Annotated in this window: 37 protein-coding genes (1 of these 37 only partly in view); 18 read left to right on the top strand and 19 right to left on the bottom strand. The window is 62.9% G+C overall.

What is annotated here, in order from left to right; translation table 11 throughout:
- Window positions 1-277: 277 nt before the first annotated feature.
- Entirely contained in the window at window positions 278-916 is a 639-nt protein-coding gene (locus ACI2JX_RS12890; RefSeq protein ID WP_186552877.1) for a peroxiredoxin, read from the bottom strand.
- A gap of 157 nt (window positions 917-1,073) precedes the next feature.
- Window positions 1,074-2,426, bottom strand: coding sequence for an OprD family porin (locus ACI2JX_RS12885; protein WP_404690213.1), 1,353 nt, complete (start codon window positions 2,424-2,426; stop codon window positions 1,074-1,076).
- A gap of 596 nt (window positions 2,427-3,022) precedes the next feature.
- Here ACI2JX_RS12885 and tauA point away from each other — a divergent pair.
- From tauA to tauD, 4 genes are read left to right on the top strand one after another with little or no spacing between them, the layout of a single operon-like run.
- A complete protein-coding gene (gene tauA / locus ACI2JX_RS12880; protein WP_264237263.1) occupies window positions 3,023-3,994 on the top strand; it encodes a taurine ABC transporter substrate-binding protein in 972 nt (323 codons plus the stop codon).
- A gap of 13 nt (window positions 3,995-4,007) precedes the next feature.
- Window positions 4,008-4,802, top strand: a complete 795-nt coding sequence (tauB, locus tag ACI2JX_RS12875; RefSeq protein ID WP_186552881.1) for a taurine ABC transporter ATP-binding subunit — start codon at window positions 4,008-4,010, stop codon at window positions 4,800-4,802.
- A complete protein-coding gene (gene tauC / locus ACI2JX_RS12870) occupies window positions 4,799-5,638 on the top strand; it encodes a taurine ABC transporter permease TauC (protein WP_404690212.1) in 840 nt (279 codons plus the stop codon). Before tauB ends, tauC begins: the two co-directional genes overlap by 4 nt.
- A 52-nt stretch (window positions 5,639-5,690) precedes the next feature.
- The gene (gene tauD / locus ACI2JX_RS12865; RefSeq protein WP_404690211.1) at window positions 5,691-6,524 is read left to right on the top strand and encodes a taurine dioxygenase; all 834 of its coding nucleotides are present in this window, start codon (window positions 5,691-5,693) and stop codon (window positions 6,522-6,524) included.
- 129 nt (window positions 6,525-6,653) lie between these two features.
- Here the strand turns inward: tauD and betT are convergent, their stop codons facing one another.
- Both betT and epsC read right to left on the bottom strand, forming a co-directional pair.
- Complete coding sequence (gene betT, locus ACI2JX_RS12860; protein ID WP_264237260.1) at window positions 6,654-8,651, bottom strand: choline transporter BetT; 1,998 nt, start codon at window positions 8,649-8,651, stop codon at window positions 6,654-6,656.
- Window positions 8,652-8,902: 251 nt separating this feature from the next.
- Window positions 8,903-9,835: a serine O-acetyltransferase EpsC gene (gene epsC, locus ACI2JX_RS12855; RefSeq protein ID WP_404690210.1), complete on the bottom strand. Its 933-nt coding sequence runs from the start codon at window positions 9,833-9,835 to the stop codon at window positions 8,903-8,905.
- Window positions 9,836-10,215: 380 nt separating this feature from the next.
- On the opposite strand from epsC, the gene tcyJ reads away from it, so the two are divergent.
- From tcyJ to ACI2JX_RS12810, 9 genes are all read left to right on the top strand, one after another.
- Window positions 10,216-11,010 (top strand): cystine ABC transporter substrate-binding protein, encoded by a 795-nt coding sequence (gene tcyJ / locus ACI2JX_RS12850; protein ID WP_404690209.1) that lies wholly within the window; start codon window positions 10,216-10,218, stop codon window positions 11,008-11,010.
- Window positions 11,007-11,675, top strand: a complete 669-nt coding sequence (gene tcyL, locus ACI2JX_RS12845) for a cystine ABC transporter permease (protein ID WP_392468245.1) — start codon at window positions 11,007-11,009, stop codon at window positions 11,673-11,675. The genes tcyJ and tcyL overlap by 4 nt, the downstream gene beginning before the upstream one ends.
- 2 nt (window positions 11,676-11,677) lie before the next feature.
- Window positions 11,678-12,439: an L-cystine ABC transporter ATP-binding protein TcyN gene (gene tcyN, locus ACI2JX_RS12840; protein WP_392468247.1), complete on the top strand. Its 762-nt coding sequence runs from the start codon at window positions 11,678-11,680 to the stop codon at window positions 12,437-12,439.
- Between the two features lie 315 nt (window positions 12,440-12,754).
- Window positions 12,755-13,996, top strand: a complete 1,242-nt coding sequence (locus ACI2JX_RS12835) for an SfnB family sulfur acquisition oxidoreductase (protein WP_404690208.1) — start codon at window positions 12,755-12,757, stop codon at window positions 13,994-13,996.
- Between the two features lie 147 nt (window positions 13,997-14,143).
- Window positions 14,144-15,385 carry an SfnB family sulfur acquisition oxidoreductase gene (locus ACI2JX_RS12830; protein WP_404690207.1) on the top strand — a complete coding sequence of 414 codons (1,242 nt, stop codon included), beginning with the start codon at window positions 14,144-14,146 and terminating at the stop codon, window positions 15,383-15,385.
- Window positions 15,385-16,773, top strand: coding sequence for an LLM class flavin-dependent oxidoreductase (locus tag ACI2JX_RS12825; protein WP_404690206.1), 1,389 nt, complete (start codon window positions 15,385-15,387; stop codon window positions 16,771-16,773). Before ACI2JX_RS12830 ends, ACI2JX_RS12825 begins: the two co-directional genes overlap by 1 nt.
- Window positions 16,766-17,566, top strand: coding sequence for a MetQ/NlpA family ABC transporter substrate-binding protein (locus ACI2JX_RS12820; protein WP_264233808.1), 801 nt, complete (start codon window positions 16,766-16,768; stop codon window positions 17,564-17,566). Before ACI2JX_RS12825 ends, ACI2JX_RS12820 begins: the two co-directional genes overlap by 8 nt.
- Before the next feature lies 1 nt (window position 17,567).
- A complete protein-coding gene (locus ACI2JX_RS12815; RefSeq protein WP_404690205.1) occupies window positions 17,568-18,677 on the top strand; it encodes a methionine ABC transporter ATP-binding protein in 1,110 nt (369 codons plus the stop codon).
- Window positions 18,667-19,311 carry a methionine ABC transporter permease gene (locus ACI2JX_RS12810; RefSeq protein ID WP_312151658.1) on the top strand — a complete coding sequence of 215 codons (645 nt, stop codon included), beginning with the start codon at window positions 18,667-18,669 and terminating at the stop codon, window positions 19,309-19,311. The genes ACI2JX_RS12815 and ACI2JX_RS12810 overlap by 11 nt, the downstream gene beginning before the upstream one ends.
- 87 nt (window positions 19,312-19,398) lie before the next feature.
- Here the strand turns inward: ACI2JX_RS12810 and dibA are convergent, their stop codons facing one another.
- Window positions 19,399-21,294 (bottom strand): phosphodiesterase DibA, encoded by a 1,896-nt coding sequence (gene dibA / locus ACI2JX_RS12805; RefSeq protein ID WP_404690204.1) that lies wholly within the window; start codon window positions 21,292-21,294, stop codon window positions 19,399-19,401.
- Window positions 21,295-21,548: 254 nt separating this feature from the next.
- Here dibA and desA point away from each other — a divergent pair, with 254 nt between their 5' ends.
- Together desA and ACI2JX_RS12795 are read left to right on the top strand one after the other, a co-directional pair.
- Window positions 21,549-22,730, top strand: a complete 1,182-nt coding sequence (desA, locus tag ACI2JX_RS12800; protein ID WP_186552901.1) for a delta-9 fatty acid desaturase DesA — start codon at window positions 21,549-21,551, stop codon at window positions 22,728-22,730.
- 139 nt (window positions 22,731-22,869) lie between these two features.
- Entirely contained in the window at window positions 22,870-23,856 is a 987-nt protein-coding gene (locus ACI2JX_RS12795; protein ID WP_264233816.1) for a sensor domain-containing diguanylate cyclase, read from the top strand.
- Between the two features lie 110 nt (window positions 23,857-23,966).
- Here ACI2JX_RS12795 and ACI2JX_RS12790 read toward each other — a convergent pair whose 3' ends face one another.
- The 5 genes from ACI2JX_RS12790 to ACI2JX_RS12770 all read right to left on the bottom strand — a co-directional run bounded on the left by ACI2JX_RS12790 (window position 23,967) and on the right by ACI2JX_RS12770 (window position 32,713).
- Window positions 23,967-25,262, bottom strand: a complete 1,296-nt coding sequence (locus ACI2JX_RS12790) for an HDOD domain-containing protein (RefSeq protein ID WP_404690203.1) — start codon at window positions 25,260-25,262, stop codon at window positions 23,967-23,969.
- Between the two features lie 143 nt (window positions 25,263-25,405).
- On the bottom strand, window positions 25,406-26,686 hold the full coding sequence (gene gabT, locus ACI2JX_RS12785; protein WP_186552904.1) for a 4-aminobutyrate--2-oxoglutarate transaminase: 1,281 nt from the start codon (window positions 26,684-26,686) through the stop codon (window positions 25,406-25,408).
- Window positions 26,687-26,877: 191 nt separating this feature from the next.
- Window positions 26,878-28,320, bottom strand: coding sequence for an NADP-dependent succinate-semialdehyde dehydrogenase (gabD, locus tag ACI2JX_RS12780; RefSeq protein ID WP_186552905.1), 1,443 nt, complete (start codon window positions 28,318-28,320; stop codon window positions 26,878-26,880).
- Window positions 28,321-28,682: 362 nt separating this feature from the next.
- On the bottom strand, window positions 28,683-30,359 hold the full coding sequence (locus tag ACI2JX_RS12775; RefSeq protein ID WP_392463856.1) for an aryl-sulfate sulfotransferase: 1,677 nt from the start codon (window positions 30,357-30,359) through the stop codon (window positions 28,683-28,685).
- A gap of 17 nt (window positions 30,360-30,376) precedes the next feature.
- Window positions 30,377-32,713, bottom strand: a complete 2,337-nt coding sequence (locus tag ACI2JX_RS12770; protein ID WP_404690202.1) for a TonB-dependent receptor — start codon at window positions 32,711-32,713, stop codon at window positions 30,377-30,379.
- A 191-nt stretch (window positions 32,714-32,904) separates the two neighbouring features.
- Between ACI2JX_RS12770 and ACI2JX_RS12765 the strand changes: the two genes are divergently transcribed.
- On the top strand, window positions 32,905-33,819 hold the full coding sequence (locus tag ACI2JX_RS12765; RefSeq protein WP_264233825.1) for a LysR family transcriptional regulator: 915 nt from the start codon (window positions 32,905-32,907) through the stop codon (window positions 33,817-33,819).
- 123 nt (window positions 33,820-33,942) lie between these two features.
- Here ACI2JX_RS12765 and ACI2JX_RS12760 read toward each other — a convergent pair whose 3' ends face one another.
- Together ACI2JX_RS12760 and ACI2JX_RS12755 are read right to left on the bottom strand one after the other, a co-directional pair.
- On the bottom strand, window positions 33,943-34,848 hold the full coding sequence (locus ACI2JX_RS12760; protein WP_186552909.1) for a TauD/TfdA family dioxygenase: 906 nt from the start codon (window positions 34,846-34,848) through the stop codon (window positions 33,943-33,945).
- Window positions 34,849-34,889: 41 nt separating this feature from the next.
- Window positions 34,890-35,942 (bottom strand): ABC transporter substrate-binding protein, encoded by a 1,053-nt coding sequence (locus tag ACI2JX_RS12755; protein WP_264233828.1) that lies wholly within the window; start codon window positions 35,940-35,942, stop codon window positions 34,890-34,892.
- Window positions 35,943-36,239: 297 nt separating this feature from the next.
- Here ACI2JX_RS12755 and ACI2JX_RS12750 point away from each other — a divergent pair, with 297 nt between their 5' ends.
- Together ACI2JX_RS12750 and ACI2JX_RS12745 are read left to right on the top strand one after the other, a co-directional pair.
- On the top strand, window positions 36,240-37,814 hold the full coding sequence (locus ACI2JX_RS12750; RefSeq protein ID WP_404690201.1) for an ABC transporter permease: 1,575 nt from the start codon (window positions 36,240-36,242) through the stop codon (window positions 37,812-37,814).
- Window positions 37,811-38,674 carry an ABC transporter ATP-binding protein gene (locus ACI2JX_RS12745; protein WP_264233832.1) on the top strand — a complete coding sequence of 288 codons (864 nt, stop codon included), beginning with the start codon at window positions 37,811-37,813 and terminating at the stop codon, window positions 38,672-38,674. The genes ACI2JX_RS12750 and ACI2JX_RS12745 overlap by 4 nt, the downstream gene beginning before the upstream one ends.
- Before the next feature lie 101 nt (window positions 38,675-38,775).
- Here ACI2JX_RS12745 and ACI2JX_RS12740 read toward each other — a convergent pair whose 3' ends face one another.
- The 7 genes from ACI2JX_RS12740 to ACI2JX_RS12710 all read right to left on the bottom strand — a co-directional run.
- Entirely contained in the window at window positions 38,776-39,051 is a 276-nt protein-coding gene (locus ACI2JX_RS12740) for a DUF971 domain-containing protein (protein WP_264233834.1), read from the bottom strand.
- Window positions 39,051-40,016: a HEAT repeat domain-containing protein gene (locus ACI2JX_RS12735; protein WP_404690200.1), complete on the bottom strand. Its 966-nt coding sequence runs from the start codon at window positions 40,014-40,016 to the stop codon at window positions 39,051-39,053. Before ACI2JX_RS12735 ends, ACI2JX_RS12740 begins: the two co-directional genes overlap by 1 nt.
- Entirely contained in the window at window positions 40,013-40,870 is an 858-nt protein-coding gene (locus tag ACI2JX_RS12730) for an ABC transporter ATP-binding protein (protein WP_404690199.1), read from the bottom strand. Before ACI2JX_RS12730 ends, ACI2JX_RS12735 begins: the two co-directional genes overlap by 4 nt.
- Entirely contained in the window at window positions 40,870-41,652 is a 783-nt protein-coding gene (locus ACI2JX_RS12725; RefSeq protein ID WP_264233840.1) for an ABC transporter permease, read from the bottom strand. Before ACI2JX_RS12725 ends, ACI2JX_RS12730 begins: the two co-directional genes overlap by 1 nt.
- A 29-nt stretch (window positions 41,653-41,681) precedes the next feature.
- The gene (locus ACI2JX_RS12720; protein ID WP_264233842.1) at window positions 41,682-43,088 is read right to left on the bottom strand and encodes an ABC transporter substrate-binding protein; all 1,407 of its coding nucleotides are present in this window, start codon (window positions 43,086-43,088) and stop codon (window positions 41,682-41,684) included.
- 117 nt (window positions 43,089-43,205) lie between these two features.
- The gene (locus ACI2JX_RS12715; protein WP_008096634.1) at window positions 43,206-43,451 is read right to left on the bottom strand and encodes a ferredoxin family protein; all 246 of its coding nucleotides are present in this window, start codon (window positions 43,449-43,451) and stop codon (window positions 43,206-43,208) included.
- Window positions 43,452-43,562: 111 nt separating this feature from the next.
- A protein-coding gene (locus tag ACI2JX_RS12710; RefSeq protein ID WP_264233845.1) for a fumarate reductase/succinate dehydrogenase flavoprotein subunit crosses the window boundary here: on the bottom strand, window positions 43,563-43,958 show its end. Its footprint extends 1,329 nt past the window's final position; the window shows 396 of its 1,725 coding nt (coding positions 1,330-1,725); the start codon falls outside the window, past its right edge; the stop codon is at window positions 43,563-43,565.

The raw sequence follows: 43,958 nt of genomic DNA, 5'->3' as shown, positions 1-43,958 counted from the left end.
TTTGGGTGTGTGCTTTTTGGGTGGTCGGTTTTTGGTGGGGCGCGTTTTGGTGGGGTGGGTTTGGGTTGGGTGGGGGCGGCCCCCGCTTTCGTTAGGGCGGGCAACCCCCGCTCCCACGCAGCCGTTCCTCCATACAACCCTTCTCCCACGCAGCCCTTCCTCCACGTAGCCCGTCTTCCAGGCCAACGCTGGCTGGGTTTCTCGCAGGCATAAAAAAGGGCCGTCGAAACGGCCCGAAGATCCCTGCTTGGCTAAGAGCAATGCAACGAGGAATAGCTTAACGATTCGGTTGTGGCGTCAGACGCAGATAGGGCTTCACGGCACGGTAGCCTTTGGGGAAGCGCTGCTTGATCTCGTCTTCGTCCTTGAGCGACGGCACGATCACCACTTCGTCGCCGTCCTGCCAGTTACCTGGGGTGGCGACCTTGTAGTTGTCGGTCAGCTGCAACGAGTCGATCACCCGCAGGATCTCATTGAAGTTGCGCCCGGTGCTGGCTGGATAGGTAATGGTCAGGCGCACTTTCTTGTTCGGATCGATCACGAACAGCGAGCGCACCGTCAGGGTGTCGTTGGCGTTGGGGTGGATCAGGTCGTACAGGTCGGAAACCTTGCGATCGGCGTCGGCGATGATCGGGAAGTTGACCACGGTGTTCTGCGTTTCGTTGATGTCATCGATCCACTTATGGTGCGAGTCGACCGGGTCGACCGACAGGGCGATGGCCTTGACCCCACGCTGGGCGAAGTCATCCTTGAGCTTGGCGGTCAGGCCCAGCTCGGTGGTGCACACCGGGGTGAAATCGGCAGGGTGCGAGAACAGCACGCCCCAGCTATTGCCCAACCACTCGTGGAAGCGAATCTTGCCAGCGCTGGAATCCTGTTCGAAATCGGGGGCGATGTCGCCGAGTTTGAGGCTCATGGTGCGGCTCCTGTGTCTGCGTTATGGGTTCAATGTGCCTGTCTTCGCTTCAAAACAAAAAGAATAAATATCGATTTATTTATAACTAGAATGCATACGAAATCTTAGGCACAAAAAAGCCTCGCACTAGGCGAGGCTCTTTTTGTGCAACTGCGACTTACATGAAAGCGTAAGTGTAGTTGACGATGAAACGGGTCTGATCCTGGTCCTGCGCGGAGCTGGTACCAGTACCACGATAGACGCCTTGGCGCAGGCTGAAGCCGAGCCCCTTAAGAGTACCTTCCTGCAGCACGTAGTCGATACGCGCGTCACGCTCCCATTCGGAGAAGGTGCCATTGCCGTTAGCATTACGGCCATCCTCACCACGCAGGTAGGCTACCGATGCCTTCAGACCCGGCACGCCCAGACGAGCGAAGTCGTAGGAGTACTGACCGAATGTGGTGTTTTCACCAGCCTTGGCGAACTGGTTGATCATGCTGTCGGTGAACAGGTAGAAGCTAGCACCGCCCGCACCTTCCGAAGCCGAGTTCAAACCGTCTTTACGCACGTTGCCCTGGTTCAGCCAGACGAAGCCACCGTCATCACTAACTTGCTGGTGACCCAGCATGAGGGAGTGGCCGCCGAGGGTATAAGTGAACATGGCACTCCAGGTCTTGTTATCGACCTCGCCAGGGTTCTTGGCATAACCACCGTTGTTACCGAAGTTATAGCCGCCGCCGTCGCCATTCTTTCCGTCGCTGCTGCTGTCGAAGTAGCGCAGATCAGTCTTGAACGACTGGTCATCGGCAATTTTGAAGACATGAGTCGCACCCAGGAAGTGCTGCTTGTAGAAGTCTTCCAGGTTCGAGTAGTAGTACTGCAGGGTAAGGTCTGGAGTGAGCTTGTAGTCCAGGCCACCGTAGCGGAACTTATTGCTGTCGTTGTAGGCGCCGGAGCCCGAAACAGAAAGGCCCGTACGGTTGCTCGAAGCACGACCCATAGCGTGGGTCAGCTGACCTGCGTTGATGGTCAGGTTCTCGATTTCCTTCGAGGTGATGGTTCCGCCCTCGAAGGTCTGCGGCAGCAGACGACCGTCGTTGGAGACCAAAATCGGCAGGTTCGGCGCCAGGGCGCTACCGAAGTGAGCCTCAGTCTTAGAGAAGCGAGCCTTTACGTTGGCACCGAAACGGCCCCACTGGCTTACAGAAGACTCATCACTGTCGCTCGGCATGAAGCCGCTGGCGTGGTAGCCACGACCACCATCCAGGTGGATACCCCACAGTGCCTGGGCATCGACACCAAAACCAACGGTGCCTTCGGTGAAACCGGAGATGTAGTCGAGCTTGAAGCCCTGGCCAGATTCACGCTGATCTGGACGAGGCTTGTCGCCGTGAGCTTCACGGTTGTTGTTATCGAAGTACATGGTGCGCGAGCTCAGGGACAGCTTGCTGTCCTCAACGAAACCAGCAGCGCCTGCTTGTTGGGCGAGAACCCCCAGTGCCACGGCCAGAGCCAGGCTGGACTTGTACATGTTTTGCTCCTCTACGTTCTAATTTTTGTGTATCTCAGGCGGCGGGATCTGCTGCCCCGCTCTGCCGTGGATGGGCGATTTAGTCCCAAAGTGTGACCGTGAAGTCAATCATTTCTAATCGTTTCACGACTTTGGTCTAAGACGCCCCCTGCGCTACAGGATAATGACAATCCTATAAATCCAAAATGACTGTTTTATGAATCGGTAAGACTTTTGCGGAATATCCTAGGAACCTTTACTACCAAAAGTTGTATCGGCGACCCCGTATAGAGCTTTAGGTTATTTGCAAACGTTTGCTCATAACCTTATTCCACTTCGATCTGAGGGTCGCGAAAGGCTAGCAGGCGATCCTGATTTTTCCAGGCAAGCAGGTTGTCAGTGCGGGCCTCATCGCGGGGCAAGCCCGCTGCCACGCAGAGCCCACAATCGTGAAGACGACCCAGATTGCGTGGGAGCGGGCTTGCCCCGCGATGAGGCCCGCAGGCTTAAAGCATTTGGCTCCTAAGCTAATGCTAAAAAGTTATTTATTTACGATTTCTTAGATCATCTAGTCTTCTCGCCATAATCATCCCGATTGCCTGACGAGGAGTTCAACCATGATCCCGCACACTCCGCTGCGCCTGTTCGCCGCCCTGACCCTCGCCAGCACCAGCTGGTTCGCCCAGGCAGCCGACCTGACCGTCGCTTACCAGACCACCGTCGACCCCGCCAAGGTGGCCCAGGTCGATGGCGACTATGAAAAAGCCAGCAAGGCCAGCATCGACTGGCGCAAGTTCGACAACGGCGCCGACGTGATCACTGCCGTCGCCTCGGGCGATGTGCAAATCGGCTACCTCGGTTCCAGCCCACTGGCTGCTGCCGCCACCCGCAAGCTGCCGGTGGAAACCTTTCTGATCGCCACCCAGATCGGCGCCGGTGAAGCGCTGGTCGCCCGCGACAGCATCAAGACCCCGCAAGACCTGATCGGCAAGAAAGTCGCGGTGCCGTTCGTCTCCACCGGCCATTACAGCCTGCTCGCCGCACTGAAGGCGTGGAACATCGACCCCTCCAAAGTGCAGATCCTCAACCTCGCGCCACCGGCAATCATCGCGGCCTGGAAGCGCGGCGACATCGACGCCACCTACGTGTGGGACCCAGCCCTGGGCGTGGCCAAGGAAAACGGCAAGGTACTGATCACCTCCGGTGAACTGGCGCACAAAGGCGCACCGACTTTCGACGCCTGGATCGTGCGCAAGGACTTCGCCGACAAGCACCCAGAAGTGGTCAAGGCCTTCGCCAAAGTGACCCTCGACGCCTACGCCGACTACCGCAAAGACCCCAAAGCCTGGCTGGCCAACCCTGACAACGTGGCCAAGCTGGCCAAGCTCTCGGGCGCCAAGTCCACGGACATCCCGCTCCTGCTGGAAGGCAACGTCTATCCGCTGGCCGCCGACCAGGCCGATGCCCTCGGTGCTCCGACCACCCAGGCGCTGACCGACACCGCCACCTTCCTCAAGCAACAAGGCAAGGTCGATGCGGTACTGCCGGACTACTCGCCTTACGTCAGCGCCAAATACCTCCCCAACTGATCCGGAGCCTGTCATGGCCTTGCTTGAACTGGAGCGCATCAGCGCACAGTACCCCGGCGCCGCCACCCCGGTGCTGGCCGACATCAACCTGAGCCTGGGTCCACGCCAGCTGCTGGTGGCCCTGGGGCCATCGGGCAGCGGCAAGACCTCGCTGCTCAACCTGATCGCCGGCTTCGTCGCCCCCAGCGGCGGGCGCATCACCCTTGACGGCGTACCGGTGCAAGGCCCCGGCGCCGAACGTGGGGTGGTGTTCCAGGACGACGCCCTGCTGCCTTGGCAGGATGTGCTCGGCAACGTTGCCTTTGGCCTGGAACTGGCCGGCGTAGCGCGCGCCGAGCGCGAGGCGAAAGCCCGCGAAATGCTCGCGCTGGTCGACCTGGCAGACTTTGCCGAACGGCGTATCTGGCAGCTTTCCGGTGGCCAGAAACAACGCGTGGGCCTGGCCCGGGCACTGGCGGCCAACCCCCGCGTGCTGCTGATGGACGAGCCGTTTGGCGCCCTCGACGCCTTTACCCGCGAACAGATGCAAGAGCTGTTGTTGCAGGTCTGGCAGCGCACTGCCAAGCCGGTGTTCCTGATCACCCACGATATTGAAGAAGCGGTTTTCCTCGCCAGCGAACTGGTGTTGCTGGCGCCCAATCCCGGTCGCGTGGTCGAGCGCCTGCAACTGGACTTCGGCCAGCGCTACGCCGCCGGTGAATCGGCGCGGGCGATCAAGTCCGATCCACGTTTCATCGAAACCCGCGAGCACGTGCTGGCGCGGGTGTTCTCGCAACGCGAATCCACCCGCCGGGAGGCGTCCCTATGAGCAGCCTTGAATTGCCCGTCGCCGGCAAACCCACCCGCCAGAGCAAGCCCGTGATCAAGCTGCGCCGACCACTGCCGACCCGCTGGATCAGTGCCCTGACCCTGACCACCCTGCTCGCACTGTGGTGGCTGGTGACCGCCGCGGGCTGGGTCGAGCCGTTGTTCCTGCCGTCACCTGCCGACATCCTGGCCAAGGCCTGGGTGCTGCTGACCCAAGGCTACATGGACGCCAGCCTGTGGCAGCACCTGGGCGCGAGCCTGGGGCGGATCGGCCTGGCACTGGCGGCGGCGACCCTGACCGCGATCCCGGTCGGCATCGCCATCGGCTACAACCGCATCGCCCGCGGCATTCTCGATCCGCTGATCGAGTTCTACCGGCCGATCCCACCGCTGGCCTACCTGCCGCTGATCGTGATCTGGTGCGGCATTGGCGAGTTGTCCAAGGTGCTGCTGATCTACCTGGCGATCTTCGCCCCGATCGCCATCGCCACCGCCACCGGCGTGCGCACCGTCGACCCGGCCAAACTGCGCGCCGCGCAGTCGTTGGGCGCGAGTAAAGCGCAGCTGATCCGCCATGTGATCCTGCCCAGCGCCCTGCCCGACATCCTCACCGGTATCCGTATCGGCCTGGGCGTCGGCTGGTCGACCCTGGTCGCCGCCGAGCTGATCGCCGCCACCAGTGGCTTGGGCTTCATGGTGCAGTCGGCGTCGCAGTTCCTCGTCACCGACGTGGTGGTGCTGGGCATATTGTTGATTGCCCTGATCGCCTTCGCCCTGGAGATGGGCCTGCGCGCCCTGCAACGCAAGCTGGTGCCCTGGCACGGGCAAAGCCACTGATGCTGACTGACCACGCCGGCATCCCGGCGCACGCTTACCAGAAGAGACCGACATGAGCCTGACCATCACCCCTCTCAGCCCGGCGCTCGGCGCCCAGATCAGCGGCGTGGACATCAGCCGCAAGATTACCCAAGAGCAGCGCGACGCTATCGAACAAGCGCTGCTCAAGCATCAGGTGCTGTTCTTCCGCGACCAGCCACTGAACCCGGCCCAGCAGGCCAACTTTGCGGCGCGCTTTGGTGATCTGCATATTCATCCGATCTACCCCAACGTGCCGGATACCCCGCAGGTGCTGATTCTCGACACGGCAGTCACCGACGTGCGTGACAACGCCGTGTGGCACACCGACGTGACCTTCCTGCCGACCCCGGCGCTGGGTGCGGTGCTCAGTGCCAAGCAGTTGCCGGCCTATGGTGGCGACACGCTGTGGGCCAGTGGCGTTGCTGCATTTGAAGCGCTGTCGGCGCCGCTGCGCACAATGCTTGAAGGGCTGACGGCGACCCATGACTTCACCAAGTCGTTCCCGCTGGAGCGCTTCGGCACCACGGCGCAAGACCTCGAACGTTGGGAAGCGACCCGGCGCAATAATCCGCCGCTGTCGCACCCGGTGGTGCGCACCCATCCGGTGAGTGGGCGCAAGGCGTTGTTCGTCAATGAGGGGTTCACTACGCGGATCAACGAGCTGAGCGAGCAAGAGAGCGAGGCGCTGCTCAAGCTACTGTTCGCCCATGCGACGCGGCCGGAGTTCAGTATTCGCTGGCGCTGGCAGGAGAACGACGTGGCGTTCTGGGATAACCGCGTGACCCAGCATTACGCGGTGGATGACTATCGGCCGCAGCGGCGGGTGATGCATCGGGCGACCATCCTTGGGGATGCGCCTTATTGAGCTGTATCGCCTGTCTGGGGCCGCCTTGCGGCCCTTCGCGGGCAAGCCCGCTCCCACAAGTACAGCGCCGGGAGCGGGCGTGTCGGGGCGCCGAACCAGCGCGGCGGGCTGCAAAGCAGACCCAATCTGTTACCTGACCAAATGCAAGAACTGCATATGCCGCTCGTACTGGTCGAGGATGTCGTTGATGATCTGCTCCTTGCTGTAGCCCACCAGGTCATAGTTCTGGCTACCTTCGGCCAGATGCACTTCGGCCCGGTAGTAACGACGGTTCTTCAAATCCTGGGTACCCAACCCACCCAGCGCGAAGGACGGGGTGAAATACCCACGCATCTGCACCTGGTAGATAAATGGCTGTTCCTCACCATGGCCAATCTTCAAGCTGACGTTGTCATGGCTCGGGTCATCCTGGGTAATCAGTACCAGGCCCTTCTGCTCGAACACCTCGCGCACCTCGGCAATCGCCGGACGCACGACATCGTCCATGAACCGGTACACCTCATCGCGTGAAGGGAAATGCACCGCCTGGCTCAAGCGTTGCCGCCAGCCACCCCGGCCGCGGCGCGACTGGGCGAACGGCGCCAGCGAGTGCATCTGCGCGATCTGCCGTTGCGACTCCAGATAGAACGCCTTGTGCAGCCCCCACATCATGCACAGCAAGATCAGCGAGAACGGCAGCGAGGTCAGTACCACGGCAGATTTAAGCGAATCGATACTGCCGGCGAACAGCAAGCTGCTGGTGATCAGCGCAGTCATCGCGCCCCAGAAGATGCGCAGCCAGTTCGGGCCATCTTCGTCGGCGTTGCCGTCCTTGGCCGACAGGGTCGAAAGCACCACCGTGCCGGAATCTGCCGAGGTGACGAAGAACACGAAGCTGATGAACACCGTCACGGCGATCACCGTCTTGCTCCAAGGGTAGGTTTCCAGCAGCAGGTACAGGCTCATCGACGGGTTATCCAACGCCGACTGGCCGAGCGCGGTCATGCCGTGGTTGATCACCTGGTCCAGGGCGCTGTTGCCGAAGATCGACATCCACGCCAGGGTGAAGCCCAGCGGAATCAGCAGCACGCCGAAGACGAACTCGCGGATGGTCCGGCCACGCGAGATCCGCGCGATGAACAAGCCCACGAACGGCGCCCAGGCAATCCACCAAGCCCAGTAGAAGACTGTCCAGCCACCCAGCCAGTCGCGGTTCTCGCCGTAGGCATAAACGTCGAAGCTCTTGCGCGGCAAGGCGCCGAGGTAGTCGCCCAGGTTCTGGATCAAGGTATTGAACAGGTGCTGGGTGGGCCCTGCGAACAGCACGAACAACAGCAGCGCACAGGCCAAAAACAGGTTGATGTCGGACATCACCCGCACGCCCTTCTCCACCCCGGCGACCGCCACGGCCACCGCCGCGCCCATCATCAAGGTGATGAGGATGACCTGCACCCACTGGCTATGATCGATGCCGAACAGGTAGTCCAGGCCAGCATTAAGGTGCAGCACGCCAAAGCCCATGTCGGCGCCCAGGCCGAACACCGTGGCGATGATGCCAAAGCCGTCCACTGCGTAGCCGATCGGGCCGTTGATACGTTTGCCAATCAGCGGGTACAGCGCCGAGCGCAGCGCCAGCGGCAGGTTATGGCGATAGGCAAAGTACGCCAGTGCCATGCCGACGAAGGCGAACACGCCCCAGCCATGCAGGCCCCAATGCAGGAACAGCACCTGCATTGCCTGACGCCCAGCCTCGGCCGTACCGCCTTCGCCTTGCGGCGGTTGGAGCATGTGGGTCAGGGGTTCGGAGACGCAGAAGAAGAACAAGGTGATGCTGATGCCTGCGGCGAACAGCATGCCGGCCCACGACAGGTAACTGAACTCGGGTTCGTCGTGGTCGGCACCGAGCTTGATCTTGCCGTAGCCAGACAAGGCGGTGACCACCACGAAGACCAGGTACAGGGTCATCGCCAGCATGTAGTACCAGCCAACCGTATTGGCCGCCCAGTTCTGTGCCGCGAGCAGCCAATCGCCTGCCGCTTGAGGGTTGGCAATGACCACCAGGCCGAAGATCAGGATGAAACTTGCCGCGAAATAGAACACCGGAGGGTTCATGCGGATATTGCTGGAGGAGGTGGAAGGTGCACTCATTGCGCAGGCACCTCCACGCGGGGCGTGAGGTAGAAATTGAACGGGTTCAGCAAAGGCTATTCCTCCTGTTGAACACCGGCAGCGACCAGCGTTTTACTTTGAACAAGCGTTCAAGTTAAACATGGATCGGTATTCATTGCGACCCGCAACACCCGCCCGCAGGAGCGGGCTTGCCCCGCGATAGCGGCGCTGCATTCACCCTCGCTGTCGCAGATCAAGCCCTCTCCCACGCTCTATCTCGGCACTTTCGATTACTGCTTGCCCTCACAATCAAGCTGCAGATTCGCCTGGGTGATATTGCTCTGAGCCGGCACGCTGCGGGTCAGCCAGACGTTGCCGCCAATGGTCGAGCCCTTGCCGATGGTGATACGCCCGAGAATAGTCGCCCCGGCATAGATCACCACATCGTCCTCGACAATCGGGTGACGCGGATGGCCCTTGTGCAGCGTTCCCGACTCATCCGCCGGGAAGCGCTTGGCGCCCAAGGTCACTGCCTGATAAATGCGCACCCGCTCGCCGATGATCGCCGTCTCACCGATCACCACACCCGTGCCGTGGTCGATGAAGAAGCTCGGGCCAATCTGCGCCCCAGGGTGAATATCGATACCCGTGGCCGAATGCGCCAGCTCCGAACTGATCCGCGCCAGCAGCGGCAAGCCGGCCTGGTACAAATGATGAGCCAGGCGATGGTGGATGATCGCCAGGATACCGGGGTAGCACAGCAGTACTTCGTCGACGCTGCGCGCTGCCGGGTCGCCGTGGTAGGCAGCCAGCACATCGGTATCGAGCAGCACCCGCAAGGCGGGCAGCGCGGTGGCGAAGTCCTGGATCAAGCGCAGGGCATGGGCATCGACGTCGCTCAGGTCGGTCTTGCCCTGGCGCGTGGCGTACCGCAATTCCAGCCGGGCCTGGGTCAATAGCGAGGTCAGGGCTGCGTCGAGGGTGTGGCCGACGTAGAAGTCCTCGCTCTCTTCGCGCAAGTCCACCGGACCCAAGCGCATGGGGAACAGTGCGCCACACAGCTGCTCGAGGATCTGCCGAACCGCTTCACGCGACGGCAACTCACGGCCGCCTTGCTCGCCGCTGCTGCGGCCGTTGCGGGTGCGCCACTGCTCACGCGCGCCGCGCAAGCCGCTGACGATGCTGTGCAGTTGCCAATGCCCTGGGGATGGTTGTTCGCTCACGGTGGTCTCCTGGCTGGCGGGATTTTTCTGAAAAAGTACAAGGTATGTGGACAGGCGGAGCGGGTTTGGCCTTCGATCGTGTTGGGGAATTCGAAATCGCCATCGCGGGCAAGCCCGCTCCCACGTTACGCTCCCACGTTACGCTGGCGGCGCCTGTGATCACTCTACGGCAAATAACCCTCTTGGAAAAAACAACGCTTTATTCCATCCTGCGCTAAGTCGGGCATAAGCAGCACTGACGGACTACCCTCAGAGCTGCCTGATCACTGACAAAAACTAGAAATGGGAATAACAAAATAAGTTTTTATTATTTCCAGGCCTATACAGCCCACCCCTATAGTCGCCACCCACCACTTCCACAACAAGCGCGGGGCTCTGACATGTCGAAATTCGCCAAACCGCTACTCAACGCCAGCCTGGCCATCCTGCTGGGCACCGGTCTGCTCAGCCAGGCCTTCGCCGGTGAGCAGCTCAAGACCATCAAGGACAAAGGCGTGCTCAGCGTCGGCCTCGAAGGCACCTACCCGCCCTTCAGCTTCCAGGACGAAAATGGCAAGCTGGCCGGCTTCGAAGTCGAGCTGTCCGAGCTGCTGGCCAAGGAGCTGGGGGTCAAGGCCAAGATCCAGCCGACCAAGTGGGATGGCATCCTCGCTGCCCTCGAGTCCAAACGTTTGGACGTGGTGATCAACCAGGTGACCATCTCCGAAGAGCGCAAGAAGAAGTACGACTTCTCCGAGCCCTACACCGTGTCCGGCATCCAGGCGCTGATCCTGAAGAAGAAGGCCGCAGACCTGAAAATCGAGAGCGCCCAAGACCTGGCTGGCAAAAAGGTCGGTGTAGGCCTGGGCACCAACTACGAGCAATGGGTCAAGCAAGACGTGCCCAAAGCCGAAGTGCGCACCTACGAAGACGATCCAACCAAGTTCGCCGACCTGCGCAATGGTCGTATCGATGCGATCCTGATCGACCGCCTCGCCGCACTGGAATACGCCCAGAAAGCCGAGGACACCGAGCTGGCTGGCAAACCCTTCTCGCGCCTGGAATCGGGCGTGGCCCTGCGCAAAGGCGAGCCGGAACTGCTCGACGCGATCAACAAGGCGCTGGACAAACTCAAGGCCGACGGCACCCTGGCCAAGCTGTCCGAGAAGTACTTTGGCGCTGACGTGACTAAATGATTGAAGAAAGCTTGCAACTGGTAGCCGATTCAGCGCCCTTCCTGCTCAAGGGCGCAGGCTACACCGTGCTGCTCAGCGTTGGTGGCATGTTCTTCGGCATGGTCCTGGGCTTTGCCCTGGCCCTGATGCGTTTGTCGAAGATCTTGCCGCTGAACTGGCTGGCGCGCATCTACGTATCGTTCTTCCGTGGCACACCGCTGTTGGTGCAGCTGTTCGTGATCTACTTCGGCTTGCCACAGATCGGCATCGAGCTCGATCCGATCCCGGCTTCGCTGATTGGCCTGTCACTGAACATGGCGGCGTATATCTGTGAAATCCTCCGTGCGGCGATCTCCTCGATCGACCGTGGCCAGTGGGAAGCTTGCGCCAGCATCGGCATGACCCGCACCCAGGCGATGCGCCGGGCGATCCTGCCGCAAGCCATGCGCACCGCCCTGCCGCCGCTGGGCAACAGCTTCATTTCGCTGGTCAAGGACACCGCCCTGGCGGCGACCATCCAGGTCCCCGAGCTGTTCCGCCAGGCGCAGTTGATCACCGCGCGCACGTTCGAAGTGTTCACCATGTACCTGGCCGTGGCAGTGGTCTACTGGATACTCTGCACGATCCTTGCGCACTTCCAGAACCGCATGGAAGCGCGGGTCAACCAGCATGACCAGGAGCACTGAAGATGATCGTAGTAGAAGGCCTGACCAAGCGGTTCAAAGGCCAGACCGTACTCAACGGGATCGACCTGACCGTGCAGCCCGGCGAAGTCATTGCCATCATCGGCCCTAGTGGCTCGGGCAAGACCACCTTCCTGCGCTGCCTCAACCTGCTGGAAACACCCGATGCCGGACGCATCCAGATCGGCGACATCAGCATCGATGCCAATCGCCCGCTGGGCGGCCAGCAGAGTGCGATCCGCCGGCTGCGCCAACAGGCCGGGTTCGTGTTCCAGAGTTTTAACCTGTTCCCGCACCGCACCGCCCTGGAGAATGTCATCGAAGGGCCATTGGTGGTCAAGAAGACGCCGCGCGACAAGGCTGTCGAGCTAGGGCGGCGCTTGCTGGCCAAGGTCGGCCTGGCGGGCAAGGAAGACGCTTACCCACGGCGCCTGTCGGGTGGCCAGCAGCAACGGGTGGCGATTGCCCGGGCCTTGGCCATGGAGCCGGACGTGATCCTGTTCGACGAGCCGACATCAGCGCTCGACCCGGAGTTGGTCGGCGAGGTGCTGGAAACCATCCGCGGCCTGGCCGAAGAGAAGCGCACGATGATCATCGTCACCCACGAGATGAGCTTTGCCCGGGATGTGGCGAATCGGGTGATCTTCTTCGACAAGGGGGTAATCGTCGAACAAGGGGAAGCCAAGGCGTTGTTTGCCAATCCGAAGGAAGAACGCACGCGACAGTTCTTGCGTAAGTTCTTGGGGACGGCGGCCTCGCAAGACTAACCACCTGTTGATCTGAGCGTGGGAGCGGGCTTGCCCCGCGATAGCGTCGGTGAATTCACTGGCGCTATCGCGGGGCAAGCCCGCTCCCACGTTCGTTTCACGGTCAGAAAACTGCTTCTATTTATATTCCAAAAGGTTAGTTCATAAAGTTTTTATAAGCGAATAGGGTATATACACCGGACCACCGGACCAACAAACGTCTGTCGCCACCACCACCCGCGACACAGCCACTTTTGTGAGGTAAGGAATGGTCAGGATCACAATCACCCCAGTGCATAACGCCAGGGCATTGAGTGCAGCCAAGGAGCGGTACTGATGTCCAGCCAGCCAGAAACCCTGTTCGCCAGCGACCTCGACAGCTCACCACTGCTGTTGCCTGCCAAGATCCTGCGCAATGACGCCGAAGCCCTGCAGGCCGCCCACGAACTTGCCCAAGTTGCCCGCCAGCAGGCCGCCCGCCGCGACCAGCAGCGCAAACTGCCTTGGGCCGAAATCGAGCTGTTCACCCGCAGCGGCCTGGGCAGCATCAGCATTCCCAAAGCCTTCGGTGGCCCGGATGTTTCTTTTGAAACCGTCGCCGAAGTGTTTCGCATCATCAGCGCCGCCGACCCTGCGTTGGGGCAGATCCCGCAAAACCAGTTCGGCATGCTCCAACTGCTGCGCCTGACCGCCACCGAGGCTCAACAAGCGCTGATTTTCCGCTCCGTGCTCGACGGCTGGCGCATCGGCAATGCCGGGCCTGAGCGCGGCAGCAAAGACACCCTGACGCTCAAGGCGCGAATCAGCCGCGATGGCGAGGGCTATCGCATCAGTGGTGAGAAGTTCTATTCCACGGGGGCGCTGTTCGCCCATTGGGTGGCGGTCAAGGCCCTGGATGACGAGGGCCGCCAGCGCCTGGCATTCGTGCGCCGTGGCAGCCCTGGCTTGCGTATCGTCGACGACTGGTCCGGCTTTGGCCAACGCACCACGGCCAGCGGCACGGTGCTGCTCGACCAGGTGCCGGTGGACGCGGAACTGGTCATCGACAACTGGCGTCAGCGCGACCTGCCGAACATCCAGGGCGCAGCTTCGCAGTTGATCCAGGCCGCGATCGACGCGGGTATCGCTGAAGCGGCCATCGATGATGCGATCAGCTTCGTGCGTGACAAATCGCGGCCGTTCATCGATGCCAATGTCGAGCGCGCCAGCGACGACCCTTACGTGATCGCCGACATCGGCCGCCTCAAGCTCGAACTGCACGCCGCCGAGGCGCTGCTGCGCAGGGCTGCGCGAGTGCTCGATGAGGTCAATGCTGGGGAGATCGATGCAGACGCCGCCGCGCGCGCCTCGATTGCCGTGGCGCAAGCCAAGGTGCTCACCACCGAGATCGCCCTGCAGGCCAGCGAGAAGCTGTTCGAACTTGCCGGCAGCCGCGCCAGCTTGGCCGAGTTCAATCTCGATCGGCATTGGCGCAATGCCCGCGTGCACACCCTGCACGATCCAGTGCGCTGGAAGTATCACGCGATTGGTGCCTACCACCTGAACGGCACCCGTCCTGCCCGACATTCCTGGATCTGAGTGAGCGCCTGGGGCCGCTGTGCGGCCCTTGGCGGGTAAACCCGCTCCCACAGGGACCGCGCCGCCCTTGAAGACGGCGCTGTACCTGTGGGAGCGGGCTTGCCCGCGAAGGGCTGCGCAAGCGGCCCCAAGGCCCCGGAGAACACTATGAACGCAGCAGTCATCAGCAGCGACGCCCAAGCCCTGGCCGTCGCCGAACACATCGCCCAGCAATTGCGCAAAGACAGCGCCCTGCGCGACCGCGAGCGCCGCCTGCCACACGCCGAACTGGAGCTGTTCACCCGCTCCGGCCTGTGGGCCATCAGCGTGCCCAAGGCCTTCGGCGGCGCCGGCGTATCCAACGTCACCCTGGCCAAGGTCATCGCCCGCATCGCCCAAGCCGACGCCTCGCTCGGGCAGATCCCACAAAACCACTTCTACGCCCTGGAAGTGCTGCGAGTGAACGGCAGCCCCGAACAACAGCAACGCCTGTACGGCGAAGTGCTGGCCGGTCGACGCTTCGGCAATGCCCTGGCCGAACTGGGCACCAAGACCGCCCACGACCGCACCACCCGGCTGAGCCGTGACGGCGACGGTTATCGCATCAACGGCCGCAAGTTCTATTCCACCGGCGCCCTCTATGCGCAACGTATCCCCACCTCGGTGATCGATGACGAGGGCGTCCAGCAACTGGCGTTCGTCCCCGCCGACGCGCCGGGCGTGCAGGTGATCGACGATTGGAGCGGCTTCGGCCAGCGCACCACCGGCAGCGGTTCGGTGGTGTTCGACAACGTGTTCGTCGCCGCCGCTGACGTGGTGCCATTCCAGAGCGCCTTCGAGCGCCCGACCACCGTCGGCCCGCTGGCGCAGATCCTCCATGCGGCAATCGACACTGGCATCGCCCGCGCCGCCTTCGAAGACGCCCTGCACTTCGTCCGTACCCGCAGCCGGCCATGGGTCGACTCGGGCCAGGACAAAGCCAGCGACGATCCACTGACCCTGAAAAGCTTCGGCCACCTGTCGATCCGCCTGCACGCCACCGAGGCCTTGCTCGAACGCGCCGGCGAATACCTCGACCGCGCCGCCGCAGCAGCCACAGCCACAGCCTCAGCCTCAGCAGCCAACGTGGGAGCGGGCTTGCCCCGCGATGAATCCGCCACCGATCTGGTCGCCTCCGCCTCCATCGCCGTGGCCGAAGCCCGCGCGATCAGCACCGAGATCTCCCTGGCCGCCAGCACCACCCTGTTCGAACTGGCCGGCAGCCAGGCCACCCTGGCCGAGCACAACCTCGACCGCCACTGGCGCAACGCCCGCGTGCACACCCTGCACGACCCGGTGCGCTGGAAGTACCACGCCATCGGCAACTTCTACCTCAACCAGGTCAATCCACCCCGTCGAGGGACCCTCTGATGAGCAAGCAGATCCTGCTCAATGCCTTCAACATGAACTGCATTGGCCACATCAACCACGGCCTGTGGACGCATCCGCGCGACACCTCGACCCAATACAAGTCGCTGGAGTACTGGACCGACCTGGCCAAGCTGCTCGAGCGCGGGCTGTTCGACGGGCTGTTCATCGCCGACATCGTCGGCACCTATGACGTCTACGGGCAATCGGTCGAGGTGCCGCTCAAAGAGTCGATCCAGCTGCCGGTCAACGACCCACTGCTGCTGGTCTCGGCGATGGCCGCCGTGACCCGCCACCTGGGCTTCGGCCTGACCGCCAACCTCACCTACGAGGCGCCGTATCTGTTCGCTCGGCGGCTTTCCACACTGGATCATTTGAGCAACGGCCGGGTCGGCTGGAACATCGTCACCGGCTACCTGGACAGCGCCGCGCGCGCCATGGGCCTGGACCAGCAGCCCGAGCACGACCGGCGCTACGACCAGGCCGACGAATACCTGCACGTGCTGTACAAGCTGCTCGAAGGCAGCTGGGACGACGACGCCGTGGTCGCAGACCGCGAGCAGCGCGTGTATGCCCGGCCCGACAAAGTGCGCAAGGTCGAGCACCACGGCGAGTTCTACAAGGTCGAGGGCTATCACCTCTGCGAGCCGTCGCCGCAGCGCACGCCGGTACTGTTCCAGGCCGGCAGTTCGCCACGTGGCCTGGCCTTCGCTGGCAACCACGCCGAATGCGTATTCATCAGCGGCCAGGACAAGCCCGCCACCCGCGCCCAGGTCGACAGGGTACGCGCCGCAGCCCAGGCAGCAGGCCGCGATCCGCAGGCGATCAAGGTGTTCATGGGGATCACGGTCATCGTCGCCGCCACTGAACAACAGGCGCACGCCAAATATGCCGAGTACGTGCGCTACGCCAGCCCCGAGGCGGGTGTCGCGCATTTCGCCAGTTCCACCGGGATCGACTTTGCCGCCTATGGGCTGGACGAGCCGATCGGCTTTACCAAGGGCAACGCGATCCAGTCGGCCACGCGCCAGCTGCAAGACAGTGCCTGGACCCGCCGTCGCCTGTTGGATCAGCACGCCCTCGGGGGCCGCTACGTGACCCTGATCGGCACCGCCGAGCAGGTTGCCGACGAGCTCATCGCCTGGATCGACGAGACCGGCCTGGACGGCTTCAACCTGACCCGCACGGTCACCCCGGAAAGCTACGAGGACTTCATCGACCTGGTCGTCCCCGAGCTGCAAAACCGTGGCCGTTACAAGACCGCCTACCAAGCCGGCAGCCTGCGCGAAAAACTGTTCGCCAGCGACCTGCCGCACCTGCCCGCCGACCATCCCGGCGCCAGCTACCGCAACCCTACCCCTGCCCCGACTGGAGCCCTGCACCATGCTTGATAAATTGTTCCGGCCCGTCGCGGCCGCTGTGTTGTCCCTGGGTATCGCCGCCAACGTATTGGCCGCCGAGCCGCTGAAAATCGGCACCACCGCCGCCTTCGCCATCCCGCTGGAAGCCGCCGTGGAAGAAGCCCACAAGCAAGGCCTGGAGGTGAAGCTGATCGAATTCAGCGACTGGATCGCACCCAATGTCAGCCTCAACAGCGGCGACATCGACGTGAACTACTTCCAGCACATCCCCTTCCTGGAAAACGCCAAGGCCGCGGCCGGGTTTGACCTGGTGCCTTATAAGCCGGGGATCATCAACAACGTCGGGTTGTATTCGAAAAAGTACAAGCGCTTCGCCGAGCTGCCTGAAGGCGCCAGCGTGGCCATCGCCAACGACCCGATCAACAGCGGCCGTGGCTTGCAGCTACTGGCCAAGGCTGGGCTGATCAGCCTCAAGCCAGGCGTTGGCTACAAGGCCACCGAAGATGACATCGTCGCTAACCCGAAGAAGCTGAAAATCCTTCAGGTCGAGGCGGTGCAACTGGTGCGCGCCTATGACGACGCCGATCTGGTCCAGGGCTACCCGGCCTACATCCGCCTGGCCAACACCTTCGACGCCACCTCGGCGCTGCTGTTCGATGGCCTGGAAAACAAGGAATACGTGATCCAGTTCGTCATCCGCCCACAATCGAAGGACGATCCGCGCCTGGCCAAGTTCGTCGATATCTATCAGCACTCCCCGGCCGTGCGCGAAGCGCTGAATAAAGCCCATGGCAGCCTCTACCAGGCCGGCTGGGAAGGCTGATATGAGCAGCGCCAGCGCCCTCAGGGCGCCCACTGTCCAAGCCTCGCCGCTGCCCGCTCGCGAACAGGCCTTGCGCCCCGAGGTCAATGACGCCCATGTACGCTTCATCGGCCTGGGCAAGACCTACACCGGCCAGGCCCAACCTGCGCTGCAAGGCATCGACCTGAACATCCGCCGGGGCGAGATCTTCGGCATTATCGGCCGCAGCGGCGCTGGCAAGTCGTCGCTGCTGCGCACCATCAATCGCCTGGAGCAACCGAGTCAGGGCCGGGTGCTGATCGATCAGGTCGATATCGCACCGTTCGACGAAGACCGCCTGGTCGAGCTGCGGCGGCGCATCGGCATGATCTTCCAGCACTTCAACCTGATGTCGGCCAAGACCGTGTGGCAGAACGTCGAGCTGCCGCTCAAGGTTGCCGGCGTGGCCAAGGCCGAACGCCAACGCAAGGTGCGTGAACTACTGGAGTTGGTCGGCCTGGCCGAAAAGCACCATGTGTACCCGGCGCAGTTGTCCGGCGGGCAGAAGCAGCGCGTCGGCATCGCCCGAGCGCTGGTCCATGACCCGGAGATTCTGCTGTGCGATGAAGCTACCTCGGCGCTCGACCCGGAGACCACCGCCTCGATCCTCGAACTGCTGCGCGACATCAATCAACGCCTGGGCCTGACCGTGGTGCTGATCACCCACGAGATGGCGGTGATCCGCGATATCTGCCACCGCGTGGTGGTGCTCGAACGTGGCGAAGTGGTCGAGCAAGGTGAGGTCTGGCAGGTATTCGGCAGCCCCCATCACGAAGTGACCCGGACCCTGCTGGCACCGCTGCAAGCCAAGCTGCCTGCGGCATTGCAAGCCAGCTTGCGATCCAACCCAGGCAGTCGGGATGCCGCTGTGGTGCTCAAGTTGGTGGCACTGGGCGAGTTGGAGTTGTCTGGCCTGTTCAAGGATCTGGGCGGGCAGGTCAGCCTGCTCCAGGGGGGTGTAGAGACCATTGGTGAACGAGCGTTGGGGCGCTTGATCCTGGCGGTACGCGGCTCGGTCCACCAACCGCATCAGTTGCTGGAGCGCGCCCGCCGTTGGGCCGATGACGTGGAGGTGCTGGGCTATGTGGGTTGATCGTCTGCTACAGGGCTTGCTGGACACCTTGTTGATGGTCGGCGTGTCGTCGCTGATCGCGCTGTTGGTGGGTGTGCCGATGGCAGTGCTGCTGGTCACCAGCGACAAGGGCGGGATCTACGAGGCACCGGCGCTTAACCGGGTGCTCGGTGCCTTCGTCAACCTGTTCCGCTCGATCCCGTTTCTGATCCTGATGGTCGCGCTGATCCCGTTCACCCGTCTGCTGGTGGGTACTACCTATGGCGTGTGGGCCGCCGTGGTGCCGCTGACCATTGCCGCGACGCCATTCTTTGCGCGGATCGCGGAGGTGAGCTTGCGTGAGGTCGATCATGGCCTGGTTGAGGCGGCCCAGGCCATGGGCTGTCGGCGATGGCACATCATCTGGCATGTGCTGCTACCTGAGGCGTTGCCGGGCATCGTCGGCGGTTTCACCATTACCTTGGTGACGATGATCAACTCATCGGCCATGGCCGGGGCGATTGGTGCTGGGGGCTTGGGCGACATTGCCTATCGGTATGGTTATCAGCGCTTCGACAGCCAGATCATGCTGACCGTGATTGCCATGTTGGTGGCGTTGGTGGCGGTGATCCAGCTGGGTGGCGATCGTTTGGCGAAAGGTTTGAACAAGCGCTGACGCTAGCGCGGGGCAAGCCCGCTCCCACGCTGCCCCGCAATCGATCTGGGGAAGGCGTGGGAGCGGGCTTGCCCCGCGATGACCTATTCAGCCCCAACGCAAATCCTGCGCAGGCACCGGTCGTCCAAACCAATAGCCCTGCCCCAGCTGACACTGCTGCTCCAGCAGAAACCGTGCCTGCTCCGCCTGCTCGACCCCTTCGGCATGCACCTGCATACCCATGCTCTTGGCCAAGGCGATGATCACCCGAACAATCGCGATGTCATCCTCATCCAGCGGCAGCCCGGCAACAAAGCCCTGATCGATCTTGAGCTTCTGCACCGGCAAGCGCTTGAGCCGCAGCAGCGACGAATAACCCGTGCCGAAATCATCGATCGCCAGGCTCAAACCCAGTTCGCGCAGGCGGTGCAACTGCTCCAGCGCCACCTCCGGGTCTTCCATCACCGCACTCTCGGTGACCTCCAGCTCCAGCAACGCCGGATCCAGGCCGGTCTCATGCAGCACCTCGGCGACTTGCCGGTACAGCTCGCGCTGGCCGAAAAGCCGGCTGGAAATATTCACCGCAACGAACGCCAGCGCATGCCCCTCGGCCTGCCACCGAACCATCTGCCGGCACGCCTGGCGCAACACCCAGGCATCGATCTCGGCGATCAATCCGGTACGCTCGGCAATCGGGATGAACTCGCCCGGCGGCACCAGCCCGCGCTCCGGATGCTGCCAGCGCACCAGGGCCTCGACGCCGATCATCTTGCTGGTGAACAGGTCATGCACCGGCTGGAAGAACACCCGCAGCTCCTCCTGCTCCAACGCCCGGCGCAGCTCGCTGGCGGTCTCCACCCGCTGCTGGGCGTGAGCGGTCAGCTCTTCGGTATACAGCGCATAGCAGGCGCGGCCATTGCTCTTGGCCTTGAACAGCGCGGCATCGGCGTTGCGCAGCAATTGCTCGGCGCTCAGGGCATCGCTGGGGAACAGGCCAATGCCAACGCTGACACTGATGAACAGCCGGTTACCCTCGAAGACGAACGGCTCGCGCATGCGCTCGATGATCTCTTGCGCCAAGGTCGCCGCCTCGCCGACCTGCTGGCAGTTCTCCAGCAGCACGCCAAACTCGTCACCGCCCAGGCGCGCCAGGGTTACGCCTTGGCCCAGCACTTCGCGCAAACGCTCGCCCACAAGCTTGAGCAACTGGTCGCCAATGGTGTGCCCAAGGCCGTCGTTGATGCTCTGGAAGTGGTCGAGGTCGAGCAATAACAGGCCACACCCGCGCTTGTGCGCTTGAGCGGCGGCCAGCGCCTGTTGGGCGCGGTCGTTGAACAGCAGGCGGTTGGGCAGGCCGGTCAGTGGGTCATGGTGCGCCAGATAGGCCAGTTCCTGCTCGGAGTGCTTGATCGCACTGATATCGCTGAACACCGCGACGTAGTGGGTCAGCTCGCCGCTGTCGTCGCGAATGGCGCAGATGGTCTGCCACTGCGGGTAGATCTCACCACTCTTGCGCCGGTTCCAGATCTCGCCGCTCCATTCGCCCTTGTCCGCCAGCGTCGCGTAGATCTGCTGGTAGAACGGCGCATCGTGGCGGCCCGACTTGAACTTGCTTGGGCGTTGGCCGAGCACCTCGTCCTGCTGATAACCGGTAATGCGCATGAACGCCCGGTTGACGTGCACGATCAAGCCATTGCGATCAGTCACCAGCACCCCTTCCAAGGTGCTGTCGAACACCGCAGCCGCCATGCGCAGGCGCTCACGGTCCTCGCTGCGCAGGCGCGCACCGATACCAATGAAGTTGAGCAGCCGGGCGCGCGAGACGAAGATCAGGAACGCGCTGAACAGCACCCACACCAGCACGTTGATGCAGCGTCCCAGGTTCAGCGCCAGTGGATCCTCGGTCAATCGCTGCAAAAGCTGCTCGGACAGCACCAGCCAGAGGATCGAGAACACCACATAGAGCGCAGCCATACGCAAGGCGTCGCGAACGGAAACAGACATGTCGGGTGTGTAAGCCCATAGAAAACGATGGGGCATTATAAAGGCGGAAACATGCCGTGACTCATTCCCGGATCAGAAATTGGTCTAGACGATGGGCGCTTGAACCCGCTCTATCAGCGGTGCACGGCGCGTACAGGAGTGGGCTTGCCCCGCGACAAGGCCAGCGCTATCAACACAGGCCTATGGTTTTATTTCCCTGCCGAGGGATAATGCCAAACGCTACTCCCCCCGTTTTTCCGAGGGCTTCTACACCTATGTGGTACTACGGTTTACTCGACTTGTCGGCCTGGCAACTGGTCGCGGTCACCCTGCTGATGACCCACGTGACCATCGTCAGCGTCACCATCTACCTGCATCGCTATTCGGCGCACCGCTCCCTGGAGCTCAATGCCGGGCTGAAGCACTTCTTCCGTTTCTGGCTGTGGCTGACCACCGCGCAGAACACCCGCGAGTGGACGGCTATCCACCGCAAGCACCACGCCAAGTGCGAAACCCCCGACGACCCGCACAGCCCGGTCTACAAGGGCTTGGGCACTGTCCTGCGCAAGGGCGCCGAGCTTTACCGCGAGGAAGCGCGCAACCCTGAGACCTTGCGCATCTACGGCAAGAACTGCCCCGACGACTGGATCGAGCGCAATCTCTACAGCCGCTACAAGCTGGGTGGCATCGCCCTGATGGCCGTCATTGACTTGCTGTTGTTCGGCACCATCGGTATCACCATCTGGGCCATCCAGATGATGTGGATTCCGTTCTGGGCCGCAGGCGTGGTCAATGGCCTGGGCCATGCTGTGGGCTATCGCAACTTCGAATGCCGCGACGCCGCCACCAACCTGGTGCCGTGGGGCATCATCATCGGCGGCGAAGAGCTACACAACAACCACCACACTTACCCCAACTCGGCCAAGCTGTCGGTCAAGCGTTGGGAATTCGACATGGGCTGGGCCTGGATCCGCCTGCTGAGCATGCTGCGCCTGGCCAAGGTGCAACGCGTGGCCCCCATTGCCCACCGGGTCGAAGGCAAAGCCAACCTGGACATGGACACCGCCATGGCGATCCTCAACAACCGCTTCCAGATCATGGCCCAGTACCGCAAGTTGGTGATTGGCCCGCTGGTCAAGCAGGAGCTGAACAAGGTCGACGCTTCGGTGCGCCATCGTTATCGCCGCGCCAAGCGCCTGCTGTCGCGTGAAACCAGCCTGCTGCAGGATCGCCATCACGTGCGCATCGAGTCGATCCTCGCCCAAAGCCAGGCACTCAAGACCATCTACGAAAAGCGCCTGGCCTTGCAGCAGATCTGGGCCCGCACCAGCGCCAACGGCCACGACATGCTGGCTGCCATGAAAGACTGGGTACACGAGGCCGAAGCCAGCGGTATCCAGTCGCTGCGTGACTTCGCCAGCCAGCTCAAGACCTACTCGCTGCGCCCCACCGCCTGACCGCCGTTGATCGGCACGCCCCGCTCTGGGGCGTGCCATCCGGAACTTCACCCCCCGTAGTTACTCAAATTCGGCATATCGCCCGCGTGGCGGGCCGGATCGTGGCCGCACGCTTTCAGCCGAGAATCGCTCCGTGCTCATGGCCAATAAAATCAATCCACCGTTGCCCGGCAACCCGCCACCCGAAGCCGCCCAAACCCTCCTTGCCCTGTTTCATGCCCAAGGCGAAGTCGCTCGCTTGAGCGAGCGCGACCAACTGTTCAGCTCATTGCTCGATAGCGTCAACGCCGTACTGTGGGCATTCGACTGGGAAACCCGCCAGGTGCTCTATGTCAGCCCGGCCTACGAACGCATCTTCGGCAGGCCCGTGAGCCTGGTGTTGGCTGACTACAACGAGTGGCGCGACAGCATCTTTCCCGACGATCTGGAATACGCCGAGCGCAGCCTGGCCCAAGTGCTCACCAAGGGCTCGGTGGAAGATCGCGAGTACCGCATCATCAATGCCGCAGGCGAGACCCGCTGGCTCAGCGACAAGTGCTACATCAACCAACAACAGGAAGGCGATCGAGTGATCATCGTCGGCATTGCCGAAGACATCACCGAGAAGAAGCACCTCGAAGGCGAATTGCAGCGCCTGGCGACCACCGATGTGCTGACCCAGAGCAGCAACCGCCGGCATTTCTTCGAGTGCGCCCAGCAAGCGTTCGACAGCGCCCGCGCAGAGGGTTCGCCGCTGGCCTTCTTGCTGCTGGATATCGACGACTTCAAGCAGATCAACGACAGCTACGGTCACCAGGAAGGCGACCAAGTGCTGCAGCGTATTGCCGACAGCGGCAAGGCGGTGTTGCGTCGTGGTGATCAGTTTGGCCGCATCGGTGGTGAGGAATTCGCCGCGGTGTTTCCGGGCTGCACGGCGCAGGTCGCCGAGCAGATTGCCGAGCGTTTGCAGCGCGAGATTCAGCGGTTGAGTTTCACCCACGGGCAGCAAACCTATGGCGTCACCGTAAGCCAAGGGCTGACCGGGCTGACCGATGAAGACGCGACCCTCGATACCTTGTTCGCCAGGGCCGATGCAGCGATGTACCAGGCCAAGCGCCAGGGCAAGAACCAGATCGTGCGGGGCTGAGGCGGCCATAGCTTCTCAGTGTCAGGGCTGGGCCAACGCCTTGGCGGGAGTCTGAAGGGGCCGCTGTGCGGCCCCATCGGGCTCCCGTCCAGCGCGAGGTCAGCAACACCCTAGAGCTGATCAGATCCAGGGGCAGCCCGCCCTTCTGGAGCCGGTTCGACTGCTGCAGCATTGGCTTCCTGCGGCTTCGCCGGTACGTTGTCAACCTTACGCAACCGATTCAACTCCGGCAGCCCCAGCTTCAACAACCGCGCAGTCTTGTTACTGGCCACCTTCTCCAGCCCCTGATCCGCCGGCAACCGCGCCAGCTGCCCAGCGAGGTTCATCGCCAGGATCTCGCGCGAATACACCCCGCCGCCCAACGCATACACCGCAGCGATCAGTTCGCGCAATGTCAGCGGCAAACGCCAGCGGGTACGCAGTGCCGAGCCAAAGGGAGCACCGAACTCGTTGAGGGCCAGTTGCACCTGATCTTCATCGAGCTCGCCCCCGGCCAAACGCCATTCTTGCAGGCAGCGCAGCACCGCAAGGTCACCCAGGCAATGCAGCAGCCCTGCGCAATAGCAGCGCGCTTCGTCCACTTCCAACTGGCGCGCCAGGGTGCGGCCGTACTCGGCGGTGTGCAGCGACAGGTTCCAGTAATGCGTCGCATGCTTGGCCAACAAAGGATCACTCAGCCGCGCACTGCGCTTGAGGGTCAGGCCGAGGATAAGGTTCATGCTTTGCGTGCTGCCCAGCTTGTTCAGCGCCTGCAGCAGGGTCTGCACCGGCGCCTCGCGGTGCATCGCGGCGCTGTTGGCGGCGGCGATCAGCACGCCGGTGATCTGTGGATCGTTGCGCACCTCTGCTTCCAGCACCTTGAGGTCGAGCCCCTGGGGATTGAGCGCGCGTTTGATCGCGACCTCGACATCAGCCAGCAGCGGGCCGCCGTCGGCGCTAGCGCGACGTTCCTCAAGAAACGCAGGCAGCTTGGCGCCGGGGTGCAAGGGAGGCACCGGGCAGGCGATCTCTTCACCGCCGGCAATCAGCAGAACTTCCAGGCGTTTGCGCAGCTTGTCCAGATTGAGCGGCTTGCTCAAGTACTCGGTGGGTTGAAACGGCAACGCTTCACGCACACTGGCGCTGTCGCTGCGATTGCTCAGGAGTATGAACGGCAAGCCAGGGTTGTCGCCTTTGGCGCGCACCTTGCGTAACAAGTCCAAGCCATCGAAATCGCTGAGTTCACGCGTGGCGATGATCAGGTCAGGCTTGCTCGACAGTGCGCTGAGCGCTTGTGAGCCGTCGGCGCAGATCTGTAGGCGGGCGTCACAGCGCACGCTGAGCAGGGTTTCGCGCAGCATATCGCGCACCCAGGGATCGCCTTCGGCAATCAATACGCAAGGCGGGGTGGGGTCTGCAGCGCTCATTGGTCAACTCCTGAGTAATCCTGACGCGCAATCCGTTGCAGCTTCCAAGGCAAGTCCATCGGCTAACCATAGCGCTCCAGGCAGACAATAGGCATAAAAAAAACCCGCCTAGGCGGGTTTTTTTCTGACGCGTGTCACAGATTTCACGCCAGCTCAGCGAAGCACTCTTCGATGATCGCCAGGCCTTTGTCCAGCAGCGCGTCTTCGGCAGTCAGCGGCACCAGGATGCGCAGGACGTTGCCGTAGGTGCCGCAGGAAAGCAGGATCAGACCCTTGTCACGTGCCTTGGCAACCACTTGGTTGACGGCAGCGGCGTTCGGCGCGTGCGAGTCTTTGCCCTCGAACACTTCAACAGCGATCATCGAGCCCAGGGCGCGAACGTCACCGATGATTGGGTGCTTGGCCTGGATTTGCTTGAGGCCAGCGACCAGGCGCTCGCCAACAGCCTTGCTGCGATCGAGCAGTTTCTCTTCTTCGAACACTTCGATCACGGCCAGGGCCGCGGCGCAAGCGATCGGCGAGCCGGCGTAGGTGCCGCCCAGGCCGCCTGGCGCGATGGCGTCCATGTACTCGGCCTTGCCGCATACACCGGCCAGCGGGAAGCCACCAGCGATGGATTTGGCGAAGGTGGTCAGGTCAGGCGCGACGCCCATCTGTTCCATGGCGAAGAAGGTGCCAGTACGGCCAGCGCCGGTCTGTACTTCGTCGGCGATCAGCAGGATGCCGTGCTGGTCGCACAGGGCGCGCAGGCGCTGCATGAACGGCTTGGTCACCGGAATGAAACCACCTTCGCCCTGAACGGGCTCGATGATGATCGCGGCGATGTCGCGTGGCTCAGCGTCGTTCTTGAAGATGCGCTCGATCGAAGCGATCGAGTCGTCGATGCTCACACCGTGCAGCTCGTTCGGGAACAGCGCGCGGAAGATGCCGCCTGGCATCAGGCCCATGCCAGCCGAGTAAGGAACGACTTTACCGGTCAGACCCAGGGTCATCATGGTACGGCCGTGGTAACCGCCGGTGAAGGCGATCACGCCAGCGCGGCCGGTAGCGGCACGGGCGATCTTGACGGCGTTTTCCACAGCTTCGGAGCCGGTGGTGACCAGCAGGGTCTTCTTGTCGAAGTCGCCAGGGACCAGCTTGTTGATCTTCTCGCACAGCTCTACATAGGGCTCGTACGCCAGAACCTGGAAGCAGGTGTGGCTGACTTTGGTCAGCTGCTCTTGCACCGCCGCAACCACTTTCGGGTGCAGGTGGCCGGTGTTGAGTACGGCGATGCCGCCAGCGAAGTCGATCAGTTCGCGGCCTTCAACGTCGATCACCGTCGCGTTCTTCGCGGTATCGACGAAGATCGGGTGAATCTGGCCAACGCCACGTGGGACGGCGGCGACACGGCGTTGCATCAAGGATTCGTTGGTCTTGCTCATAATGCCCTCATTCGCGCCGACTCTGACGGCGCTTTTATTCGGGGGTGGCTGGGTCTGTGCACGATCAGTATTCGTTGATCGACTGGCGTGAACGCCCGGGCCACCAGGTACTGCGATGTAAAAAAGACCAGCGAGACGTCGCTCTCGCGCCCCGCTGGCAGAGGTAAAAACCTTGCTACTTAATCAGTTGCTCAGACGCTGATGCACAGGTACTTGATCTCGAGGTAGTCCTCGATACCGTACTTGGAACCTTCGCGGCCCAGGCCCGAGGCCTTGATGCCACCGAATGGCGCAACTTCGTTGGAAATCAGACCGGTGTTGATACCGACCATGCCGTATTCCAGCGCTTCGGCAACACGGAACACACGGCTCATGTCGCGGGCATAGAAGTACGAGGCCAGGCCGAACTCGGTGTCGTTGGACATGGCGATGACTTCAGCCTCGTCCTTGAAGCGGAACAGCGGCGCCAGCGGGCCGAAGGTCTCTTCTTTGGCGACTGCGGCGCTCTTCGGAACGTCGACCAGAATGGTCGGTTCGAAGAAGTTGCCTTCGATCAGCTTGCCACCGGACAGCACCTTGGCGCCTTTGGAGACGGCGTCTTCGATGTGTTCCTGAACCTTGGCAACGGCTTTGCCGTCGATCAGCGGGCCGGTGGTGGTGCCATCTTCCAGGCCGTTACCGATCTTCAGCTTGCCAACAGCAGCCTTGAGCTTCTCGGCGAACGCGTCGTAGACGCCGTCCTGCACGTAGATGCGGTTGGCGCAGACGCAGGTCTGGCCGTTGTTGCGGTACTTGGAGATGATCGCGCCTTCGACAGCCTTGTCCAGATCGGCGTCGTCGAACACGATGAACGGGGCGTTGCCACCCAGCTCCAGGGAAACCTTCTTGATGTCCTTGGCGCATTCTTCCATCAGTTGGCGACCGATTTCGGTCGAGCCGGTGAAGGACAGCTTGCGTACCAGGGAGTTGCCGGTCAGCTCGCCGCCGACTTCACCCGCGCTGCCGGTGACGACGCTGAGCACACCCGCCGGGATGCCGGCGCGGGTAGCCAGCTCGACCAGGGCCAGAGCGGAGTACGGGGTTTGCGACGCAGGCTTGAGCACCATGGTGCAGCCAGCGGCCAGGGCCGGGCCGGCTTTACGGGTGATCATCGCGGCCGGAAAGTTCCACGGGGTGATCGCGGCAGTAACACCGATTGGCTGCTTGATGACGATCAGGCGCTTGTCGGGCTGGTGGCCTGGGATGGTGTCGCCGTAGACGCGCTTGGCTTCTTCGGCGAACCACTCGATGAACGATGCGGCATAGGCGATTTCGCCCTTGGCTTCGGCCAGTGGCTTGCCTTGTTCGGTGGTCATCAGGCGAGCCAGGTCGTCCTGGTTCTCGATCATCAGCTCGAACCAGCGACGCAGCTTGTTCGAACGCTCTTTGGCGGTCAGTGCACGCCAGGCCGGCAGGGCCTTGTCGGCGGCTTCGATGGCGCGGCGAGTTTCGGCGGCGCCCATCTTCGGCACGGTGCCGATGACTTCACCGGTGGCCGGATTGGTCACCTTGATGGTCTGGCCGTTGTCCGCATCCAGCCATTCACCGTTGATGAAGGCTTGCTGGCGGAACAACTGAGCGTCTTTGAGCTGCATGTCGGCTTCCCTTGAGCACCGTGCGCGCACGGGGCGAATTATTGATTGTTGAATAAGCGCCCCCATCAAGGGAGCTGCCGTCAGGAATTCAGGCACCGGGTTGAGCCAAGTGTTCAACCTGCGGGCGTCGAGCGTTTGAAATCTCAAACGAATCCTAAGGGTCTGTTGGGTCTTGGACAATAGGCTGTTCGAAAAAAAGAACGAGTGGTTGAACACCTCGTCTGAATTTCACCTGGGATGGATGGCGAGGGCTGCGCCCTCGTTCGCGGGCAAGCCCGCTCCCACAAGGACCGCGCAGAATCAGAGCCCGCGCTAAACCTGAATGAGGAAAAAAGGAGGGCCGGACGGCCCTCCCGGCAGGATCAGAAGGCTTTATCCAGATCGATCACCAGGGCGCGATAACCGACACTGCCCGGCTGCCGGCTGAGCACCTTGAGCTCCACCAACACGTCCTGGCTGCCCCGGCGCACTTCATTGAGGGTAGTGCTGGTCAGCTTCTCCTTGGTCAGGAAGCCCACCGAAGCGGAATAGATGAACTGGGTATCGGTCTCCGGCCGATAAGCCACCACCGAGGTCACCGGGCTGTACCACTCATCGCCACGCTCCTTGCCATACTCCCAGACCTGCTCGACCGTGCCCTTGGCCTCATCGATGCGGTATTCAACGGCGCGGCTGTAATTGCCGCTGAGCTTGGTCGGCTCGAAGTTGCGTCCCCAGCCGTTGTCGAACACGGTCAGCGTGCCTTTGCCGGTAAGCCAGGCGGTGTGCTGGGTCCACGACCAGTCGAAGCCTTCGCTGGCCACGGGCGTCAGTACCTTGTCCTTGAGCCGCTCGGGCCAACCCTGGGGCGAGGCGAGGATCCACTTGACCTGTTTGTCTCGGCCAATCTTCACCACGCCTTGATGACGGGCTGAAACGATGATGCTGTCGTCTTCTGCGTCGTAATCGATGGCATTGACGTGCGCCCAGTTGCGCCCGGTGCCCACGCCCGGGGTATCGCCGAACGGCAAGTCACCTTCGGCAAGTTCGTTGGCCAGGGTGCTGTCCTGCTTGGCCACGCCGTCCGGCAACTGGATCGCCGCCTTGCCGAGCGTCTCGAGCAACTCGCCACGGTACGGATCGAGGATCTGGTTGAGGTCCCAGAAGTCCAGCACGTCACCCGCCTCGTTGACCTCGATGATATGGTCGCGGATCGAACGCACCCGCTTGCCATCCGGGCGGCGGTAATCGCTGGTGCCGACGCGCAGCAGGTAGGTGCCGTTGACCGTTTCGCGGATCTCGTGGGAGAAGTCGGCGAATTTGTCCGGCAACGTGCGCTGCCACACCTGGCGGCCGAGCAGGTCGTACTTGGAATAGGTCTGGCCTTGGCCCCAGATCAGCTTGCCGTCGCGGGTCTGCTGGAAGCCCATGGTCCCGCCCAGGCCGTCGCGGCGGTTGGAGTCGTGGATCTGCTCGATGTCCAGGTACCAGCGCACGTCGCCATTGCTGTCGGCGATCCAGTTGTTGCCGACCTGATCCCATTCGGCAGCGCCGCCCAGGGCGTTCCACTTCAGTGCGCGGCCACCCGGAATATCGCCGAGCAGGTGGTTGAACAGGTACAGGCGTTTCTCGAAGCCCGGGGCGACCTTGACCGGCACCACCTGCGGCAGCGCCGCTGTCTGTTTAGCCACCACTGGCAAGCGCACGGCCGGGGCATAGATTTCGTACTGTTCGCGAACTCGCTCGCCATCGAGCTTGTAGCTGACTTCGACCTGGTTGACGTGATCTGGGTACAAGCCAAACACCGGGATGCCGCCATAGGTCCACAGCGAGCGATCGGACACGTCGTAGACGATATCTACCCCGCGCTCACCCCGACCACGCACGCGTACATGGGCAGCACTGATGGCCCGACCACCATCGCGGATGATCGCGGTCAGTGGCGCCAGGCGATAGGGGTTGACCACTACATCGCCGAGCAGCGCTTCATCGTGGTCGGGCACCTTGGCGGTGAGGCAAGCGCCCTCGGGCAAGGCGGGGGTGTCGGTCTTGGCATTCATGGCAAAGCTCCTTGTGCTCAGAAGTCGTAACGGGCGGTAGCGCCCACGGTGCGCGGGGTGCCAAGCACGCCGGCATAACCGCCGTTGGCGGAGTTCCACAGGCTGGTGAAGTAGGTCTTGTCGCCGGCGTTCTTGACCCACAGCGACAGGTCGAGCACGCCATCACCCTGGTCCAGGCGCACGCCGGTGGAGAGGTTGACGATCGCGTAGCTGGGGATCTGGCCGTAGTCGGAGTCGTCGATGGTGCCCACCGCCTTGGAGCGGAAGGCGTAGCTGGCGGTAACGTAGGGTTCGATGCGCTCGGTCAGCTGCCACTTGTACTGGCCGTTGAGGTTGGCGATGTACTTGGAGGCGCCAACCACCTGGTGCCCGGACAGGTCGCAGGTGGCGGTGGCGCTGGCCAGGCTCACTTCAGGTGGGCATGGGGCGTCTTTGTAATCGGTGTAACGCACATCGTTCCACGAGCCGTTGAAGTTGACCGTGAGGCCGGTGATCGGCAGCGCAGTGGCCTCGAACTCAAGGCCGCGCGAGCGCACGCTGCCGGCGTTGGCCAGGTACTGCACGCGGTTGACCTGGTCATAGACGTTGGCCTGGTAGCCATGCACCTGGGCCCAGAACAGGTTGGCGTTGAGCTGCAGGCGGTTGTCGAGCAACGTGCTCTTGAGGCCCAGCTCAGCGTTGTTGACCCGCTCGGTGCCGACCAGCAACGAATCGGTCCCAAGCCGTGGCGCGGCACCGACAGTCAGGTTGACCCCGCCAGACTTCTCGCCGTGGGTGAGGCTGGCGTAGCCCAGCAGGTCGTCGGTAAAGCGGTAGCTCAGGCTAAGCAGGCCCGAGGGGCTGAAGCTGTACTGGTTGAGGTCACCCGAATCGTAGGCGCCGACGCGACCGTTGCGCGCCGCCGCTGCCGCTCCAGATACCGCCGCGCCGCCAGACGGGGCATCGCGGGTGACCCAGGCGCTCTTCTCTTCATACGTACCGCGCACTCCGGCAGTGAAATCCAGGCGCTCGGTGAGGTGCCAGGTGCCTTGGGCGAACAGCGCGTAGCTGTCGGTATCGATGTGGCCATTGCCGATGGTGTTGACGTTGGCCAGGGCGCCAGCGGGCGTCTGGTTCCAGATATCGGCCTGCGGGCCGTAATAGGTGAACGACTTGTTATCCAGGTCCTGCTTGAAATAGTAGGCACCCAGGACATAGTCGAACAAGCCACCGGTGGGCGAGGCCAGGCGGATCTCCTGCGAATACTGCTTGTCGCGCACCGAGACCCCGGCGCTGTAGAACACCGGCACATCCAGGCCATCGTCGTTGCGCGGGGTGAAGTCCCACCAGCGATAGGCGCTGATCGAAGTCAGGGTGAAATCGTTGGGCAGGGTCCAATTGGCCTCTACCGACGTTCCCCCCTGGAACACCGTGACCTGCTGCTCTGCATCGAAGTTGACCTTGCGGTCCTTGCCCGACACCAGTGTGGCGCCGGCCTGGGCGGCCAGGCTCTCGTAGCGGTTGACGCCATTGATGGTCGGGCCGGTGCTGTACAGGCTGAGAATGCCGTTGTCGGAATTCTCCTCGTTGTACTCGCCGATCCAGCGCAGGTTGAAGGTTTCATTCGGCTGAAACAGCAGCTGGGTACGAAAGCCTTGGCGCTTGCCACCGTTGAGGTCGTGGCCATCGTGGATGTTCTTCACATAGCCGTCGTCTTCAGTGTGGTAGGCGCTGATGCGCCCGGCCAGGGTGTCGCTGATCGGCCCGGAGAAACTGCCCTGGGTCTGCCAGTAGCCATCCTCGCCCAGCGACGACTGCACGCTGCCTTCGCGATGGAAGGTCGGTTTGCGGGTGGTGATGTTGAGCACCCCGGCGGTAGTGTTCTTACCGAACAGCGTGCCCTGCGGGCCGCGCAGCACTTCCAGTTGCTCGACGTCGAGCAGGTCGAACACGGCCATGCCCGGGCGACCCAGATAGACGTTGTCCAGATAGATGCCGACGCTGCCTTCCAGGCCGTCGCTGGCCGGGTTGTTACCCAGGCCGCGGATCGAGATGCTCGACTGGCGGGCGTGAACGTAGGCCACGTTGGTGCTCGGTACTAGCTGTTGGAGGTCCTGTACCCGGTAGATGCGCTGGGTTTCCAGGGTTTCGCTGCCCAGCACGCTAATCGGCGTGGGCACGCTCTGCGCGGTTTCTTCGCGGCGACGCGCATTGACGGTAACGGTGCCGAGCTTGGCGGCCTGCTCCACCGCCGGGGTGGCGCTGACCGGCTCGTCAGCAAAGCTGTTGCCAGCGGCGGCCAGCAGCACGCCAGCGGCCAGGGGTTGCAGGGCCAATAGTGATGCGCGCGCGGGCCAACGATAGATTCGGGACATGCAATGCTCCTTGAGGCATGGGCCGTGGCGAGCATTTCCGTTGTCGGAACCGAATCGCGGTCAGGCAGACTTATATTCTTTTAAGATCTATAAATATGTGTAATTCATATTTTGTGGAATAAGTGACACCCTTTATAAGGGTCACAACCCTTCCCATCAATTGCATTTCACCGAAAGTTTTCATGTAGAAAATGCATATAGATCTCCGTCAGCTGCGCCACTACATTGCCCTTGTCGAACACCGCAGCTTTGTCGCCGCGGCGGCGGCGGTGAACCTGTCGCAATCGGCCTTCAGCCGCAGCATTCAAACCCTGGAGCACAACGTTGGCTGCCGGCTGGTCGACCGCGCCAGCAAGGAGCTGGCGCCGACGCGGCAAGGCTTGCTGGTGCTGGAGCATTCACGGCGGTTGGTGCATGGCGCACACAACCTGGTCAACGAAATCAACCAGTTCAACGGCGCGACCACTGGGGTGGTGCGCTTCGGCTCAGGGCCTGCGCCGGCGGGCGGCTTGGTGCCGCGCGCGGTGGCGCGTTTCGTCAGTGAGTTTCCGGCGGCGCGCACCTGTTTTCAGGTGGATAACTGGCAGGCATTGAACCGCAAGTTGATTGCCGAGGAGATCGAGTTCTTCGTGGCCGACACCCGCCAGTTCGAGGCTGATCCAGATTACCGCGTGCACAAGCTGACGCCGCAGCGCTGGCACTTCTGCTGCCGCGCCGGACATCCGTTGACCAAGCAGGCCGAGGTACGTGCGCGTGATCTGTTCGATTACCCCCTGGCGACCACCTTCCGCCCGCCGAATATCCGCAAGATCCTCAGCGACCTCAGTGGTCGCCAGGATTTCTTGCCTAGCGTGGAATGCGAGCATGGCTATGCGCTGCTCAATGTGGTGCTGCACTCGGACACCATCGGCATCGCCTGTAGTGCCAACTTGCAGCCGTATCAGGGTGAGCGAGGGTTGCTGGCGCTGCAGCTGGTGGACCTGACGGCGGAGCAGGAGCAAGAGTGCTACACCCGCTACGGGGTGGTAAGCCGGGTCGGGTATGGCTTGTCGCCATTGGCGCAGGGCTTGGTCAGGCAGTTGATTGCCTGTGATGCTGAAACCTGACGCTGCTTGGGTTCGCGCTATTTAGGTTCTTGCTGCCTAAGCTTCGTGGGAGCGGGCCTGCCCCGCGATAGCAGTGGTGGATTCACCATCGCTATCGCAGGGCAAGCCCGCTTCCGCGTTGCATCAGCCCTTGCGCGTAGTCCGGCTCAACTGCCCATCAACCCCCACCGGCACCTCCCCCGCCAAGGTCACCCGGCGCACGATCCGCGGCTGGGTCCCATAGTCATCCACCGCATAATGCTGGGTGGCGCGGTTATCCCAGATCGCCACATCGCCTGCCTGCCAGCGCCAGCGCACGGTGTTCTCCAGGCGCGTCACATGGCCCTGCAACACGGCAAACAAATGCTGCGAATCAGCTAGCGAATAGCCCTTGATACGCTTGACGAAATGCCCCAACTGCAACGCCCGCTCGCCACTGATCGGGTGCACCCGCACTACCGGATGCTCGGTCTCGTAAACGGTCGAGGTGAACACCTTGCGATAGCGCTCAAGCTTGGCGGGATCAACGTCGGGCTTGAGGCTGGCGTAGTCATACTCGTTGCTGTGCACCGCCCACAGCTTGTCCGCCAGCTCGCGCAGCGCCTCCGGCAACTCGCGATACGCCGCCGCCGTGTTGGCCCAGACCGTATCGCCGCCTGAGGTCGGCGCCACCACACTGCGCAAGATCGAGGCCTTGGGGTAGGCATCGACAAAGGTCACATCGGTGTGCCAGGAGTTGGCCCGCTGCCCTTCGGCACCATCGAGCTGCAACAAGTAACTGGTGCCATCGACCACGGGCACCGTGGGATGGGCGACCGGCTCGCCGAGCAGCTTGGCGAAGCCTTCTTGGCTCTGGTCATCCAGATGGGTCTGCTCACGGAAGAAGATCACCTTGTGCTCGACCAGTGCGGCCTGAATGGCCTCGACGGTCGCTGCATCGAGGTCGGCGGCAAGCTTGACCCCGCGTATCTCGGCGCCGATGCGGCCGGCAATCGGCTGGATGTCGAGCTCAACGGTGTGCGGCGCGGTGGCCAGTGCGGCATTGCTCATTGCGGTGGTCCTCACGGTCAAATGATGGGGCTTTGCGGTTATCAGCGAGCGGCCTGGGTGGCCTGTTGTGCTTGCAGCGCGGCATCGAGGAAACGCGGCTCGATCCAATCAGAAACCTGGAAGCTGCGACGGATCAGGCGTTCCTTGGCTGCCAGGTCGACGCCCTGTTGCAGCAGGCCGACGAATTCGGCGTCCAGCCGCGGATCGAAGTAGTGCGCGAGGTTTTCCTGGGCCAGGTCGCCTTCGAGGATCACCTTGGGATAGTTGGCGGTGCTGGCCACCAAATCGACGTAGGCCTGGCGGTTGTTCTCATCGCGCAGCCACTCAGTGGCCTGCTGCTGCGCCTTGACCAGGCGGGCGGTCAGCTCAGGGTGCTGGCGAATGAATTCGCCCGTGCCAAGCAGCACCGCCTGGGTGCTGCCAGCGCCCTTGAGGTCGCGCGAGTTGACCGGCAGTTCGACCAAGCCGCGATCGCGCAGCGAGAGCAGGTTGGACAGCCCCCAGGTAGCGTCGATCTGCTTGGCAGCAATGGCGGCATTGGCGGCATTGAAGTCCAGGTTGATGACCTTCAGATCGCGCTCCGACAGCCCTTGACTGGCCAAGGCACTGGCAAATGACAGCTGGTTGGCCGTGCCGCGAAATACCGCCACCCGCTTGCCCTTGAGGTCTTGCAGGGTCTTGATCCCGGAGCCTGGCACCACGCCCAGGTAGCTTTTCACCCCGCGCACCCCAGCCGACAACACGCGGGTATCCAGGCCATTGGCCTTGCCGATGATGGCCGCCAGATCGCCCAGGTAGGCGAAGTCCGCCTGGCCGTTGGCCAGGGCTTCGTTGATTACCGGACCTGCGCCCTTGAAGAAGCGCCAATCGATCTGGATGCCGTCCTTGGCAAACTCTTTCTCCAGCAGTTGCTGGCTGCGCAGCACATCCACCACCCCGCCCGCGCTGGGCTTGCTGCCAGCGCTCAAGTCGGGCACGGCAATGCGGATGGTGTCGACCTCGGCGGCCTGCGCGTTCAGCGCATAGGCGCTGAGCACGCCAGCCAGCAGGGTGGGGGCGAAACGACTGAGCAAGTGACGCAATGGGATTTTCATGGCAAGGCTCCTTGGCAGGCTGCCACCGGCGAGGGCCGGCGCTTTGGCCAGAAGCTAGGCGGGTCTGCTTAGCACCAACAAAGATCAAATCTTCATTTTTTAGTAACTGAAAGATATAAATCAGGCACTGCGCGGGCCGCAGCCCGGCTTGCGTGAAACGCATGGAAAATATGAGGAAAACGCAACGTCGATAGGCTTCCCCATGCATGAAACGCATGTTCTTATCTCTTGAAGTACATTAATGGAGATTTTTTATTCCATAAATGAATAACCTAACAACGCTTCGAGAGATGCCCGATGAGCGAACTGCTGACCTCGGGGCCTGCCTTGCCGGCCCTGCCGAGATGGCGAATTGGCGCCGAGCGCCTACTACCCTGGCTGCTGCCTTTGGCGCTGGCCGCATTGTGGGTGAGCGCCAGCCACTTGCACTGGATGAGCGAACAGATTCTGCCGGCGCCGACGCTGGTCTGGCAGAGCGCACTGGACTTCGGTACCGGTGAGCTTTGGAGCCACCTGTGGATAAGTGTGCAACGCCTGGCCTGGGGGCTGCTCGCCGGGATTACCGGCGGCCTGCTGCTGGGCACCTGGCTGGGCGCCTCGCGACGGGCGCAAACGCTGGTGCTGCCGACGTTCGTGGCGTTGGCGCAGATCCCCACGCTGGCCTGGATTCCGTTGTTCATGCTGTTTTTCGGCATCGGCGAGCTGCTCAAGCTGGTAGTGCTGATCAAGGCCATCGTGGTGCCAGTCACCCTGCATACCCTGGTCGGCGTGCGCGACGCCCAACCGAAACTGCGCGAAGCGGCCGCAACCCTGCGTCTGCCGCGTCACCTGGTGTTCCGGCGTCTGCTGCTGCCAGCCGCCCTGCCCTCGTTTCTGGCGGGCGTGCGCCTGGCCCTGGCGACGGGCTGGACCTCACTGCTGGCGGTCGAGCTACTGGCCTCGAGCGAGGGCATTGGCTACCTGATGGTCTGGGGCCGACAGCTGTTCATGCTCGATCTGGTATTGCTCTGCATCCTGTTGATCGGTCTGGTCGGGGCCTGCATGGATCGCGGCTTCAGCAACCTTGAACGACGCCTGCTGTACTGGCCGCAACCGGCCACTGGCGAGCAACGCCGCAGCATCGTGCCGCGAGCCTGGCAAGGCTTGCTGCTCCCGTTGGCGCTACTGGCACTGTGGCAGGCGAGCAGCAGCTTCGGCTGGGTCGACGACAACATCCTCACCTCGCCCCTAGGCGTGCTGCACAGTCTGAAAGCTGGCGTGGCAGACGGCTCGCTGCTTGAAGCACTGCGCCTGAGCCTGCAACGCACCCTGGCCGGCCTGCTGATTGGCGGCGGCGCAGGCTTTTTGCTGGGGGTGTTGCTGGGGCTGTCGAACAGGTCCGAACGCCTGCTCGGGCCGAGCCTTTCGGCGCTGCGCCAAGTGGCGATCTTTGCCTGGGTGCCGCTGCTGACCGCCTGGTTTGGCTTGGGCGAAGGAGCCAAGTTGGTGTTCGTCGGCCTGGCGGCGTTCTTCCCACTGTTCATCGCCACCCAACGTGGCATCGCCAGCCTGTCGCCGCAGCTGGGCGAAGCCGCCCGCGCGCTGCGCCTGGACCTGCCGCACCGCCTGCGCTTGCTGGTCCTGCCCGGCGCCGCCCCGGCGATTTTCGCCGGCCTGCGCCTGTCGCTGATCTATGCCTGGCTGGGCACCATTGGTGCGGAATACTTCATGCCCTCGGACGGCGGCATCGCCAGCCTGATGCTCGGCGCGCAACAGCTTTTCCGCATGGATCAGGTGATGGCCGCGATGGTCCTGATCGGCCTGGTCGGCGCCCTGCTGGGCAACCTTGGACAACGCCTCGAATCGCGCGCCACGCGCTGGAGAACCGCATGAACGCCTTTATCAATGCCGCTTTGCACGCCGCCAACCAAGCTGACGCCACGCCCCCGCTGGTGAGCTTCGAGCAGGTCAGCAAGACCTTCACCGTCGACGGCCAGGCATTGGAGGCCATCCGTAATTTCGACCTGTCGATCAACCAAGGCGAGTTCATCGCCATTGTCGGCGCCTCGGGGTGCGGCAAGTCGACCCTGCTGCGCTTGCTGGTGGGGCTGGATACCGACTACAGCGGCAGCATCCGCGTCGATGGCCAGCCAGTACACGGCATTGGTGGCGAGCGCGGCATCGTGTTCCAGGAGCATCGGCTATTCCCCTGGTTGAATGTCGAGCAGAACATTGGCCTGGGTTTGGTCAACGAGAAGCTCACCCAGGGCGAGCGGGCGCGGCGGGTGCATGAATACGTGCAGTTGGTGGGTTTGGTCGGGTTTGAATCGGCCTATCCGCATCAGTTGTCTGGTGGCATGGCGCAGCGGGTGGCGATCGCCCGCGGATTAGTCGCCAGCCCACGCATCCTGCTGCTGGACGAGCCGTTCGGCGCGCTGGATGCATTGACCCGCCAGCAGTTGCAGGATGAGCTGCTGGCGATCCGCGAGCGCTCAGGGATTACCACCCTGCTGGTGACGCACGATGCCGAAGAGGCGACTTATCTGGCGGATCGGGTGGTGGTGCTGGAGCCACGGCCCGGGCGGATCAAGGCGGTAGTGGAAATCGACCTGGACCACCCGCGCCAGCGTACCGGGGTGGCGTTGCATGGGTTACGCGAGAAGGTCTTGCACCAGATTACCGGAGATGGTGGCTATCTGAAGCCGCCCGTGCAGCGGGTGGAAGGTCTGCGCCCAGAATTGATCGCACTTTGAGTTCACTGGCCTTATCGCGGGGCAAGCCCGCTCCCACGCATGCCCGAGCAAATGGCCATACTGCGTGGGAGCGGGCTTGCCCCGCGATGAGGCCAGCGGCTTCAACCCAGCTCCCGAAGATACTGCCAGGGGTAGATCCCGCGCTCATGCCCATCGCTGAACACCAACTGCACGCCATACCCCTGCACCTCGATCCGCTCAATTCGAACATCATCGGGCACCGCCGAAATGCCCCCGCGCAGTTTGCTTGCCCGGCATTGCGAACAGGGGCACGCTCCCCTGAGCCGCACATGGCTGATCACCTGCAGCGCATCTGCCCATTGCACCGCCAACTCGCCCTGCCCGCGCACATTACGTAACCCGCGCGGCGCGTTCATCACGCCGCCCCTTGTAATTGCGCCAGGGCAATGCGCACCGCTTTGCGCACTTCCGGATCACTGTCAGCCTCGGCATTGCGCAACGCCGGCAGCGCCGCGCTATCGCCCAACTCACCCAAGGCCAATGCGGCCTCCTTGCGCAGGTTGGCGATGCCGTGGCCGAGCAGCTCGACCAGCCCTTGCAGGGCCTGGCGGAAACGCAAGCGCCCCAGCGAACGGGCTGCGCGCAGGCGTACCTGCCAGTAGCCATCGGCCAAGGCCTCGACCAAAGCCGGACCGGCCTGGGCATGGCCGACCTTGCCCAAGGTAGTGGCGGCTTCTTCACGCACCTGCCAGGCCTCGTCGCGCAATGCCGCAGTCAGCGCGGGCAACACGCTGCTATCCCGGGCCAGGCCCAACGCCCCAATGGCTGCGCGGCGCACCTCGGTGTCCGACTCCTGCGCGGCGAGCCCGGCCAACGCTGGCAAGGCCGCCTTATGCTTGAGCCAGCCAAGAATCCCCACCGCTTCGCGCCGCACCGCAGCGTCCGCATCTTGCAGCGCCAGCAGCGCCGGGCCTGCGGCGTCTTCCAGGCGCAGTTCGCGCAGGGCACGCAACGCGCTGGCGCGCACGAAGGCATCGGCATGGGTTACCCAAGGCAGGATCAGCAAGCCCGCTTCCAGGCTCTTCAACTCACTAAGGCTTTGCGCGGCGGCCAGGCGCACCGGCTCGGCGCTGTCGGCCAGCGCAGCACACAGTGCCTGCACCACATCTGGCTGTTCCCAGGCTTCGAGCAAACGCGCCGCCTCGGTGCGCACCTCGGTCGAGGAGTCGACCAATAGCGCATCAGTCAGCCACGGCAGGCCCTCGGGCTCTTCCAGATCGGCCAAGTCGATCAGGGCGATGCGCCGCACGGCCGCGTCGTCGGCATTCAAACGCGGGAGCAATTCGACAATATCGGGGTGGTCTGTAGTTCGTTCAGTCATAGCGCGATCCGTAGCGGTGGAGGGTCAGTGTCGGGCAGGCCAAGTGGCGTCAGGCGCGGCAGTTCGCGGCCTTCCTCGTGGCGCAGCAAGGCCAGGCAGTGACGCTTGAGGTGGGTGAACTGCGCGCTGGTCAGCAGGCTGGCGTGGCGTGGGCGAGGAAAGCTCAGGCGCACGTCTTCGATGAAGCGACCTGGGCGTGGGCTCATCACCAACACCCGGTCAGCCAGGAACAGCGCCTCGTCGATGTCATGGGTGACGAACACCACGGTGGTGCGGATGCGCGTCCAGATATCCAGCAGCAACTCTTGCATGCGAGAGCGGGTTTGCGCGTCGAGGGCGCCGAAGGGTTCGTCCATCAGCAGCAGGCGCGGGCGATTGATCAGCACCCGGGCAATTTCGGCGCGCTGCTGCATACCGCCAGAGAGCTGGCTCGGCCAGCGTTCAGCGAAGTCGGCCAGGCCCACCAGCTGGAGCATTTCGCTGGCGCGTCGATGCCGCTCAGGCTTGCCCTTGCCCTGCATCTTCAGGCCGAAGGCCACATTGTCGAGCACGCTGCGCCACGGCAGCAGGGTGTGATGCTGGAAGACCATACCGCGCTCCGGCGATGGCCCCGCGACCGGCGCACCATCGACCTCGAGTACGCCCGAGCTGGGCACCAGATGACCGGCCAAAGCCCCCAGCAGGGTGGACTTGCCACAACCCGATGGCCCCAGGATGCAGACGAACTCGCCCGGCGCGATGGTGAAGTCCAGCGCCTGTACCGCTTCGAACGCCTGACTGCCGTGCCCCAGGCGTATCGACACGCCACGCGCTTCGATACGACCAGGCTCGGGGGCCTGTTGATAACTGCTCATCACGCGCCCCTCCGCAGCCGATACCAGGGCGTGGCCAGCGCGCCGAGGCGTTTGACCAGGGCACTGCTACCCATGCCCAGCACGCCGATCAACAGCATGCCGACGATGATGTCCGGGTAGTTCTGCAAGGTGTAGGACTCCCAGGTGTAGTAGCCGATGCCAAACTGCCCGGCGATCATCTCGGCGGTGACCAGGCAGAACCACGAGGTGCCCATGCCGATCGCCAGGCCAGTGACGATACTCGGCAGCGCACCCGGCAAGATCACCTCCCGCAGGATCGCGTAGCGCCCGGCACCCAGGCTGCGCGCCGAGGCGACCAGGCGGGGGTCGACCGCCTCGACGCCATGCACGGTGTTGAGCAGGATCGGGAACAGCGCGCCGGTAAAGGTGATGAACACCATCGACAGCTCAGACGATGGAAACATCAGGATCGCCAGCGGAATCCACGCCACCGCCGGGATCGGCCGTAGCACCTCCAGTGGGGGCAGCAAGGTGTCCTCGGCCCACTTCGAGCGGCCGATCACCAGCCCTAGGGACACGCCCAGCACAGCCGCCACCAGGTAGCCGGAAAATACCCGCGACAGGCTGCTAGTCAGGTGCGCGAGCAACGAACTGGAGGTCAGCAGTTGCCAGGCCGCATCGAGCACCGCCTTGGGTGTCGGCACATAGGTGAAGGTGAACAGGCCCAGGTTCAGCTTGCTGCTCGCGGCCAGGTGCCAGAACAGCAGGCAGGCCAGCAGCGAGGCCAGTCGCACAGGCCAGCGCGTGAAGGTGCTTGTCATGAAAATTCTCCCGGGTCGGGGCCGGCCGATCAGCGCTGGGCGACCAGCTTCTGGTTGGCGCTGACGAAGTCCAGGGCCTCGCCACCGTGGGCCTTGGCGAACTGCTCGGCCTGATCCTTGAGCAGGAAGGCTGCCAGTTCGCCCTTGCCGTTACGCACGAACCAGGCCTGGTTGGCCAACAGTTTGATACCGCTGTCAGCGGCCTGGGCGTAGATCGCGCGGATGTCCTTGCCCTCCTGCTCCAGCTGCGCCAAGGCGCTCAGCGCCGCTTCAGGTGAGGCGTAGTGGCGCACCTTGTCTTCGCCGCGCACCCAGATCTGCGCCAGGCGGCTGAAGTCGGTGATCGGCTTGCCGGTCAGGGCGTCATTGGCCTTGAGGGGCAGTGGCTGGTAGTGCTTGAGCGCCTGCTCGTAGTCCAGCCCGGCCTGCTTGAAGGCGGCGCGAATGTACTGGTCATCGATGAACTGCGCGGTGTCCAGGCCACGGTCGGTTTTCTTCAGCAGCTTGAGCGTGTCGATCGACGTAGCCACCGCCTGGCGGTATTCAGGCTTCCAGGTCAAGTCGCGGGTCTGCAGGCCGAGCGGGCCGTGGAACAGGTAATTGACCTCGGCTTCGATGCCGGTGACCTTCTCGATCAGCTCGCTGTACTTCTCTGGCTCGGCGGCGATCAGGCGATCGGCCTCAAGGCTCGCGCGCAGGTAGGCGGTCACCACCTCGGGGTATTTCTTCGCGTAGTCGGCATCGACCAGCGCGCCATGGAAGGTCGGCGCATTGGCCTGCGAGCCATCGAAGATCTTGCGGGCGAAGCCGCGATTGGGGAACAGCTCGGCGAACGGCACGAAGTCGGCATGCGCTTCGATGCGGTTGCTGCGCAAGGCTGAACCGGCAATCTCAGGCGCCTGTGCGATGATCCGCACATCTTTCTGCGGGTCCCAGCCTTGGGCGGCGACGGCGCGCAACAGCATGCCGTGGGCGGTCGAGGCAAACGGCACCGAGATGGTCTTGCCCTTGAGCTCGGCTAGCGACTGCACGCCTGAGGCTGCCGGCACCACGATGCCGTTGCCACTGCCGTGTACGCTACCGGACAGCACGCTGATGAACAGGCTGCGCTTGCCAGCATCGAGGTGAGCGACGCCGTTGAACGAGCCGGGGAAGTCGGCCATGGCGCCGAAGTCCAGTTTGCCGGCGACCATCTCGTTGGTCAGTGGCGCGCCGCTGGTGAAGTTCTTCCACTCGATCTGGTACTGGGCGTCCTTGTACTTGCCATCGTGTGGCAGGTATTTGTCCAACAGGCCCAGCTCGCGGATCAGCAGGCCGCCGGTGGCGCAGTTGATGGTGGTGTCCTGGGTGCCGATGGCGATGCGGATGGTTTCGGCGTGGGCATTCAGGCCAGCGATTGCCAGCGCGAGGCCGGCCACGGTTGCTACAAGGCGCATGGTGTTTCCCCTCGAATCATTTAGGTATTGGAATCGTCTCCGCCACCAGGCTTGGGTGGTGGGAAACGAGGGGGCGTACAGGTAAGGCGTCCGGTGGTTGGCCGGATGGCGGGTGTTTCAGCGCAGCAGGTACGGGATATCGACCTTCACCGCGCCGGTCGGGCAGTCCTTTTCGCAGGGCATGCAGTACCAGCATTCGTCGAAGGCCATGTAGGCCTTCTGCGTGGCCGGGTTTATGGCCAGCAGGTCCATGGGGCACACCTCGACGCAGACGGTGCAGCCTTTTTCGGCGATGCACTTGTCTTCGTCGATGGTCACCGGGGCGCTGCTGCGAAAGAATATTTCCTGGGGTTGATAGGCCATTTCACGGGGTCCTTGGGGCCTTTGGCCCTCGTTCTGTCAGTGGCATCGCAATCGCGGGGCAGGCCCGCTCCCACGCTAGATCCCAGGCGTGGGAGCGGTCTTGCCCCGCGATCAGGCGGCATCGGCCTTTACACGCAGCCGGTCGTACGCGGTCTGTTCGTCGGCATCCAGGGCAATCAGGTACGGCTCGACCGCCTTCTTGAAACTGGTCATCGCACCGTCCTCGCCCTTCTTCAGGTGGCAATGGCAGAACCACTCGCCATCGTTGCGCTCGGGGAAGTCGACCCGGTGGTGGTACAGCCCCCAGCGGCTTTCCTCGCGGAACAGCGAGGCGCGTGCGGCCATTTCGGCACAGTCGCGAATCACCGTGACCTCCATCGCCCGCATCAGCTCATGGGGATTGTTGGCCTTCATCTGCGCAAGGTCGCGTTCGATCTCGGCGAAGCGCGCCAGGCCGATCTCCATCTTTTTCGTTACTTTGGGCGGCTGCAGGTAGTCGTTGACCAT

It is taken from the genome of Pseudomonas sp. NPDC088890 (assembly GCF_044900155.1).
GTDB classification, from domain to species: Bacteria; Pseudomonadota; Gammaproteobacteria; order Pseudomonadales; family Pseudomonadaceae; genus Aquipseudomonas; species Aquipseudomonas urmiensis.
This window is presented reverse-complemented; position numbering and strand designations above follow the sequence as displayed.

Bases quoted from the DNA above. Each gene is read 5' to 3' on its own strand.
- ACI2JX_RS12730 (WP_404690199.1), bottom strand. From the start codon at position 40,870: ATGAGCAGTTATCAACAGGCCCCCGAGCCTGGTCGTATCGAAGCGCGT.
- ACI2JX_RS12725 (WP_264233840.1), bottom strand. From the start codon at position 41,652: ATGACAAGCACCTTCACGCGCTGGCCTGTGCGACTGGCCTCGCTGCTG.
- ACI2JX_RS12750 (WP_404690201.1), top strand. From the start codon at position 36,240: ATGAGCGAACTGCTGACCTCGGGGCCTGCCTTGCCGGCCCTGCCGAGA.
- ACI2JX_RS12825 (WP_404690206.1), top strand. From the start codon at position 15,385: ATGAGCAAGCAGATCCTGCTCAATGCCTTCAACATGAACTGCATTGGC.
- tcyL (WP_392468245.1), top strand. From the start codon at position 11,007: ATGATTGAAGAAAGCTTGCAACTGGTAGCCGATTCAGCGCCCTTCCTG.
- ACI2JX_RS12775 (WP_392463856.1), bottom strand. From the start codon at position 30,359: ATGAATGCCAAGACCGACACCCCCGCCTTGCCCGAGGGCGCTTGCCTC.
- ACI2JX_RS12810 (WP_312151658.1), top strand. From the start codon at position 18,667: ATGTGGGTTGATCGTCTGCTACAGGGCTTGCTGGACACCTTGTTGATG.
- ACI2JX_RS12795 (WP_264233816.1), top strand. From the start codon at position 22,870: ATGGCCAATAAAATCAATCCACCGTTGCCCGGCAACCCGCCACCCGAA.
- ACI2JX_RS12715 (WP_008096634.1), bottom strand. From the start codon at position 43,451: ATGGCCTATCAACCCCAGGAAATATTCTTTCGCAGCAGCGCCCCGGTG.
- ACI2JX_RS12760 (WP_186552909.1), bottom strand. From the start codon at position 34,848: ATGAGCAATGCCGCACTGGCCACCGCGCCGCACACCGTTGAGCTCGAC.
- tcyJ (WP_404690209.1), top strand. From the start codon at position 10,216: ATGTCGAAATTCGCCAAACCGCTACTCAACGCCAGCCTGGCCATCCTG.
- ACI2JX_RS12815 (WP_404690205.1), top strand. From the start codon at position 17,568: ATGAGCAGCGCCAGCGCCCTCAGGGCGCCCACTGTCCAAGCCTCGCCG.
- ACI2JX_RS12735 (WP_404690200.1), bottom strand. From the start codon at position 40,016: ATGACTGAACGAACTACAGACCACCCCGATATTGTCGAATTGCTCCCG.
- ACI2JX_RS12720 (WP_264233842.1), bottom strand. From the start codon at position 43,088: ATGCGCCTTGTAGCAACCGTGGCCGGCCTCGCGCTGGCAATCGCTGGC.
- gabT (WP_186552904.1), bottom strand. From the start codon at position 26,686: ATGAGCAAGACCAACGAATCCTTGATGCAACGCCGTGTCGCCGCCGTC.
- tcyN (WP_392468247.1), top strand. From the start codon at position 11,678: ATGATCGTAGTAGAAGGCCTGACCAAGCGGTTCAAAGGCCAGACCGTA.
- ACI2JX_RS12740 (WP_264233834.1), bottom strand. From the start codon at position 39,051: ATGAACGCGCCGCGCGGGTTACGTAATGTGCGCGGGCAGGGCGAGTTG.
- ACI2JX_RS12755 (WP_264233828.1), bottom strand. From the start codon at position 35,942: ATGAAAATCCCATTGCGTCACTTGCTCAGTCGTTTCGCCCCCACCCTG.
- ACI2JX_RS12830 (WP_404690207.1), top strand. From the start codon at position 14,144: ATGAACGCAGCAGTCATCAGCAGCGACGCCCAAGCCCTGGCCGTCGCC.
- tauB (WP_186552881.1), top strand. From the start codon at position 4,008: ATGGCCTTGCTTGAACTGGAGCGCATCAGCGCACAGTACCCCGGCGCC.
- tauA (WP_264237263.1), top strand. From the start codon at position 3,023: ATGATCCCGCACACTCCGCTGCGCCTGTTCGCCGCCCTGACCCTCGCC.
- ACI2JX_RS12890 (WP_186552877.1), bottom strand. From the start codon at position 916: ATGAGCCTCAAACTCGGCGACATCGCCCCCGATTTCGAACAGGATTCC.
- ACI2JX_RS12770 (WP_404690202.1), bottom strand. From the start codon at position 32,713: ATGTCCCGAATCTATCGTTGGCCCGCGCGCGCATCACTATTGGCCCTG.
- tauC (WP_404690212.1), top strand. From the start codon at position 4,799: ATGAGCAGCCTTGAATTGCCCGTCGCCGGCAAACCCACCCGCCAGAGC.
- dibA (WP_404690204.1), bottom strand. From the start codon at position 21,294: ATGTCTGTTTCCGTTCGCGACGCCTTGCGTATGGCTGCGCTCTATGTG.
- ACI2JX_RS12765 (WP_264233825.1), top strand. From the start codon at position 32,905: ATGCATATAGATCTCCGTCAGCTGCGCCACTACATTGCCCTTGTCGAA.
- gabD (WP_186552905.1), bottom strand. From the start codon at position 28,320: ATGCAGCTCAAAGACGCTCAGTTGTTCCGCCAGCAAGCCTTCATCAAC.
- ACI2JX_RS12820 (WP_264233808.1), top strand. From the start codon at position 16,766: ATGCTTGATAAATTGTTCCGGCCCGTCGCGGCCGCTGTGTTGTCCCTG.
- ACI2JX_RS12885 (WP_404690213.1), bottom strand. From the start codon at position 2,426: ATGTACAAGTCCAGCCTGGCTCTGGCCGTGGCACTGGGGGTTCTCGCC.
- tauD (WP_404690211.1), top strand. From the start codon at position 5,691: ATGAGCCTGACCATCACCCCTCTCAGCCCGGCGCTCGGCGCCCAGATC.
- ACI2JX_RS12745 (WP_264233832.1), top strand. From the start codon at position 37,811: ATGAACGCCTTTATCAATGCCGCTTTGCACGCCGCCAACCAAGCTGAC.
- ACI2JX_RS12835 (WP_404690208.1), top strand. From the start codon at position 12,755: ATGTCCAGCCAGCCAGAAACCCTGTTCGCCAGCGACCTCGACAGCTCA.
- betT (WP_264237260.1), bottom strand. From the start codon at position 8,651: ATGAGTGCACCTTCCACCTCCTCCAGCAATATCCGCATGAACCCTCCG.
- desA (WP_186552901.1), top strand. From the start codon at position 21,549: ATGTGGTACTACGGTTTACTCGACTTGTCGGCCTGGCAACTGGTCGCG.
- ACI2JX_RS12790 (WP_404690203.1), bottom strand. From the start codon at position 25,262: ATGAGCGCTGCAGACCCCACCCCGCCTTGCGTATTGATTGCCGAAGGC.